Source organism: Pseudomonas sp. ME-P-057, from assembly GCF_030208975.1.
Lineage (GTDB): Bacteria > Pseudomonadota > Gammaproteobacteria > Pseudomonadales > Pseudomonadaceae > Aquipseudomonas > Aquipseudomonas lutea.
On sequence record NZ_JARVSX010000012.1, the window covers coordinates 1 to 55574 of the forward strand.

Below are 55574 nucleotides of genomic sequence, written 5' to 3' on the forward strand. Positions count from 1 at the left end.
CGTAGGACCGGCTTCAGCCGAAAAGAGGCCAGTGACAGCACTCTCAATTTACAGTGTGCCTGCCGAAGCCTTCCCGGCTAAAGCCGGTCCCACCGACAACATACTGTGCACCCGTAGGACCGGCTTCAGCCGGGAAGAGGCCAGCGACAGCACTCTCATTTTTGCAGTGAGCCTACCGACGCCTTCCCGGCTAAAGCCGGTCCCACCAACAACATACTGTGTACCCGTAGGACCGGCTTCAGCCGGGAAGAGGCCAGCGGCAGCACTCTCATTTTTGCAGTGTGCCTACCGACGCCTTCCCGGCTAAAGCCGGTCCCACCAACAACATACGGTCCCACTAGCGAACGCGATCCATCAGCGGGGCTGGCTTCAGCCGGGAAAGGCGAAAGCTATCTCACAATCGGCAAGCTCGTCGTCGATTTGATCTCCGACAGCGCCACAGTCGAGTTCACCTCCTGTATCCCCGGCACCAGCGAAAGCTTTTCGAAGAAGAATCGCTCGTACGCTTCGATGTCCGGCGTGACGATGCGCAGCAAGAAGTCCACTGAGCCCATCAACACATAACACTCCAGCACCTCGGGAAATCCGCGGATCGCATCGGTGAACTCGGTGAAGTTGGACCGACCGTGAGCGTTGAGCTTCACCTCGGCGAAAATCTGCGTGTTGAGCCCGATTTTTTTGCGATCGAGCAGCGTGACCTGACGCCTGATCACCCCTTCATCTTTCAACCTCTGGATCCGTCGCCAGCAGGGCGATTGCGACAGGCCTACCTGCTCGGCAATTTGCGCGCTCGACAACGACGCATCCTCCTGCAGCAGTGCCAGAATTTTTCGATCGTAGCCATCCAGCTCTGTATGCATAGCTGAGTCTCCAAAGCCAGATTGGTCACATAAACAAGTCTTTTTCGGCGCGACACAGCATATCTTCGATCAGAAATTTCTGCTGGAGCATGTAAAACTTTCTTTCATCCGCCGTCACTGCAACGGTACGTTTGCCAGGAGATCTTGCATGCCGCATTTTGAAGCCTTCCACCCTGCCCCACTGCGTCACGATGCTTGGTCGGTGGGTAACGCTCACTGCGTGTCGCGCTTTGAAATTCTTGCCGAGGCCGAAGCCGATGTGCTCTGCCGGCTGCTTAATCTTTTTGCAATGCAGTACCTCATACCCCGCCAGGTTTCAGTGCTGCAACAGGAAGACATGTTGATGGTGAGTGTTGAAGTGGGGGGCATGACATGGCACCGGGCGCAGGTCATTGGTGAAAAAATGCGCAACTTGGTCAGCGTATGCTCGGTCGAACTGGAACCGATAGGCGATTTGCACGTCGTAACCGAGGCCGTCTCACTCGCTGCCAGTTGAGTGCTCCGAAAATATTGGCAATGCTTCACTACCGGCAGGGCACCGCAACTGGCACGCTTGGGACTACTCTTGCTCATCACCGAAGTAAGCCGTCTCGCCCGAAGGAGCCCGCATGTCCGTCCTCGCCTCATCATCTCAGGACCGCTGGCTGGATCTGAACGAAGTACTGCGCGATCTCGTCGCGCAGGGTTACCTCGATCAGGACAATGCCGAATATGCGCTCACCCTGCGCCGAGCTGCGCAGAACCTCCACGCCCATCCGCTCGAACTCATTGCCAACCAGCAGTTCGATAACCACAAGCGGCCCGGCAAGAAACTCGATCTTGAAACCCTGACCGCCTGGCTGGCCGAGCAAGCCGGGCAGCCGTATCTGCGTATTGACCCGCTGAAGATCAACGTCGCTGCCGTCACACCGTTGATGTCCTACGCCTTCGCCCAGCGCCACAAGATTCTCGCGGTGGATGTTGATCGCGATGCGGTCACTATCGCCAGCGCACAGCCCTACGTGCATGCGTGGGAAGCCGACCTGACCCACGTGCTGAAAATGCCGATCAAACGGGTCGTCGCCAATCCCGTCGACGTGCAGAAACTGGCCGTCGAGTTTTATCGGTTGGCAAAATCGGTCAGCGGCGCCAGCGCCAGCGACCAAAAAGTCAGCAACATGGGCAACTTTGAACAGTTGCTCAAGCTCGGCGCCAGCGATCAGGAACCCGATGCGAACGACGCGCACATCGTCAATATCGTCGACTGGCTTTTTCAGTACGCCTATCAGCAGCGCGCCAGTGACATTCACATCGAGCCTCGTCGTGAAGCGGGAACGGTGCGGTTCCGCATCGACGGCGTGCTGCACAACGTCTATCAATTCCCGCCGCAGGTCGCGATGGCGGTTACCAGCCGCCTGAAGAGTCTGGGCCGCATGAATGTGGCCGAGAAGCGCAAGCCACAAGATGGCCGTGTGAAGACCAAAACGCCTGACGGCGGCGAAGTGGAACTGCGGTTATCGACGCTGCCTACCGCGTTCGGGGAAAAGATGGTGATGCGGATCTTCGACCCGGAAGTACTGCTCAAAGACTTCGACCAGTTGGGATTCTCCGGCGATGACCTCCGCCGCTGGGAAGGCATGACCCGCCAGCCCAACGGCATCATTCTGGTGACAGGACCGACCGGTTCCGGCAAAACCACCACGTTGTACACGACGCTGAAAAAGCTGGCGACATCGGAGGTGAACCTCTGCACCATCGAGGACCCGATTGAAATGGTCGAGCCAGCGTTTAACCAGATGCAGGTCCAGCACAACATTGATCTGAACTTTGCCAGCGGCGTGCGGGCACTGATGCGGCAGGACCCTGACATCATCATGATCGGCGAGATTCGCGACTTGGAAACAGCAGAAATGGCTATCCAGGCCGCGCTCACGGGTCACTTGGTGCTTTCGACCCTGCACACCAACGACGCACCCAGCGCGGTCAGTCGCTTGCTCGAATTGGGTGTGCCGCATTACCTGCTTAAAGCAACGATTCTCGGCGTAATGGCACAGCGGCTGGTGCGTACGCTTTGCCCGCACTGCAAGGCGCCGATCGAGATGGATGAGGCTGACTGGCAGACCCTGACACGCCCGTGGCAGGCGCCTGTGCCGAGTGGCGCGCATCGGGCGGTCGGCTGTGCCGAATGCCGCGACACAGGGTATCGCGGCCGCGCCGGGGTCTACGAAATCATGCTGATGTCAGACGCCGTCAAATCGCTGATTTCAGCCGACCTGGACCTGACGGCATTGCGTCGTCAGGGATTCAAGGATGGCATGCGCAGCCTGCGGTTGTCTGGCGCGCAAAAGGTCGCAGCAGGGCTAACGACGGTGGAAGAAGTGCTGCGCGTAACGCCACAGAGCGAGCAGCGTTAGCCACCCTGAGCGCTGCCCGCGAACCCGTCAAATGGGCCGCAGTCATGTTAGCTGGCACGCCGCAATCACTGTAGGAGCCGGCTTGCTGGCGAACGAGATGGGGCAGTGGCATAAGGGCGCCTGACACAACGCCTTCGCGGGCAAGCGCCCCTACAGGGCGCTGGTCTGGTAATGCCGCAATGGCCTGTGCCGGCAGTGCCACACCAGCCCGATTGCTTACTCCGTCAGACGTCTGCAACGCCGAAGTCCAGCACCACTTTCATCGCCTGTTGCTTGTCTCCCGCCAGCTCGAACGCTTGAACGGCATCTTCGAAGGCAACGGTATGGGAGATCACGGGCGTGACATCGATCACCTTGCGGTTAAGCAAATCCACGGCTTGAGCGAATTCGGCATGGAAGCGGAAGGTGCCGCGCAGATCGATTTCCTTGCCCACCACCAGATTCAGGGGAATCGCCACGTCCCCGCCGAGCCCGACGGTCACCACGATTCCGCGGGGACGCATACAGGTCAGACCGTTACCCAGCGCCTGAGCGCTGCCGGATGCTTCGAACATCACATCGAAATAACCCTTATCGGCGGTATAGCGAGCCAGCGCCTGCGGCTCGTCACGCAGGTTATGCGTCTCGCTGGCGCCCATGCGACGGGCACAAGCCAGCGCGCTGTCGCTCAGGTCCGCAGCCACGATCTGCAGCGCACCTGCCGCGCGCAGGCTGCCGATCAGCAAATTGCCGATCGGGCCACAACCGGTCACCAACACGCGCTTGCCGAATACCCCGCCGGCACGCTGGATTGCATGGAGCCCCACCGACAGCGGTTCGGCCAGCGCGGCTTCTGCCAGCGTTGTGGTGGGCGCCAGCAAATGGGCCTGGCTTGAATCGATCACAAGACGCTCACGAAACGCGCCCTGGATGTGAGGGAAAGGCATCGCGCTGCCGTAAAACCGCATGTTAAGGCAGTGATTGGGCAGGCCCTCATGACAGTATTTGCAGTCACCGCACGGTCGTGACGGCGAGACAGAAACCCGTTGTCCAACGCTGAACGTGCCGTTCGCATCCGCGACTTCCTCAATGACCGCCGAGATTTCATGGCCGAGGACCATCGGCTCTTTCAGTCGAACCGCACCGAAACCGCCGTGCTGGTAGTAATGCAGGTCCGAGCCGCAGATACCGCCGCGAGCGACGCGTACTCGCAGCTGACCGCTGACCAGCGGCAGTGCGTCGTCGGCAGGCTCGACGCGCAGATCTTTCGCGGCGTGGCAGACAATCGATTGCATGAGCGTTCTCCGTGTTACAACGAGGCCGTGATGGCACCGTCGACGTAAAGGATGTGGCCGTTGACGAAGCTTGCTGCGTCCGATGCCAGAAACACCGCAGCGCCCGCCAGCTCTGACACGTCGCCCCAGCGACGACTCGGCGTGCGCTGCACCAGCCAGTCGCTGAATTCGGCATTGGCCACCAGCGCAGCGTTCAGCTCGGTTTTGAAATACCCCGGACCGATGCCGTTGACGTTAAGACCCAGCGGGCCCCAGTCTATCGCCATCCCCTTGGTCAGCATTTTCAACGCGCCTTTGCTTGCCGTGTACGGCGCAATCCCCGGGCGGCCCAGCTCGCTCTGCACGGAGCAGATGTTGATGATCCGCCCGCGTCCACGCGCAATCATGCAGCGGGCAACGGCCTGACCGACAAAGAACGCGCTGTCCAGATTGGTGCGCATGAGCTCGTGCCAGTCTGCTTCCTGAAAATCGGCCAGTGGCCCGCGTCTTTGTATGCCCGCGTTGTTGACCAGAATTTCCAGCGCCCCGACGCGCTGCTCGATTGCCTGAACCGCAACGGCAACCGCGGCGCTGTCGGTCACGTCAAAGGCTTGGGTATGAACAACGTGCCCCTCGTTCGCGAGGGTCTGCGCCGCTGCTTGCAGCGTCTGTTTATTACGACCATTCAGCACCACTGTGGCGCCGGCTTCGGCCAGGCCACGGGCGATCGCCAGGCCAATACCCGCGCTGGAACCGGTTATCAACGCTACCCTGCCGTCGAGGCGAAAACTATCTAGAACAGCCATGACGCTCTCCTATGGTGTGTATTGCTCAAGGCTCAGCTGCTGCGCGAACCGTGCTGCCAGTGGTACAACAGAATCTCGCCGCGCAGATCCAATTACCCTACTCTGCCCGATCGACTTCTTACCGTCACCAACAGGGATCCGTTATGCAAACCGGAAGTGTGGTTTTACTTTTTGTGGCGTTGGCCGTGGCCATCGTGTTTATGGGCTTCAAAGTGGTACCGCAGGGGTACCAGTGGACCGTTGAACGCTTCGGCCGCTACACCAACACGCTCAAGCCTGGGCTGAACATCATCGTGCCGATAGTCGACCGTATAGGCCACAAACTGAACATGATGGAGACCGTGCTCGACATCCCGCCACAGGAAGTCATCACGTCGGACAACGCCACGGTGCAGATCGACGCCGTGTGTTTTTACCAAGTGGTCAACTGCGCCCAGGCCGCGTATGAGGTCAATAACCTGCAACACGCTATTCGCAACCTGTTGCAGACCAATATCCGGACCGTACTCGGTTCGATGGAGCTGGACGCGATGCTCAGCCAGCGCGACGGTATCAACGAACGGCTGCTGCGCATCGTCGATGAGGCCACTGCGCCATGGGGCATCAAGATCACCCGGATTGAAATCAAGGACATCAGCCCTCCTGCTGATCTGATGGCGGCGATGTCGGGGCAGATGAAAGCCGAACGAATCAAACGCGCTCAAATTCTGGAGGCCGAAGGGCTAAGGGCTTCGGCCATCCTCACCGCCGAGGGCAAGAAGCAGGCACAGATTCTGGAAGCCGAAGGCGAGCGTCAGGCCGCATTTCTGGAGTCCGAAGCCCGTGAACGACAGGCCGAAGCCGAGGCGCGCGCGACCCAGGTGGTTTCCGAGGCCATTGCGTCAGGCGATGTGCAGGCAATCAATTACTTCGTTGCACAGAAATACATTGATGCGCTGGGCAGGCTGGCTTCGGCCAACAACAGCAAAGTCATTCTCATGCCGCTGGAGGCCAGTCAGATGATCGGAGCCATTGGCGGTATCGGCGAGATCGTCAAAGCCACGTTCGACACGCCCAAACCTGAAGCCGGCAAGCGAGTCTGAGCCATGTGGACCTATCTGCAAGACCTGTCGTTTTGGGACTGGCTGGGGCTCGGCACGGTGCTGCTGATCCTTGAGGTGTTCGGTGCGGGCGGCTATCTGCTGTGGATCGGCGTCGCTGCAGCAGGCGTGGGCATTCTTACCTACATCCTGCCGGCCTTGAGCTGGGAAATGCAGTTCGTGTCATTTGCGGTGCTGTCGGTGCTGACTGCCCTGTACTGGTGGCGCCGTCAGCGCAGCGTGCAGCGCAAGTCGGATCAGCCGGGGCTGAACATGCGCGGCTCGGAGTTGATCGGACAGACCTTCGTGGTTCAGGAATCCATCATCAACGGGCGAGGCAAGATCAAGGTCGGCGACGGCGTCTGGATGGTCGTAGGACCGGATGCTCCGGCAGGCGACCGTGTGAGGGTGACCGCACAGGACGGCACGATTTTGCACGTGGTGGTCGTATGACTGCCAGCGCCTGGGGAACTAGACCGGGCAACGGCGTATCAAATCGTTTCAGAACAAACCAAAATCGGAGTACCCGTCATGCGTCTCAAACTTGCTGTAGCCACGTTAGCCTTGCTTTCCCTGCCGGTCGGTTCAGCGATGGCCGACGGTTTTCTGCGGGACGTCCTGTCGTCCGGTGCAACCACCGGCTCCACCTACCTGACTTTCCGTCATCACAAGCTGATCGTTGCCGCACAAGATGACGCTGGCAGTTATGTAGCCAGCAACGGCGAAATCCGCGGCCCGTACCTGGAAGCGGCCATGGATCAGGTTCGCAAGGACAACCCGGCGCTCAAGGCATCGGATATGGACTTGGCGAACGCCATCCTGGCGAAAAACCTGGTCGCCGAACAGTAATTCTCTTTTGGGGCTCACCGGCGTTTGCTCGCCAAATCAGTCTCAACAAAAAGCCGCTCATTGGAGCGGCTTTTTTACGACTGGCCGAGCAGCTTACTCGCCAATCAGAGCCTTGTAGCCCGCTGCGTCGAGCAGCTTGCCCAGGTCGTCGGTGTTGGCTGGCTTGACCTTGAAGATCCACGATTCGTAAGGGGTGTTGTTCAGGGCTTCCGGCTCACCCGTCAGTGAGTCGTTGACTGCAACAACTTCACCCGCCACTGGCGAGTAGATGTCGGACGCAGCCTTCACGGACTCGACCACGCCTGCCTGATCGCCTGCCGCTGCGAAGACTTTGCCGACTTCCGGCAGCTCGACAAACACCACGTCGCCCAGCGCTTCCTGCGCATGATCGGAGATACCCACAACGATCAGATCACCTTCTTGCTTTGCCCACTCGTGGCTTTCAGCGAAACGCAGTTCGGCGGGAGTAGTGCTCATGTTCTTGTCCTCTCTACTTCATCAGGTCAGCGGAAAAACCCGCCAGGGATGGCTGTCAAATCTGGTTTAGATCAACGCTTTGCCGTGACGCACGAAAGCGGGTTGCACCACACGGACCGGGTACCACTTGCCGCGAATTTCCACTTCGGCACGGTCAGCGGTTGCCATCGGTACACGCGCCAGCGCGATCGACTTGCTTAGCGTAGGAGAGAAACTACCACTGGTGATCTCTCCTTCGCCAACTTCCGCTACGCGGACGACCTGATGGGCGCGCAAAACGCCCCGCTCTTCCAGGACCAGTCCTACTAATTTGGAAACAAGGCCTTGCGCGCGTTCCGCTTCAAGTGCAGCGCGCCCGATGAACTGCCTGTCTTCGGGCGCCCACGCGACAGTCCAGGCCATGTTTGAGGTCAGCGGTGAGACATGCTCGTCGATTTCCTGGCCGTAGAGGTTCATCCCGGCCTCCAGACGCAGTGTATCGCGCGCGCCCAACCCGATCGGCGAAATGCCGGCGCCCACCATGTCGTTGAAGAAACTGCAGGCCTCGCTGGCGGGCAGAATGATTTCCAGGCCGTCTTCACCGGTATAGCCCGTGCGGGCAATGAACCAGTCGCCGTCTTGCTGGCCTTCGAATGGCCGCAGTGTATGGATGAGCGCCGTACGCTCCTGGGTGACCAGTTCGCCGATCTTCTGCCGTGCGTTGGGCCCCTGAATGGCGAGCATGGCCAGTTCCGAGCGATGCTCGACGCGCACGTCATAGCCGGCAAGGTTGGCGTTCATCCAGGCCAGGTCCTTGGCGCCGGTGGCGGCATTGACTACCAGCCGATAACCCGTCTCGGTCAGGTAGACGATCATGTCGTCGACGATGCCGCCACGGGTGTCGAGCATTGCGCTGTAAAGCGCGCGCCCAATCTGCTGCAACCTACCCACGTCGTTGGCCAGCAGACGCTGCAGCCAAGGCTGGGCCTGGCTTCCGGATATGTCGAGCACATGCATGTGCGACACGTCGAAAATCCCGCAGTCCCGGCGCACCTGATGGTGCTCCTCGACCTGGGAGCCGTAGTGCAGGGGCATATCCCAACCACCAAAATCGACCAGCTTTGCGCCAAGCGCAAGGTGCAGGTCAAAGAGGGGCGTGCGCTGTCCCATGGGTTTCTCCTTCCGGGCGTGGCGAAGACGCAGTCAATTGCAATCCCGCAAACCCCCCGACTTGGGGTCTGACGCTTATGCTAATTTGTGGAATTGTCTGACAGACCGAGTCGATTGCGGCGCATTGTAGCCGCAAGGTCAGCACCCCGCACCTAGCCAATCGGCCTGGCCGAACGTCTAATCAGACCGATGACCGGAAGCAACCCGACCAGCACCAATGTCAGCGCTGGCAAAGCGGCACGCGCCCACTCACCTTCGCTGGTCATTTCAAAGATGCGCACGGCCAGCGTATCCCAGCCAAACGGGCGCATGAGCAGAGTGGCGGGCATTTCCTTGAGCACATCCACGAAGACCAACAGTGCAGCGCTCAGCGTGCCGGGGATGAGCAGCGGCAGATAAATCCTGAAAAACAATCGCGGGCCGCTAACGCCCAGACTGCGTGCAGCCTCCGGCAACGATGGGCGAATGCGCGACAAACTGTTCTCGAGCGGCCCGTAAGCGACTGCAATGAACCGCACCAGATAGGCAAGCACCAGCGCCCCCAGGCTGCCCAGCAGCAGCGGCTTGCCGGCACCCCCCAGCCAGCCGGAGAGCGGCACGACCCATTCGCGGTCCAGATAACTGAACGCCAGCATGATCGACACCGCCAGCACCGAACCCGGCAACGCGTAGCCGATGTTAGCGACGCTGACCCCGGAGCGAATGGCCCGAGTGGGCGCGAGGCGTCGGGCAAATACCAGAATCATCGCGACGCACACCGTGACCAGCGCAGCAATGGCCCCCAGATAAAGCGTGTGGAGAATCAGGCCGGCGTAACGCTCATCCAGATCGAATCGACCGCGTTGCCAGACCCAGACGATCAATTGCAGCAGCGGCACCACAAATGCGCAGGCGAACACCAGCCCACACCATGCACTAGCTGCAGCGGCTTTAAACCCATGCAGGTGATATAACGCTTTGACCCTCGGCCGCTCGTTGCTCGGTCGGCTCGCCCCCCGTGCGCGATGCTCGCCGTACAGGAGGACCATGACGGCCAGCAGCAGTAGGCTCGCCAGTTGCGCGGCGCTCGACAGGCTGAAGAAGCCGTACCAGGTTTTGTAGATCGCGGTGGTGAAGGTGTCGAAGTTGAACACCGAGACGGCGCCGAAATCGGCAAGGGTTTCCATCAATGCAAGGGCCACGCCCGCGCCGATTGCCGGCCTTGCCATGGGCAGTGCAACCCGCCAGAAGGCCTGCCACGGGGACTGGCCGAGGATGCGCGCCGCCTCCATGAGGCCTTTTCCCTGGGCCAGAAACGCAGTGCGCGCCAGTAGGTAGACGTAGGGATAGAACACCAGCACCAGCACGATGATGACGCCGCCGGTGGAGCGCACCCGCGGCAAACGCAAACCTGAGCCGAACCACTCGCGCATCAGCGTTTGCACGGGGCCTGCGAAATCCAGCAAGCCCACAAAGACGAACGCCAGCACATACGCCGGGATCGCAAAGGGCAACATCAATGCCCAATCCAGCCAGCGCCGTCCGGGGAACTCACACAGCGCTGTCAGCCATGCCAGGCTCACCCCAAGCAGTGTGACACCCAGTCCCACGCCGATGACCAGCGTGAGGGTATTGCCCAACAATCGCGGCATCTGGGTTTCCCAAAGATGGGACCAGATCTGCAGGTCGATGGTCTGCCAGGAAAGAAACAGTACGCTCAGGGGCAACAGCACCAACGCGGCGATGGTGAAAACCAGGGGATACCAGCGACGCTGGGGGGAATGGGCCAAGGACGTTACTCATGGATTTAGAGATCCCCTGCAGGAGCGCCCTGGCCCTGGTGATGACATAGCCTCAGACACCTTCATGTCATGGTCTATAGCCTTCGCGGGCAAGCGCGCTCCCTCAGACGGGGCTGCCTGGTTGCAATCAATTCCAGCCAGCGCGGTCCATCATGCGAATCGCTTCGGCCTGCCGGCGCCCGGCCACTTCAACCGGGATGGTGTCCGCCTTGAACGCGCCCCAACTGGCCACTTCTTCGGAAGGCGCGACTTTCGGGTTGGCGGGAAACTCCTGGTTGGTGCCGGCGAAGATGGTCTGGGCGTCAGGGCCGGTCATCCACTCGACCAACGCTTTGGCGGCCTCGGCATGCGGCGCGTACCGAGTCAGGCCAATACCGGAGAGATTTACATGGACCCCGCGGTCCGATTGGTTGGGCCAGAACAGGCGTACGGCCAGATCCGGATTGTCCTTGTGCAGACGACCGTAGTAGTAGGTGTTGACGATGCCAACATCGCATTGGCCGGCGTTGATGGCCTCCAGCACCGCGATGTCATCGGAAAACACGTCGGTGGAGAGGTTATTCACCCAGCCCTTGAGAATCTTCTCTGACGCTTCGGCGCCGTGGGTTTCGATCAGCGTGGCGGTGAGCGACTGGTTGTAGACCTTTTTAGCGGTACGCAGGCAAAGGCGCCCTTCCCACTGCTTGTCAGCCAGCGCTTCGTAGGTCGAAATCTCTTCGGGTTTAACGCGATCAGTGGAGTAGGCGATGGTCCGGGCCCGCAGGCTCAGGCCAGTCCAGCTGTGGGTTGAAGATCGGTACTGCGACGGAATGTTCGCGTCGATAACCGGCGAGGTGAAGGGCTGCAGGATGCCCATTTGTTCCGCTTGCCAGAGGTTGCCTGCGTCGACAGTAAGCAACAGGTCAGCGGTGGCGTTTTCCCCTTCAGCCTTGATGCGCTGCATGAGCGGCGCTTCCTTGTCGGTGATGAACTTGACCTTTACACCGGTCTTGGCGGTATAGGCATCGAATACCGGCTTGATCAGCTCGTCGATACGAGAGGAATACACCACCACTTCATCTGCGGCCTGGGCGGAGCTGCCGAGCACGGTTAATGCCAGGGCAGCCAAAAGACGCTTGCTCGCCTGCATGCAGGTTCTCCTGATTCGGGGGAAAAACGAGGCGAAATGGTAGTGAATCGCATCTACCTTCTCAACCGGTGTCAGTGTGGAGGCGTTACTGGATGTTGCGGAGTGAAAGAAGTGCTGCAACCAGATTCACAGAATATGGAGGCTGCTCTAGTGAGACCGGCTTTAGCCGGGATAGGCCAGCCGAAACGCCATCATATTCGCAGCATGCGCTTTCCCGGCTGAAGCCGGTCCCACGGTGAGCCGCGTTTACAGAAAGGGTTGTGGTTTCAGAGCTTTGCCAAGTTGGGGAGATCCCCGGTCAGACCCAAGGCCTGGCGCACGAACAATGCCTTTGCCTCCGCCGAGCGGTCGACCATCTTCAGCCCCGCATTGCGCAGCAGACGAACCGGCAGCGCGTCAGCCTGGAACAGCCTTTCAAAGCCCTCCATTGCGGCCATCAACGCGAGGTTATGCGGCATACGTCGACGTTCGTAACGACTCAGGACCCTCTCATCGGCCAGCCGCTCGCCCCTCTCGACTGCGCCGCGCAATACTTCGGCGAGCACTGCGGCGTCCAGAAAACCCAGGTTGACCCCCTGCCCGGCCAAGGGATGGATGGTGTGCGCGGCATCGCCGATCAGTGCAAGGCCCTCGGCCACGTAACGTTTGGCATGGCGCTGACGCAAAGGGACGCAAAGCCTCGGGTCGACAGAGATGACCTTTCCGAGACGACCTTCGAACGCAGTTTCCAGCTCCCGGCAGAAGCGTTCGTCGTCGAGCTTCATCAATCGCTCTGATTGCTCCGGCGTCACGGACCACACGATGGAACACCAATGCTCGCCCTCACGGTCGAGTGGCAAGAAAGCCAGCGGTCCCTCGTCGGTAAAACGCTGCCACGCCGTTTTGTGGTGGGATTCAGCGGTGCGCACGCTGGTGACAATGGCGTGATGCAGGTAGTCCCACTCACGCGTGGCTGTGCCGGTCATGCGCCGCACAGTGGAGTTCGCGCCATCGGCCGCGACCACCAGCGGCGAGCGCAACAGGCGACCATCGGAAAGCGTCAGAAGCCAGTCATCACCGGACCGCCGCATCTGCTCCAGACGCGCATCGGCCAACAAGCCGATGCTGCTCTGCTGCAGGCGCTCGACCAGCGCGTCTTGCACCACGCGATTTTCGACAATATGCCCAAGGACCTCAGCGTGAACACTGGAAGCGGAAAAATGCACCTTGCCCGTGCCGCTGCCATCCCACACGTGCATATCGCCATAAGGGCTGACTCGGCGCGCAAGAATCCCTTCCCAGACACCCAGCCGCTCAAGAATGCGCTGACTGGCGATCGACAGGGCGCTGACCCGCGCTTCAAAGGGGGCGTCGGCCACGAACGGTTTAACGGTCAGAGGCCCGCCGTCCACCACAACGATGTTCAGGCCGCTGTCTCGCAACGCCAATGCGAGCGCGCTTCCTACCATCCCGGCCCCGATAATCAGCAGATCTGCGCGCGTTTCCATGCTTTAAATCGTTCTCGGCAGTGGCGAAAGCCACAAGTGAATGGAGTGTTCAGACATCGGTGCGCGTTCCAAGGCCCATCGCCTGGCGAGCGAACCAGCTCTTGGCCGAGGGCAGCAAATCCAGACCAAGCAGGCCCAGGTTGCGTCCGGTGGTCAGCAGAGACTGCTGGCTGCTGAACAACCGCGTCACCTGATCAGAGAAACCAATGGTCATTTGTTGATCAGCACGCTGGCGCTCACGGTAGGCCTGCAACGTCGACAGGTCACCCATAGGCGCCTCGCTGGCCAGCAGCGCTTCGGCGAGGGAAGCGGCATCACGCAGCGACAGGTTAAAGCCCTGCCCCGCGATAGGATGCAGGCTGTGGGCTGCGTTCCCCAGCACCACCAGATGCGAGCGAATCTGTTCTTCAGCTTCGATGAGTGCCAAAGGATAACTGTGGCGTGCCCCCACTTGCTTAAGCGTACCCAAGCGGTAGCCGAACACACCTTGCAGCTCGCTGAGGAAACTTCGATCGTCCAGCGCCACTAGTCGTTGCACGTCATCGCCGGTGCGTGTCCAGACCAGTGCGCAGCGGTTGTCCGGTAGCGGTAAAAAGGCCATCGGGCCATCTTGGGTGAAGCGCTCAAAAGCCTGGCCACCGTGCGCGTCACCTGGCGTGACGTTCGCAATCAGTGCGCTCTGGTCGTAAGGGGTATTGCGCACGGTAATGCCCAGCTGCTCGCGCAGGCCGGAGCGGCCACCGTCAGCAAGCACCGCCAGGTCGCAGTCGAGCTGGCTCTCATCGTTCAGGGTGAGCCGATAACCGTCGGGCAGCGCCTGCATATGGGTCACTTCGGCCGGTACGCGCCAGCTAATCACGTCCCGGTCCAGCGCCTGCCACAGGCACTGCCCCAGCCAGGCGTTTTCCACCACGTAACCCAGAGCCGGCACGCCTTCCTGCATGGAAGACAAATGCGCCGCGCCGAACCGGCCTTTGTCGGAAACGTGAATTTTGAGGATGGGCTCGGCGCGGCGGCTAATGTGCTGCCACAAACCCAGGCGCTCGTAGATCTGCCGCGCGCCAAACGAGAGTGCGGATGAGCGTGCGTCGTAACTGGGTTGATACGTGTCGCCGGGCGCAAATGGCTCGATCAGGACAATCTTCCAGCCCCGCGCCTTCGCTCCAGCCTGCAGCGCCAATGCCAGGCTCGCGCCAACCAGCCCGCCACCTACGATGGCCAGGTTGAAGCGGCTCATGCGGCCTGGATTCGCGCAGCGGCCATCAGCGCCTCGATCTCGGCGACGGTTTTGGGTACATCGCCTGTCAGGATTTCACAGCCTTTTTTGGTGACCAAGACGTCGTCCTCGATTCGCACTCCGATCCCGCGCCATTTTTTGGCGACGGTTTGGTTGTCCGGTGCTACGTAAATGCCGGGCTCCACCGTCAGCGCCATGCCAGGTTCCAGCACGCGCCACTCGCCGCCGACCCGATATTCACCCACGTCGTGTACATCCATGCCCAGCCAGTGCCCGGCACGGTGCATGTAGAAAGCTTTGTACGCTTCGGCGGCAATCAGTTCATCCACAGATCCCCGCAGCAGCCCGAGATCCACCAGCCCTTCGGTAATTACCCGGACGGTGGCCTCGTGCGCCTGATTCCAGTGATTACCGGGCTTGATGGCAGCAAAAGCGGCTTCCTGCGACCTCAGCACCACTTCGTAAATCGCCTTTTGTTCGTCGGTGAACTTGCCGCTGACCGGGAACGTGCGTGTGATGTCGCTGGCGTAGCAGTCGATCTCGCAGCCCGCATCGATCAGCACCAGGTCGCCGTCTTTGAGCGGCGCGTCGTTTTCCTGGTAGTGCAGGACGCACGCGTTGCGCCCGGAGGCGACGATGGAGCCATAAGCCGGCATCTTCGCCCCGCCCTTGCGGAACTCGTAATCAAGCTCCGCTTCAAGACTGAACTCATAGAGCCCGGCGCGGCTGGCCTGCATGGCCCGCACGTGCGCTCGTGCAGAGATTTGCGCTGCCTCGCGCATGACCTTCACTTCGGCAGCTGACTTGTACAGGCGCATGTCGTGAAGCAGGTGATCAAGCGCAACGAACTCTTTTGGCGGCTGCGCGCCCAAGTGCGCCTTGGAGCGAATGACGTTGATCCACTCCATGACGTGCCGGTCAAACTCGGGATTGCTCCCCATGGACGAATAGACCCGATCACGGCCCTCAATGAGGCCCGGCAAGATGTCGTCTATGTCGGTAATGGGAAAGGCATCGTCGGCGCCGTAGTCCCGCGTTGCGCCGTCTTGCCCTGCCCTAAGGCCGTCCCACAGCTCACGCTCGGGGTTGCGCTCGCGGCAGAACAGAACGTACTCACCGTACTCACGGCCGGGGATCAACACGATTACCGCTTCGGGCTCGGGGAAGCCGCTCAGGTACTGAAAATCGCTGTCCTGCCGGTACACATGCTCCACGTCCCGATTACGAATGGCCACCGCCGCAGCAGGCAGAATAGCGATGCTGTTGGGCTCCATCTGCTCCATCAACGCCTTGCGGCGCCGGGCATATTCGGCTTTCGGGACACGAATCATGGGCAAGTGCGGTTCTCCAGGGTGAGCGCTTCGGTCAACGACGCGCAACGCCAGGCTGACCGAAGCGACGATGACGCGCAGTCAGTGCAAAGACGGCTTGGCTTCGGCTTCAGCCTTTTTGTTGAACTCGGTGAACAGCAACAACGGCGCGATGCGCAGGTATTCCATCACTTCCATGTAGTCGCTCTCGCCGTCTTCCGACTCTTCAAGGGCGTCCTGGATCTGCGCGATGGCTGCCAGATCCTGAAGCACCTCGGCGGCCTCTGCGCTCAGCGGCTGGCCACCGACGCGTGCAAAACCGTTGAGGAAGCCCTGGCACCACTGGGCCATGGCCACGACGCGGTTAGCCAGAGGTTCGTCGTCACCGGGCAGTAGCAGCACGACAGTCATGTCGTCACCGGTGAGTTCGTTTTTTACCATTTCCTGGAGACCGATCAGGGCCTGGCGGACATTGCCCTCAGGCTCTGTTTCCAGCAGCAGCAAAGCGTCGGCGACCCACTCGTCTGCATCGAAGCCTGCGCCGGCACAACTGCGCCCCAGCAACAGGCCTTGCAATTCGGCGGGAGAAACGTGATGACCGCTGCTGGTGAGCAGCGCGGCGAAGCCGTTGTACGGGGAATTCTGAATAGGCATGGGCAACTAGGCGCCAAGCGGCGCAATGTCTAGAATGAAGGCCTTGTATCGTAGCACCGGCAGACGCGCCCAAGCTATCAGGCGATGTCCGGGGCGAATCCAGACGCCAGCGCCTGCGCCACTCATCAGAAAATAATCAGTGGAAAACAATGGAAGACAACGACCTGCAAGCGCTGATGGCCCGACTGGAGCTATTGATCAATCGTGTCGAGCAACTAAAAAGTCAAAACGGACTCCTATTAGCTCAGGAAAAATCCTGGCGCGAGGAACGCGCTCAACTCATTGAAAAAAACGAAATCGCCCGGCAAAAGGTCGAGTCCATGATTTCGCGCCTCAAGGCCCTGGAGCAAGACTCATGAGTAATGGCAACAGCATCACCGTGCAAATCCTCGACAAAGAATACTCAATCATCTGCCCCCAGGAGGAGCGCACCAATCTGGTGAGCGCTGCACGCTATCTGGACGGCAAGATGCGCGAAATTCGCAGCAGCGGCAAAGTCATCGGCGCCGACCGTATCGCGGTGATGGCCGCACTGAACATTACCCACGATCTTTTGCACAAGCAGGAAGTGCCGCCAGTTCAGGTGGCCGCAGATGGGTCGACCCGCGAACAGGTTCGCGACTTGCTGGATCGTGTGGATCTGGTCCTTGCCACGGATTCGGATAAAGCGCAAGGCTGATTGTTTGGACATGATTCGGTATACTTGCGACCGCTCCCTGGAGTGCTTGCCAGTCGGTCATGTCCCTGAGCCGATACGCACAACCACGGGGGTTGCACGTTGGGGTTGGTGTGCATGTCCGCTCGACGGAAAGCCTTAAAACCTCCTGCAATCTCCACCTTGAACTTTCGGGTTCAAGGGCTACACCGACAGCGGTTCGTCGGGGAGTCTCGAATCCAGTACCCATCGCCAGACGCCCCGTCTGGCGGTGGTCATCGTGAATCTTTCTGATTACACGACATCACCCTTCAAAGCCTGATGGACCCGCCAGCATGCCCTCCTCCGGCGCCGCTTCCCTCCCAGACCCTTCAAACCTTTCCCGACCACAATTACGCCGTCTGCTGCGACAAAATCGCCGCGCGCTCAGCCGCGCAGAACAGCGACGGGCGGCGCAGGCGTTGTACCGACAACTCGCGCAAAACCCGCTTTTTCGCCGTGCCCGCCATGTTTCCCTGTACCTTCCGATGGACGGTGAAATCGATCCTCGCCTGCTGCTGCGCGAAGCACAGAAGCGCGGCAAGACCACGTATTTGCCGGTACTCAGCGCCTGGCCACGGACGAAAATGGTGTTTCAGCGCGTGCGGCGTGGCGAGAAGTTCAAGCCGAACCGGTTCCGAATCCCCGAGCCGCGTATCAATCCCAGGTCACAGCGCAAAATCTGGGCGCTGGACCTGGTCCTGATGCCGTTGGTGGGCTTCGATGTCGACGGAGGACGGCTTGGCATGGGAGGCGGTTTCTACGACCGCAGCCTGGCGTATCTGGCGCGCCGCAAAGCGTGGCGCAAGCCGATGCTGCTGGGCATGGCCCACGAGTGTCAGAAAACCGGGAAGCTGGCGGTTGCCAGTTGGGATGTTCCGTTGAATGGAACGGTGACAGACAAGCGATGGTATCTGGCGTAAAGCGGATTTTTAGTCTGTAAGCGCGCATCCCTCAGAGATGACAGACGCGCGCAAACGAAATGGCTCAGCGACGAAGCGGCTGTTGCTGCTGGGTGATTTCGACCGGCGCGTCAGCTTTGGCGGCCCATAAGCTTTGCGCGTACCCCGTGGTGACGATGCCCAAGCCGAACAAAATAGCCAAAACCCACAGTACATCCGGCTTGCGTCGCATTTATCGCCCCTTTGTAACGAATCAGAATCTGACATCGATAACGTTTGAATAAGGCTGCCAGACAGTGCAGCCCTTAAAATGCCGGCATTCTGCGGCAACATGACGCAACACGCAAATACTGGCGCCAGCCGACTGTCGGTTTGTCATCAAAGCGTAGGACAACTTTCCCAACCCTTCTCAGGAACCTCAAAGATGGCCTACTGGCTGATGAAATCCGAGCCCGACGAGCTCTCGATCCACGACCTGAAAAAACTCGGCCAGACCCGTTGGGACGGGGTGCGCAACTATCAAGCCCGTAATTTCCTGCGCGAAATGACGGTAGGTGACCAATTCTTCTTTTACCACTCCAGCTGCCCTGAGCCAGGCATCGCAGGCATCGGCGAGATCGTCAACACTGCGTATCCCGATCCCACTGCGCTGGACGAAAAAAGCGCTTACTTCGACGCAAAAGCCACGGAGCCCAAAAATCCCTGGAGCGCTCTGGATGTGGCGTTCATTGAAGCCTTTCCGAAAATCCTGGGCCTTGGATTCCTGAAACAACAAGCCGCGCTGGAGCAGCTGCCACTGGTGCAAAAAGGCAGCCGTTTGTCGGTGATGCCGGTCACACCCGAGCAATGGAGCGCCGTGCTCGGGTTGCAGCGAGCTTGAAACACCGTGCTCTGAAGACCCGGATTACTGCGCGATAAAGTTGTTGAACAGCAGATCATCCACCACAGGCTTGCCAGTCTCCTGAGTCAGCACCTGTTGAGTCTGCTTCAGCGCTTCCTGACGCAGCTTCTCTTTGGCGTCGACGTTGCCCATGCTGTCGACGGTCTGCTGAGTGAACAGCGCAACCAGTTGGTTACGAATCAGCGGCTCGTTCTGCTTCACCAGCTTCTGAGCCTCAGCGCCCGTCACGCGCAGCGCAACGTCGGCTTTATAGACATGCAATTTTGGGTTGCCATCCAATGCGTAGTTACCTACGAAAGGTGGCGTCAGTGCCACATAGGACACCTTGTTCGGGTCCTCCTTCTCGCCACCCTCTTCGGCCAGCGCCACAACAGGCATCGACAAGGCCATCAACATCAGAATCCACGCTTTCACAGTCCACTCCTCAATCCGTTTCGCCGCATGGCTTGTTCAAGCTTATGCAGACCTATCAGGCCGGGGCATGCTCATTGACCCCACAACCTCGCTACCTGTACTTATCGGCCATCACCGAAAAAGGAATAGCCCTCGATGAAAGCCGTGCTCTGTAAAGCCTTCGGTCCCGCAGCAGATCTGGTACTGGAAGATATCCCCAGCCCGCAGCCGAAGAAAAACGAGATTCTTCTGGACGTGCACGCCGCCGGCGTCAACTTCCCGGACACGCTCATCATTGAGGGCAAGTACCAGTTCAAACCGCCATTTCCTTTCTCTCCGGGAGGAGAGGCTGCCGGCATCGTGACGGCAGTTGGGGAAAAAGTCAGCCATGTACGCGTTGGCGACCGGGTGATGGCGTTGACAGGCTGGGGTAGCTTTGCAGAGCAGATCGCGGTTGCCGGGTACAACGTGCTGCCAATTCCCGAGACGATGGACTTCACTACCGCCGCCGCATTCAGCATGACCTACGGAACATCCATGCATGCCCTCAAGCAGCGCGCCAATCTGCAGGCTGGCGAAACCCTCCTGGTGCTCGGCGCTTCCGGGGGCGTCGGCCTTGCCGCTGTCGAGATTGGCAAAGCCATGGGTGCTCGCGTGATCGCCGCCGCCAGCAGCGCAGAGAAGCTCGCGGTTGCCAAGAACGCAGGCGCGGACGAACTGATCAACTACAGCGAAAGCAATCTGAAGGACGAGCTCAAGCGGCTCACCAACGGTAACGGCATCGATGTGATTTATGACCCCGTCGGCGGTGATCTCTTCGATCAAGCCGTGCGCGGCATTGCCTGGAACGGTCGACTGTTGGTCGTTGGCTTCGCCAGCGGGCGCATTCCCGAACTGCCAGTCAATCTAGCGCTATTGAAAGGCGCTTCGGTGGTGGGCGTGTTCTGGGGCTCGTTCGCACAGCGCCAGCCACAAGACAATGCAGCGAATTTTCAGCAGCTGTTCGCCTGGTACGGCGAGGGCAAGTTGAAGCCTTTGGTGTCGAAGGTTTATCCGCTTGAACAGGCGGGTGAAGCGATTGATTCGCTGGCGCAGCGCAAGGCGGTGGGCAAGGTGGTGGTTGGGGTTAGATAGAACATCACAGTAGCCAGACCTGTCGACAAATGATGGGCTGGCATTTGATAACGTGGACCTGCTTGTGGGAGCTGCGACAGCACCCCACGAGCCAAACATACAAAACGCCACCGGTCCTTCTTGGCCAGATGTTGGTGGCAACAGCCCATGGTTCCGGGCGTCGCGTAGGACGGCTCCTAAACTCACCGCCAGGTGAAACAGCGCGCGACGAAGCGTGTCGGCTTCCGTATATTTCACCGCCGATACATGCCGACGTGACTTAGCGTACGCATTACCTCTTCAGCGCGTTTGCGCGTGACGTCACCGGCTCTCAGCGGGCCTCTACCTGCTCAGTATCGACCTCAATACAAAAGCCGTGGACGAAGTGTCGATGACCGTAACCCTGATCCTGATAACGCTGTATATGTTGTCGATAACGCTGTTTTGCCTTGCGACCCAACGCCTGCCGATCCTTTCCCGGGATGCCCTTCATCGCGTCTCGTCGCTGGACGGGCTGCGTGGCGTGCTGGCGACTGCCGTAATCGTCCACCATTTCATCGTCAGTTATTACTGGCACGTCAACGGGGTCTGGGAAACCACCGACAGCCGCGTGCTCAACAACATGGGCACAGTTCCGGTGTCGTTGTTTTTCATGATCACGGGTTATCTGTTTACTGCGAAGGTCTACCGAAGCGAGCCCAAATGGCGGCAGATTCTGTCTTCAAGGGTGCGGCGGATCTTACCGATGTATCTCTTCAGCGTCGCATTGATCACAGCCATCGCGTTGTATCAATCTGCGGGCGTCAGCGCACCCATCATGGAGACGCTCAAAGCGCTGGGCCGCTGGGTGATTCTTATTGGCAGCCCCATCAATGGCTTCCCCGAAACCGTCCGAGTCAACGCCTCGGTGCAATGGACTCTGCTGTATGAGGCGGTGTTTTATCTGTCGCTGCCGGTGCTGTATTGCCTGCTTCGCCGCAGGCTTCCGGGACTGGCAGTGGCCGTGGCGCTGATAACACTGGCCTGTCTTTGGGGCGAATACCACCACCACTTTCATAACCGATTCATCAAATTGTTTGCCGTCGGCATTGCCGTTGCGGTTTTTGAAGAGCGGATGCGTCAATGGCGAATCGACTTCAAGGGTGTGCGGTGTACGTTGACCGCCATCGCAATCTTGCTGATCTGCATGAAGCTCAAATCGTACTCGACGCTGCAGATGCTGATCCTTGGCATTCCATTCGCGCTGTTCGTATTGGGTAACAGCCTGCATGGTGTGCTGGAGGTTCGGGGGTTGAAGATCCTGGGCGAAGCCAGCTTCAGCATTTACCTGCTGCACGGCATTGTCATTTACAGCCTGTTCAGCCTGCTGAATGTCTACGACTTCGCGTCATCCGATACCGTTAGTTACCTGCTCTATCTGCCGCTGATCATTCTGTTGACCAGCAGCCTGAGTGTCGCGACGTACTGGTGTATTGAGCACCCGTTTCTGCGTAGAAAACCTTCTGACGCTGACCCAGCCTGATCATTCCCCTATGCGTTGATAATGGCCAGCTACTTCTGGGTGCTGAGCACACGCGGCCACTTTTACCTCTCCCAACTGCTCAAACCCACCGGCAAGGCACTTCTCAAGACGTAGATGTTCGCAAAGGAATTCGCCCCGCCCCCGAATTTACTGCTTTTTATCCGATGAGAAGCCTTCCTGTTTTCTGTAACGAAAATGTAATATTCGGTTTCGCATAACAATATAAAAAAAGGGGTGTTCCGATGTTTGCCTTTTTCAGACCCGCCGCGCATCAGGCTCCACTGCCTGAGGAGCACGTCGACAAAACTTACCGTCGCCTGCGCTGGCAGATTTTCGCAGGTATCTTCTTTGGCTACGCCGGCTACTACCTGCTGCGCAAAAACTTTTCTCTGGCCATGCCTTACCTCATCGATGAGGGCTACAGCCGCGGCCAGCTCGGGGTGGCCATCTCCGCCATCGCTATTGCGTACGGCTTGTCGAAGTTTCTGATGGGGCTGGTGTCGGACCGCTCTAATCCGCGCTATTTCCTGCCGTTCGGCCTGGTTATTTCCGCGCTGGTGATGTTCGTTTTCGGTTTTGCACCTTGGGCGACGTCCAGCGTGACGATCATGTTCATTCTGCTGTTCATCAATGGCTGGGCCCAGGGCATGGGCTGGCCGCCGAGTGGGCGCACGATGGTGCACTGGTGGTCGCAGAAGGAACGCGGCGGCGTGGTCTCGGTGTGGAACGTGGCGCACAACGTCGGCGGCGGTCTGATCGGTCCGCTGTTCCTGCTCGGGCTGGGCTGGACCAACGACTGGCACGCGGCTTTTTATGTACCCGCTGCCGTTGCCCTGTTCGTCGCGCTGTTCGCCTTCATCACCATGCGCGACACGCCGCAGTCCGTCGGTTTGCCGCCGATCGAGGAATACAAGAACGACTACCCCGAAGGCTACGATGCGAGCCATGAGGAAGAATTCACCGCCAAGGAAATCTTCGTCAAATACGTACTGCGCAACAAGATGCTTTGGTACATCGCACTTGCCAACGTCTTTGTGTACCTGCTGCGTTACGGCGTACTGGACTGGGCGCCTACCTATCTGAAGGAGGCCAAGCACTTTGACGTCGACAAGACATCCTGGGCGTACTTCTTCTACGAGTGGGCGGGGATCCCGGGCACGCTCCTGTGCGGCTGGATGTCGGACAAGGTCTTTCGTGGCAACCGTGGCCTGACGGGCATCGTGTTCATGGCGCTGGTGACCGTCGCGACAGTGGTTTACTGGCTCAACCCGCCAGGTAATCCCACCGTCGACATGATTGCGCTGGTCTCGATCGGCTTCTTGATCTACGGCCCGGTCATGCTGGTCGGCTTGCAGGCGCTTGAGCTGGCACCTAAAAAAGCGGCAGGTACAGCGGCCGGCTTCACGGGGCTGTTTGGCTATCTCGGAGGCTCTGTCGCGGCCAGTGCGCTAATGGGTTACACCGTTGACCATTTTGGATGGGACGGCGGTTTCGTGCTGCTGGTCGGCGCGTGCATTCTGGCGATGCTGTTTCTTGCGCCAACGCTGTGGCACAAGCAGGTAGCCAGTCAGTCACGGGAAGAACGCGCGTAAGTAGCGCTGGCGGGTGAAGCACAGGGGCGCGTTTGCCCGCGATGCGATGGGCCAGCTGACAAGGTGGCGTTAATGAAATCGCACCGCGGGCAAGCGCCTTCCTACAGCGATCCCAAACGGCTAGACAGCCAGCAACGCCGGCCTGCACCGTTTGAATCGTGCCTCCAGGCTCAAGTCAGGCATGGCATGTGTGCGCAATGCACGGATGGTCTGCTCGACGTAGTCCCACGTGCTGCCGTATCGCCCGCTGGCGCTGGCCAGGACTTGGGTGAGTACACTGTCGGGCAGATTCCCCGCATAACTGGGCAAGTGACGCTCCAGTACGAATCCCAACGCCTGCACCTTAGTGCCGTCTTCTAGCCGGCAATTGAGCCAGTGCGGACGATAGGAAGGGAATGGCATTTCTCTCTGCCACAGGGCGAGCAGTGACTCGTCAATGTCCTCTTCAGGCAAACGGTACGCGAAGCCACTGCAGGAGCCGCCACGGTCCAAACCGAATACCAGCCCAGGTTGCTCGGGTGTGCCGCGATGCTCATGGGACCAGAGATAAAGCCCGCGATGATAGCCATGTACTCGGCCTCGTTGGCGTTCCACAGCGTTGCACTCAGGTCGCCAAATCAAAGATCCATATGCGAACAGCCAGATCGGTCCGCCCTGGTGGCGGCTCATCGTGGCATGGATGGAAGCGAGGAGCTGTTCGCGAGTCAGTTTCGGCCCAAGGTCGATAACTGGCGGGTAGGCCAACCCCAAGCCGTCGTGGACGGCCTCGGCCAGGATATTGATTTGATTCCCCATCTGGTTCCCCCCACTGGCAAGACTGACGCCAGTGCAACGCTGAACACTTATGAAACGGGTCTGGCAACAACGAATGAACAATCAGACGGCATTGCAGGCATGTGACCATGAGACTCGGTCCCTGACGTGCTGGTCACGTCAGAGAAACCGCTATCTGACAAACAGGCATGCAATCCTCTGTCCACTTTCTGCTATAAGACTTAAGGCCTCGGCGCGTAGGCGAAGACATCCGCCCGCATCTGGTGCGCATCCATTCCCGCGAGCACAAGCGCGTCCAGCGTCGAATAGACCATGGCCGGAGAGCCGCTGGCGTAGACATGAAGCGACTTCAAATCGCTGAAGTCCTCGCAGACCGCCTCATGCAGCATTCCGCAGCGACCTTCCCAACCGCACAGATCGCTGACGATTTTGTGCAGAAAAAGGTTAGGCAGCGTCTGCCATTCATCCCAATGCTTGAGCTGGTAAAAATCTTCCGGACGGCGCATTCCCCAATACACATGTACCGGGTGCGCAAAGCCCTTCGAGCGGCAATGTTCGATGAGGCTGTGCATCTGCCCCATGCCGGTGCCTGCTGCGATCAGAACCAGCGGGCCGTCCGGCAACTCGCCCAAGTGGGTATCACCGAAAGGCAACTCGACGTGCGCCATGCCATCACGCTGCAGCTGCTTGATCAGATTTTGCGCACTCGCCTCACGGGCCAGCACATGAATTTCCAGATCTCGCCCGCTTTCCGGCGCAGAAGCCATGGAGAAGGCTGACTTTTCACCGTCGTCCCGATTGATCATCAGGTACTGACCCGCGTGATAGCGCGGCGGCTTGCCCGCAGGTGCGCGAAGCATCACCCGCCAGACATCACCGCCCACCTCGACACATTCGCTGACCTGACATGCGTACTTGCGCACCGGCAACTCGCCGAGCGGCAACACACTGTCCCACAGCACCACGCAGTCTTCCTGAGGCACTGCAAGGCAGGTAAAGATTTCGCCATGGCTGCGAAGCTCTCCGGCCTGCTCGACGCTGCCTTCAACCAGCAGCGCTGAGCAGATATGGCAGTTGCCATTGCGGCAGCTCTGGGGACATTCGTAGCCCAGACGTTGGGCGGCGTCGAGAATCCGCTCACCTGGCAATGTTTCAATGACTGCGCCCGATGGCTGCAAGGTTACACGCATCAATCAATTCCCAGCTGTGTCCAGAGTTCATCGATCCGGCGGGTCACTGCTTCATCCTTGACGATGGCACGACCCCATTCACGGGTGGTTTCGCCAGGCCATTTATGGGTGGCGTCGAGCCCCATCTTCGAGCCCAGCCCAGAGACCGGCGAGGCGAAGTCGAGATAGTCGATTGGCGTATTGTCGATCATCACCGTATCGCGCTTGGGGTCCATGCGCGTGGTGATCGCCCAGATGACGTCGTTCCAGTCACGGGCATTGATGTCGTCGTCAGTGACGATAACGAACTTGGTGTACATGAACTGTCGCAGAAACGACCAAACGCCCAGCATCACGCGCTTGGCATGGCCGGGGTACTGCTTTTTGATCGTCACCACCGCCATGCGGTACGAACATCCTTCCGGCGGCAGGTAGAAGTCGACAATCTCCGGAAACTGCTTTTGCAGGATCGGCACGAACACTTCGTTCAGCGCAACGCCCAGAATGGCAGGCTCGTCAGGCGGCCGGCCGGTGTAAGTGCTGTGATAGATCGGCTTGATGCGGTGTGTGATGCGCTCGACCGTGAAGACCGGAAAGCTGTCGACCTCGTTGTAATAGCCGGTGTGGTCGCCGTACGGCCCCTCATCCGCCATCTCGCCGGGATGAATCACACCCTCCAGCACAATTTCCGCGCTGGCCGGGACTTGCAGGTTATTGCCACGGCATTTGATCAACTCGGTGCGATTGCCTCGCAGCAGACCGGCGAATGCGTATTCAGACAGGCTGTCAGGTACAGGTGTCACCGCCCCGAGAATGGTTGCCGGATCAGCGCCCAGTGCCACAGAGACAGGAAACGGCTCGCCCGGGTGCTTATCGCACCATTCCTTGAAATCCAGCGCACCACCGCGATGGCTGAGCCAACGCATGATCACCTTGTTGCGGCCGATCACCTGCTGGCGATAGATGCCGAGATTCTGCCGTTCCTTGTTAGGCCCGCGCGTGACCGTCAGGCCCCAGGTGATCAGCGGACCTACGTCGCCCGGCCAACAGGTCTGCACCGGCAGCATGCCAAGGTCCACATCGTCGCCCTCGATCACGATCTCCTGACAAGGCGCATCCTTTACGACCTTGGGCGCCATGGCGATGACTTTTCTGAAGATAGGCAACTTGGACCAGGCGTCCTTCAAGCCCTTTGGGGGTTCAGGCTCTTTCAAAAACGCCAGGAGCTTGCCGATCTCGCGCAGCTCTGAAACCGATTCGGCGCCCATGCCCATCGCCACCCGTTCAGGCGTGCCGAACAGATTGCCGAGCACCGGGATATCGAAACCTGTAGGTTTTTCGAACAGCAGTGCCGGGCCCTTGCTACGCAGGGTCCGGTCGCAGATTTCGGTCATTTCCAGCACTGGGGAAATGGGTACCTGAATGCGTTTCAACTCTCCGCGCTGCTCAAGCTGCTGCACGAAATCCCGTAAATCCTTGAATTTCATCGACCCGGCCACTCATTAAATAGATGCACATCCTACCTGCTCTGACCGCGAAACATCTTGATCGACGTACAGCTTGATCAATTTTCCGCTCTGCTGCGCAGCATCGGGATGAACAGCGGGCTTAACCGGGCGCCGCCAGCGTCGGATAAATGTCCGTCATCCTTATATTGAGATTGACCATCGATCTCGACATGACAAATACCACCCTCACACATCATCGGATAAGGATCGATCACATGGACGCCAGAATCGGCCTCGCTCATGGAATCGAAGAGCTTGTTGAGAAAGCTCTCCCGTGCAAGGTAATCAGCCGCCGGACGACCCAGGCCGCTGGTCGAGCGGCCGATCCGCTCCAGACTTGTTAGTCGACTGACGGAGCCCTTTTGTTGCTGCGGCACCTCTTTGAACAGCCAAACTTGGGCGCCAGCCTCCCTTATCTGAACAACACGCGCCCGCAAGGCGCGCTCCATTCGCGCCTCTGCCTGCGCTTGATCATCGTGCTGGTTGAGCAGCACCTTTTTGTCACCGTCTTCGCGACCATAAACATAGAGCGTCCAATTGGAGGCAAGCAGAACGTCCTTGATACCCAGGCGTCGGACCTGCTGCATCGTGCGGTCATTGAAATCCCTGCACCGTTGGCGAGGATCATCGCTAAGTATCGGAGGACAGCCGCTCATGCTGTAGAGCCACACTGGTTGTCCGACTTCGCCGGAGGCAATCTTTAACGCGGGCATGAGCGCTGCAGAATGACTGTCGCCCCAAACCATCAGGCGGGGTATGACATCGGGTTTCTCACCTATCAGACATGCACGGTCCAGGGTTTTGTCGGACGAAACGTACATGCAATCGAGTTGACCAGCTCGCCATGTTCGGGCTTTCGCGAAGGCAAGCTCCTTACCCGTCATGCGCTGGGGAAAGCCATCTGCAGAGCGCACTAAACTACCCAACAAAGCGAACGCTCCTATCGCGATCAAACCAGCCACAAGGACGGACTTTGACCCACCAAGCAGTTGCTTCTCGCGAAACGGGAGTTCTACAAAACGCCAGCTCAACCATGCGATGCCCAAGGACAACAGGATCCATCCAGCAGCCTCCAAGGGCTGAATACCATCGCTTGAAATTGCGTTGGCATATACGTAAACCGGCCAGTGCCAGAGATAGAGAGAGTAGGACAGCAGGCCTGTCCATACCAATGTCCGCACACTAAGCAAACGGCCGACCCATGTCGTGCCCTGGGCACCGGACCATATTAGCGCTGCTGCGCCGAGGACGGGGACCACCGCGGCCCAGCCCGGGAATGCTGTAGTTCTGTCAAAGGTAAAAACAGCGAAGAGCACCGCAATCAATCCAGCGATGGCTGTGGCCTGGCGAACCCAGGGTTTCGGGGCTCTGGACACTGGAAGAACAGCGAGCATCGCTCCGCATAACAACTCCCAGGCACGCGATGGGAGGGAAAAGAACACAAAATCAGGCTTGCGTTCAATACAGAGGATATTCAGTCCAAAAGAGACAAACAAAAGTGCAAGTAGCATCCAGCGCCAATGGCGAACATGGCGCACTAATAGCACCATCAATAGCGGGAAGAAGACGTAATACTGCTCCTCTACGGCGAGCGACCATGTATGGAGAAGCGGCTTTAGCTCTGAGGCTGGCTGAAAGTAACCGTCCTCACGCATGAATAAGATATTTGATATGAACAGTGATTGATAACGGACCGTTCTACCAAGCTCGGAGAAATCCTTGTCGGTAAACAGCAGCCAACCCAGTGCCAAAGTCGCAAGCAATACTACGCTCAGCGCCGGCAGAATACGCCGTGCCCGCCTCGCCCAAAAATCTACGAAACTGAAGCGCCCAGCATTGATCTCGCGATAGAGAATTCCGGTGATCAGAAAGCCGGAAATAACGAAAAAGACATCAACACCGACGAAGCCGCCGCTGAACGGGCTGATACCGAAATGAAAGAGTACAACCGGAATAACGGCCAGCGCCCGCAATCCGTCAATGTCACGGCGGCTGCCGAAAGTGTGCATAACGTCCCTTACTGCTTGAGAGAGATCCGATTCTATCCACAGGGGCTCATATCCCGGCTCGACGCAACACCTCCAGCCAGACACAAGACGCTTCCAAGAACGTGTCCGATCAACTGCTTGTTGGCCAAGGACCGCCCTGATGCCTGCCACGCCAGGCCTGTGCATGTAGACGCGCGACAGTTTACAGCAGCCCACGTACCAATCCAGATACAAATCATTCGCACGGATTGTGGCGCAAAAAAAAGGCGCCTTTTTCAAGGCGCCCTTTCTTGGACAAACGCAGGTGTTACTTGCGCTTCATCGACAGGAAGAACTCATCGTTGGTCTTGGTCTGTTTCAGCTTGTCGATCAAGAATTCGATGGCAGCGACTTCATCCATGGGATGCAGCAGCTTGCGCAAAATCCACATGCGCTGCAGCTCGTCATCGGCGGTCAGCAACTCTTCGCGGCGCGTGCCGGAGCGGTTGATGTTGATGGCCGGGAAGACGCGCTTCTCGGCGATCTTGCGATCCAGAGGCAGCTCCATGTTGCCGGTGCCTTTGAATTCCTCGTAGATCACTTCGTCCATCTTCGAGCCGGTTTCAACCAGCGCGGTGGCGATGATAGTCAGCGAGCCGCCCTCTTCGATGTTTCGAGCCGCACCGAAGAAACGCTTTGGCTTCTCGAGGGCGTGAGCGTCGACACCACCGGTCAGGACCTTGCCGGAGCTTGGAATGACGGTGTTGTAGGCACGAGCCAGGCGGGTAATAGAATCGAGAAGGATGACCACGTCTTTTTTGTGCTCAACCAGGCGCTTGGCCTTTTCGATCACCATTTCGGCGACCTGCACGTGACGGGTGGGTGGCTCGTCAAAGGTGGAGGCGACCACTTCGCCGCGCACGGTGCGCTGCATTTCGGTCACTTCTTCCGGACGCTCATCGATCAGCAGAACGATCAGATGGACTTCGGGATTGTTGCGGGTGATGTTCGACGCGATGTTCTGCAGCATGATGGTCTTGCCCGCTTTGGGCGGAGCAACGATCAGGCCACGCTGGCCTTTGCCGATCGGAGCACACAGATCGATCACGCGACCGGTAAGGTCTTCGGTGGAACCGTTACCGGCTTCCATCTTCATGCGAATGGTCGGGAACAGCGGTGTCAGGTTTTCAAACAGAATCTTGTTCTTCGCGTTTTCTGGACGGTCGAAGTTAATGGTGTCGACCTTGAGCAGTGCGAAGTAACGCTCGCCTTCCTTCGGTGGACGGATCTTGCCGACAATGGTGTCGCCCGTGCGAAGGTTGAATCGGCGGATCTGGCTGGGCGAGACGTAAATATCGTCAGGGCCGGCGAGGTAGGAGGCGTCTGCAGAACGAAGGAAGCCGAAGCCATCCTGGAGGATCTCCAGCACGCCGTCACCCGAGATTTCCTCGCCGCTTTTCGCGTGCTTCTTCAGCAGGGAGAAAATTACGTCCTGCTTGCGCGAACGGGCCATATTTTCTATGCCCATCTGTTCGGCCATTTCGAGCAGATCGGTAATAGGCTTTTGCTTGAGTTCAGTCAGGTTCATATAGGAATGACGTAATCATGTATGGAGGGGGAAATTAAGCTTTTGGCTTAATGAGGCCGCGCCGCAGAGAAGGCGACAGGATCGCGTGCAAATCGAAAGGAGAGCGTCGGCGACGGCTAGCAGGGGGCAACGGAGAAGCCGTTGCGGGGCCGAATGTACCACTTGATTTTCCGAGCGTCTAGTACGACGCCTGAAAAAAACCCCGCGATTTGCGGGGCTATATCGTCATCAGATGTTGGCGTCGAGGAACGCTTGCAACTGAGACTTGGACAGTGCGCCAACCTTGGTCGCGGCGACTTCACCGTTCTTGAACAGCATCAGGGTCGGGATACCACGGACGCCGTGCTTGGCGGGGGTTTCCTGGTTTTCGTCGATGTTCAGTTTAGCGATGGTCAGCTTGCCATCGTAGTGGGTAGCGAGGTCATCCAGAACCGGCGCAATCATCTTGCACGGGCCACACCATTCAGCCCAGTAATCCACCAGTACCGGGCCGGTAGCCTTCAGGACATCGGCGTCGAAGCTCGCGTCGCTGACGTGTTTGATCAGGTCGTTACTCATGAGATTTCTCCGAGGTCATAGGCAAAAAAACGTGGGCCATCATAACTGTGTCACGCGGTGACAGGAAGACGAGGCTCATTGTCTCTAGCTATGACTCGGCATTACCGCCTTAATTGCACCGGGTTATGCAGTCGGTGCGACGAACACAATGCCGGTGCGCAACGCCGCGCCTCGGATATGCTCCTGCATGGCTTTCTGTGCCGGGCCAGAGGCGTTTCTCGCCAGCGCCCGGAGAATCTTGCGATGCTCTTGCCAGGTTTCCATCGCCCTGCCCGCGCGGATGAAGGGCAGCTTCTGGCTCTCCAGAAAGATATCGGCGCTGCGGGTAACGATGCCCAGAATGGCCTGATTTCCACTCGCGACCAGGATGCGCCGATGGAAATCAAAATCCAGCCGGGCCGCACTGTCAAAATCTCCAGCCTTGAGTTCAAGGCGCATGGATTCGACATTGTCTTCCAGCACATCGCGCTCGTCGGCGGTTAGCGTTACCGCAGCCAGGCCTGCCGCAAAGCCCTCAAGCGCATAACGCAGCTGAAAGGTCTCAGTCGGCGAGGCCTGCGCTGCATATGGCCATGAGAATCCACCCGTGCTCCTTTGTGGCTCGCGAACCGCCTGCACGAAGACCCCTTTGCCGGGCTGCACACTGATCAGACCCAACGCGCTCAGCGATGACAACGCCTCACGCAATGAGGCGCGACTGACGCCCAGACGGATTGCCAGATCTCGCTGCGACGGCAGGCTATCGCCGGGACCATAGCCCTGCTCGGCGATCAATTTTCGGATCGCCATGAAGGCGGCTTCAGGCACTGCTACAGGGCTTGGATGCATGGCGATCAGTCAGCGTAAACCGTAGGAAAAAACCCTTGTAGCGCCATCGCACTCATCCCGCAAGTCACGCCCAAGCGAGGGGCGCCGGGCATTGCGAGCGCGCCAAAGGGGGGCGGCCATCGAGGCGTACTGTTCAGACCAGTTAGACCGGATCACGCCTTGACGCCGCATTCCACGGTGATGAGCGAACCGCTGGCATGGGCTGTGCACTGGAGCTCGGACTCACCCGGGCTTCGCCTGCACATTGATTGATCGGAGACATCATATGACCAAGCGTTACAGCGCCCTGCTCGCCGCCTTGTTTGCCAGCCTGATGCTCGGCCAGGCCCCCGCTCATGCGAATGGTCTGGATGATGTAACCACCCGCGGCACCCTGAAAGTCGCTGTGCCACAGGATTTCCCGCCGTTCGGCTCGGTGGGACCTGACATGAAACCGCGAGGTCTGGACATCGATACGGCGCAACTCATCGCCGACCAGCTGAAAGTCAAACTGGAGCTGACGCCGGTCAACAGCACCAATCGCATTCCGTACCTCACCACCGGCAAGGTTGATCTGGTGATTTCCAGCCTGGGCAAGAACCCGGACCGCGAAAAGGTCATCGATTTTTCGCGCGCCTACGCCCCCTTTTACCTCGCCGTATTTGGTCCGCCCGAAGCTGCAATCAAAAGCGTGGACGACCTGAAAGGTAAAACCATCAGCGTGACCCGCGGCGCCATCGAGGACATCGAGCTAACAGCCGTCGCCCCGAAGGAAGCCACAATCAAACGTTTTGAGGACAACAACTCCACCATCGCGGCCTATCTGGCCAAGCAGACTGACCTCATCGCCAGTGGCAACGTGGTCATGGTCGCCATCAGCGAGAAGAACCCAAAGCGCATCCCTGAGCTGAAGGTCAAGCTCAAGGATTCCCCCGTGTATGTAGGCGTCAACAAAGGCCAGCCGGAGCTGCTTGCCAAAGTGAACGAGATTCTTGAAGCAGCGAAGAAAGACGGCGCTCTGGAGAAAAACGCGCAGACCTGGCTCAAGCAGCCATTGCCTGCCGATCTCTGATCACCGACCGTCGAGGCTTCTGAATGGCTTATCAGTTCGACTTTATTCCGGTCTTGCAGAACGCTGACCTGCTCTTGCGTGGCGCGTTGTTTACGCTGGAGCTCACCGCTATTGGCACCCTGTTGGGCGTCAGTGTCGGAATTGTGGGGGCGATAGTCAGGGCGTGGAAGATTCAGCCGTTCTCAGCGATCTTCGGTGTTTACGTCGAGCTGATCCGCAATACCCCGTTTCTGGTACAGCTGTTCTTCATTTTCTTTGGGCTGCCGTCGCTGGGTCTGCAGATATCGGAGTGGCAGGCCGCTGTACTGGCGATGGTCATCAATCTCGGCGCTTACTCGACAGAAATCATCCGCGCGGGCGTGCAAGCCATCCCACGCGGTCAGATTGAAGCGTCAGCCGCGCTGGCAATGACTCGCTTCGAAACCTTCCGCCACGTCGTGCTTGTTCCGGCGCTGGGCAAGGTCTGGCCGGCGCTCAGCAGCCAGATCATCATCGTGATGCTCGGCTCGGCGGTGTGCTCGCAGATCGCCACCGAGGAGCTGAGCTTTGCGGCCAACTTCATTCAGTCGCGCAACTTCCGCGCCTTTGAGACCTACATCATTACCACGCTGATCTACCTGTGTATGGCGCTGCTTGTGCGTCAGTTGCTGGCCTGGATTGGCCGGCGCTATATCGCGAGGAGTCGCTGATGGATTTCACCCTTTGGGACGTCGTGCGCAACTTGCTGACCGGGCTGCAATGGACGCTCGCGTTGTCGCTGGTGGCGTTCATCGGCGGTGGCGTGATCGGGTTGCTGGTGATGACGATGCGCATCTCCGAGAAAGCCGCGCCGCGCAGGCTTGCGCGCGGTTACATCGAGCTGTTCCAAGGCACTCCGCTGTTGATGCAGCTGTTCTTGGTGTTTTTCGGCGTCGCGCTGATGGGCATCGATATCTCGCCCTGGCTTGCAGCAGCCCTGGCGTTGACGCTGTTCACCAGCGCCTATCTGGCTGAAATCTGGCGCGGCTGCGTAGAGTCGATTTCCAATGGGCAGTGGGAAGCGTCCGCCAGCCTGGCCCTGACGCCGTTCGAGCAGTTGCGCTACGTGATTCTGCCGCAAGCGCTGCGCATCGCCGTCGCGCCGACGGTGGGGTTCTCGGTGCAAGTGGTCAAGGGCACTGCGGTTACGTCGATCATCGGCTTCACGGAGCTGACCAAAACGGGGGGCATGCTGGCCAACGCCACGTTTCAGCCTTTCATGGTCTACGGCTTTGTCGCCCTGGGCTACTTCCTGCTGTGCTATCCGTTGTCGCTCAGCGCGCGCTACCTGGAAAGGAGACTTCATGCCTCTGCTTAGAATTTCCGCCCTGCACAAGTATTACGGCGACCATCATGTGCTCAAGGGTATCGACCTGAGCGTCGAGGAAGGCCAGGTCGTGGCAATCATCGGGCGAAGCGGTTCGGGCAAGAGCACGCTGCTGCGCACGTTGAACGGGCTGGAGTCGATCAATGACGGCGTAATCGAGGTCGATGGCGAATACCTGGACGCCGCGCGGGTTGACCTGCGCAGCCTGAGGCAGAAGGTCGGCATGGTCTTTCAGCAGTTCAATCTGTTCCCGCATCTCACGGTCGGCGAAAACGTCATGCTCGCGCCGCAGGTGGTGAAAAAAACATCCAAAGCGGAAGCAACCAGGCTTGCGAAGGAGATGCTGAATCGCGTGGGCCTGGGCGAAAAATTCGACGCCTTTCCTGACCGACTCTCGGGTGGTCAGCAGCAACGCGTCGCGATTGCGCGTGCCTTGGCCATGTCGCCCAAGGTGCTGCTCTGCGACGAGATCACCTCGGCTCTGGATCCTGAGCTGGTCAACGAGGTGCTCGCTGTGGTTCGCGAGCTGGCCAAAGACGGCATGACGCTGATCATGGTGACTCACGAAATGCGTTTTGCCCGAGAGGTCGGTGACAAACTGGTGTTCATGCACCAGGGCAAAGTCCATGAAGTGGGCGACCCACGAGAACTGATGGCCAACCCGAAAACGCCCGAACTGGCGAATTTCATCGGGTCGGTTGAGCAGGCGTGAGCCCGACTGAAAGAACAGCTTCGGCTCAAACTGTAGGACCGGCTTTAGCCGGGAAGGCGTCAGGTGTCACACCGCAACATTGATGGCGCACAAACAGGCCTCTTCCCGGCTGAAGCCGGTCCTACCAAGATACCGAGTGCATCCTGTGGGGCTGCCTGTGGCTCAAGTTGTAGGACCGGCTTTAGCCGGGAAGACGTCAGCAGTAGTTTGCAGGATTGAGGGCGCGCACACCGGCCTCTTCCCGGCTGAAGCCGGTCCCACTAACACTGCAGGCGTCTCGTCGTACTGGCTGCGGTCCCGCTGAATCCTGCGTAAATGCGTTGCCGGTTTGGCGAAGGTGATGGATCGTGGCACGATGTCGGCGTTATCGACCGAGATCTTTTGACCATGCCGCTATCCACAGCCAAAAACCTCTCGCTGATCGCCGCGATCGACCTGGGCTCCAACAGCTTCCATATGGTTGTCGCCAAAGCCAATCAGGGCGAAATTCGCATCCTGGAGCGGCTCGGTGAGAAAGTGCAGCTGGCCGCGGGGATCGACGACGACCGCCGCCTCAGCGAAGAATCCATGCAGCGCGGGCTCGACTGCCTCAAGCGCTTTGCCCAACTGATCAATGGCATGCCGCCCGGCGCTGTGCGCATTGTCGGCACCAACGCCCTGCGAGAAGCCCGTAATCGCAACGAGTTCATCCACCGCGCCGAAGAAATTCTCGGCCATCCGGTGGAGGTCATTTCGGGCCGTGAAGAAGCGCGTCTGATCTATCTGGGCGTGTCCCATACGTTGGCCGACACGCCTGGCAAACGCCTCGTCGCCGACATTGGCGGCGGCAGTACCGAATTCATCATTGGCCAGCGCTTTGAGCCGTTGCTGCGCGAAAGCCTGCAGATGGGCTGTGTCAGCTTTACCCAGCGCTATTTCAAGGACGGCAAGATCACGCCGGCGCGCTACGCACAGGCCTACACAGCGGCGCGCCTTGAAATCATGAGCATTGAGCACGCGCTGCATCGTCTGACATGGGATGAGGCTATCGGCTCGTCCGGGACCATTCGCGCCATCGGCCTGGCCTTAAAGGCAGGCGGTCACGGCAGTGGCGAGGTCAATGCCGAAGGCCTGGCCTGGCTCAAGCGCAAGCTGATGAAGCTGGGCGAAGTGGACAAGATCGATTTCGAAGGCCTCAAGCCTGACCGCCGGGCGATCTTCCCGGCGGGCCTGGCGATTCTCGAAGCCATTTTCGACGCCCTCGACCTCAAGCGCATGGACCACTGTGAGGGCGCGCTGCGCGAGGGCGTGCTCTACGACCTGCTGGGTCGCCATCATCACGAAGACGTGCGCGAACGCACGCTCAGCTCGCTGATGGAGCGCTATCACGTCGATCTGGAGCAAGCCGCTCGCGTAGAGCGCAAGGCGCTGTCGGCACTGGAGCAAGTGGCCAAGGCCTGGGACCTGGAAGACAAAGCGTACCGCGAGTTATTGAGCTGGGCGGCAAAGGTGCATGAGGTGGGGCTGGACATCGCTCACTATCATTACCACAAGCATGGAGCCTACTTGATCGAGCACTCGGACCTTGCTGGCTTCTCACGCGAAGACCAACAGATGCTCGCGCTGCTGGTGCGCGGGCATCGTCGCAATATTCCGAAGGATAAATTTGCCGAATTCGGCAACGAAGGCGTCAAGCTGATCCGTCTGTGCGTATTGCTGCGTTTCGCGATCCTGTTCCACCACATCCGCGGCACCCAAGAGATGCCGCAGCCTGTGCTTACCGCCAACGATCACACCCTGGACATCGTGTTCCCGGATGGCTGGCTGGAAAACAACCAGCTGACTCAGGCCGACTTCGCGCTGGAAGCGGAGTGGCTGACCCGAGTCGGCATCGTCCTCAACGTACGCTGAGGACCGGGTTGCTCAGCTTTTCCAACAGCATCGCCTGCACATTGCGGGCGTTCTGATTGCCGGTCGGGGTGCTGCGCAGGTAGCGCCCGTCTGGCTGCAGCAGCCAGGCGTGGGTGTTGTCGGTCAGATACCCCTCCAGTTCTTTCTTCACTCTTAAGATGAGTTTCTTGCCCTCAACCGGGAAGCAGGTCTCGACGCGCTTGTCGAGGTTGCGCTCCATCCAGTCGGCGCTGGAGAGGAACATCTGCTCGTCGCCGCCGTTGAGGAAGTAGAACACTCGGGTGTGCTCAAGGAAGCGGCCGACGATCGAGCGCACCTGGATGTTGTGCGAGACGCCTGGCACGCCAGGGCGCAGGCAGCACATGCCACGCACCACGAGGTCGATTTTGACCCCGGTCTGGCTGGCCTTGTACAACGCGCGGATGATCTTCGGATCGGTCAGCGAGTTGAACTTGGCAATGATGTGCGCGGGCTTGCCTTCGGACGCGAATTGCGTCTCTCGGGCAATCATGTCGAGCATGCCTTTTTTGAGCGTGAACGGCGCATGCAGCAGCTTTTTCATGCGCAGGGTTTTGCCCATGCCGATTAACTGACTGAACAGTTTGCCGACGTCTTCGCACAACGCATCGTCAGATGTCAGCAGGCTGTAGTCGGTGTACAGGCGCGCGTTACCCGCATGGTAGTTGCCGGTGCCCAAATGCGCGTATCGGACGATCTCGCCCGCTTCACGCCGCAAGATAAGCATCATTTTTGCGTGAGTCTTGTAACCCACTACGCCATAGATCACCACCGCGCCAGCCGCTTGCAGGCGGCTCGCGAGTTGCAGGTTCGATTCTTCGTCGAACCTGGCGCGCAGTTCGATGACGGCGGTGACTTCCTTACCGTTGCGCGCGGCATCCACCAGTGCGTCGACGATTTCCGAGTTGGCACCGCTGCGGTACAGCGTCTGACGCACGGCCAGTACGTGAGGATCTTTCGCCGCCTGACGCAGCAGGTCCACCACCGGCGTGAAGGATTCAAAGGGATGCAGCAGCAGAATGTCCTGCTTGCTGATCACGTTGAAAATGTTCTCGCTGTTTTGCAGCAGCTTGGGGATCGCCGGGGTGAACGGCATGTATTGCAGCTCGGGATGGCTGTCCAGACCGGTAATGCTGAACAGCCGCGTGAGGTTCACCGGACCGTTGACCTGGTACAACTCGGTCTCGCTCAGGTTGAATTGCTTGAGCAGGTAATCCGATAGCAGTTTCGGGCAGGTGTCTGCCACCTCCAGCCGCACCGCGTCGCCATAACGGCGGGAGAACAACTCACCACGCAATGCGCGCGCAAGGTCTTCCACGTCTTCGGAGTCGAGCGCCAAGTCGGCGTTGCGGGTCAGGCGGAACTGGTAGCAGCCTTTGACCTTCATGCCCTGAAACAGGTCATCGGCATGGGCATGAATCATCGACGACAGGAACACGTAGTTGTCCCCTGGGCCGCCAACGTCTTCAGGCACTTTGATGATACGCGGCAGCAGTCGCGGTGCCGGGATGATGGCCAGACCTGAATCGCGACCGAAGGCATCGATACCTTCCAGCTCCACGATGAAGTTGAGCGACTTATTGACCAATAGCGGGAACGGGTGAGTCGGGTCCAGGCCAATTGGCGTAATGATCGGGGCAATCTCGTCACGGAAATACCGACGTACCCAGGCCTTGATCTTGGCGTTCCAGTTGCGCCGGCGAATGAAGCGCACCTGATGCTTTTCAAGCTCCGGCAAAAGGATGTCGTTAAGAATCGCGTACTGACGATCCACATGGCCATGGACCAGCTCGCTGATACGCGCCAGCGCCTGATGGGGCTGCAGCCCGTCAGCGCCAGCCTGTTCGCGAGCGAAGGTGATTTGCTTCTTGAGCCCGGCGACGCGAATTTCGAAGAACTCGTCCAGGTTGCTGGAAAAGATCAGCAGAAACTTGAGCCGCTCAAGGAGCGGATAGGACTCGTCCAGCGCCTGTTCCAGCACTCGGATGTTGAACTGCAGTTGCGACAGCTCGCGATGAATGTAAAGGCTGCTGTCATCCAGATTGGGCACTGCGGCGATGTGCGGGGCCGGATGGTGGGGTTCCAGCGCAGGGACCACTTCAATGGTCGGCTCGACAACGGCAGTGACCTCTCGGTTGACGGGCTGAGGGTCAAGCTCGACTGCGGCTTCGGTAGATCCTTCGGTGCTCATTGATAATCCTGTAAGGCAATTGGCCTTGTAACAGTTGGGCCGCGCATTTGGCCGGTGTCGGAATGCCGCTTGTGCCACAACTGTGGTGACGTACGGCATGGGGCAACGGTCACGCCAACGGCGTAGCGGTTATAGGGACATGCAGCGCGATCCGATCGTATGCGTCAGAGCGACAAGCGTCAGGGCCGATGATGTGAGCGGTTTGACTGCCCACGCTACGGATTTCTCCCCGCCGTGCAACCCCCGCCATGCAGATTTGCTGCCCCTGCCTGACGGCGCGGGCACCATCCTGCGCCTGGCGCCACACAATAGGTACGAGAACACGAGCGGCAGCGGGCTGCTTTGGAGCGCAGCAGGTGCGAACTGCGCGCGGCTCAATGGAGCACAGCGCGTGGAGCTGACGATGAGGGCAAAGCGCACGGAATGCTCCCGGCCCGTCCAGACGGGCAAGCGTGACATTTATAAGCGGCGATTATGACGCTTGCGTGACAGCTGTAATCACGACGTATTGCGTAGGACACAAACCCTCCTCCCAAGCGAATATTCGGTCCCGAACGTGGGAAACTTTAACGCGGTGACACATTTGCATACTTTCCTGAATGCCTTGGGCGCGTTAGGCTGCGCGTTCATTTCGCCAGCACCCAAATGATGCTCCAGCATTTTTTACAAGAATTTGGCTATTTCGCCCTTTTCCTCGGGACCTTTTTTGAAGGCGAGACCATTTTGGTGCTTGCCGGATTTCTTGCGTTCCGCGGATACATGGATATCAACATTGTCGTGGTCGTGGCTTTTTTCGGCAGCTACGCAGGCGATCAGTTGTGGTATTTCATGGGACGCAAACATGGCCGCAAGCTCTTGGCTCGCAAGCCGCGCTGGCAATTGATGGGCGACCGGGCGCTGGAGCATATCCGGCGTCACCCCGACATCTGGGTGCTGAGTTTCCGCTTCGTTTATGGGTTGCGTACAGTCATGCCCGTGGCCATCGGCTTGTCCGGGTACCCACCCGGTCGCTACCTGTTACTTAACGGCATTGGCGCAGCTGTGTGGGCAGCGGCGCTTGGCGCCGCGGCGTACAAGTTCGGCTCCGTGCTTGAGGGCCTGCTGGGCAACGTCAAGAAGTACGAGCTGTGGGTGCTCGGCGCGCTGCTGGTAATCGGTGTGCTGCTTTGGATACGCCGCCGCATCAAGAACGCTCGCGTTGCCCGCGAAGCCAGATTGGCAGTCGCCGCCGACGCTCAAGCCAAAAGCACGCCAGACGAGTAAATGCCCGGCGCATGCCGATGTTTCCGGAGACATTCGCTGCGAACGTTGTCCCAGGTTCATGCCTAGTGACAATCAGCGCACGGCTGGCCCGCGTACAGGTCCAGGCGGATCGCCCGAGAGAGGAACACGTGAATGACTAAAAAAGTGGCCGTAATACTTTCTGGCTGCGGCGTTTACGACGGCGCGGAGATTCATGAAAGCGTCCTCACGCTGCTGCGCCTTGATCAGCGCGGCGCTCTGGTGAAGTGCTTTGCACCCAACATCCCCCAGCACCATGTCGTCAATCACCTGACCGGCGAAGAAATGCCGGAAGCGCGCAATGTGCTGGTCGAGTCGGCGCGAATCGCCCGAGGCGCCATCGAGGATATTCGGGAGGCCGACGTCACCGAATTCGATGCGCTGATCATCCCGGGTGGCTTTGGAGCCGCGAAAAATCTTTCAAACTTCGCCACACAGGGCGCCAGCTGCAAAGTGCAGGCTGAAGTGCTGGCGATGGCCGAGGCGTTTGCTGCGGCTGGCAAGCCCGTGGGGCTCATCTGCGTGTCCCCGGCATTGGCTGCGAAGATTTACGGACCGGGCGTTACTTGCACGATTGGCAACGACGTCGACACTGCGGCAGCCATCACCCGAATGGGCGGCACTCATCAGGACTGTGAAGTAACCGACATCGTCGAGGACAAGGACCGCAAGTTGGTCAGCACGCCCGCTTATATGGTTGCCAAGTCTATTGGCGACGCCGCATCCGGCATCAACAAGCTGGTGGATCGTGTACTTGAACTGGTGCAGGAAAACGAAGAACGCGCTTCTGCCTGACTCGTTATGGTTTCCGCCAAGGGGCGCCGCTCGTAAAGCAGGCTTGCAGGCCGGGCATCTAAAACCTGCGCAAATCAGTTCTGCGGAGACTCCACGGCAGGTTGGGCGAACGCCCGGGCCAGGCGCGTCAGAATCCGGTCCAGACAATTGGCGAATGCCTGCTTCTCACGCTCGCCATACGCGCCCTGCCCGCCGCTCGCCTGGCCCTGCTCACGCAGATCGGTAAAAAGATTACGCATCGCCAGGCGCTGGCCCATGTTCTGGGCATCAAATTCCTTACCCCGCGGATCAAGCGCTGCCACGCCGTTCTTGACCAGCCGATCTGCCAGCGGCACGTCGCTGCAGATAACCAACTCACCCGGTACGGCATGCTCGACCAGATAATCATCGGCCGCGTCCGGACCGCTGGGCACAACGATCAGTTTGACCAGACTCAGACTGGGCTTGATTTGACTTTGCCCTGCCACTAACACGACCTCGAACTTGCGTTTGAGGGCGAACTTGATGACCAAGTCTTTGGCCGCCTTTGGGCAGGCGTCGGCATCAATCCAGACGCGCATAGGTAACTCCAGCTTCGGAATATGAATTAAGCGGTACCAGCCCCGGCGCTTTTTACCTGAGCCAGTCTCACTCAGTAACAGCGAGATCGGCGTTCGCCAGGAAGCGCTGGCAATGCGCAGGTAGATTTCATGCTCAGCGGCGCTTTGATCAAGCGCGGTGCAACGTGGCAAGGAACGCCGCCGCGCTGATGAACAATCCGGCAAACGTGCGGTTCATTCGTCGCTGCTGCCTGGGGGTCTTGAGTACCCGAAGCACTTTGGACGCAAGGCCCGTATAGCCCGCCATGACTATGAGGTCCACACAGACCATGGTTGCCGCGATGATCAGATATTGCGGCACCAGCGGCTGATGGGGGTCAATGAACTGCGGCAGGACCGCCAGCATGAACACCAGCGCCTTGGGGTTGCTGATGTTCACCAGAAACCCTCGCGCCACGAGCGTCAGAGGTTTGCCTACAGGGCGCACCGCCGAATCGTCGGCCAGATCGCTCGGCAGGGCACGCCACTGTTTGACGCCCAGGTACACCAGATACGCGACGCCAAACCACTTGATCAGCGTGAACGCTATTGCGGAGGTCGCCAGCACAGCGCCTAGCCCTGCGGCCACCACTGCAATTTGCGCGACCAGGGCGATCTGCAAGCCCAGCGCATTCCAATATCCACGCCAGAATCCGTACTGCAGGCCGCTGGACATGGAGGCGATGGCACCTGCACCTGGAGAAAGGCTGATGATCCAGCTGGCGGCCAGGAAGGCCAACCATGTTTCAAGCGACATAACGCACCTCAGGCAGTAATCCTGGCCCTAACGTAGTGCTTCCGGGGGCCGAAAACCAATCATTTCTGACTGTTGCGGCCGCTTGGCCGGCAGCTGTTCCGGTCTGTCAGCGTTGAGTAGTTTCAGCGAGACGCTTCTGCGCCGAGATGACCGCTGCACCGTCATTGCCGCGCCAGCGCCGGATGGATTTCTGGAAGAACTGGCTGTTGGGAACCTGCACAAGCGTGCCACCCAGCTCGGCAGGCTCGATCAATGTGGTGAACATCAGGTTGATCGCCGTAACGCGCCCTTTGATGCCCGGCTTGTCAGTGGTGTCGACCAGCTCAACCACATCGCCGATGCGAAACGGCCCTATGGTAAAAATCAGGACCGCGCACAGCAGGTTCGACAACACGCTCCACAAGGCGAAGAACGCCACGGCCGCCACCGCGACAAAGCCGGACAACGCAGCCCAGAGCACAGAGGCTGATACACCCAGGCGACCCAGCACCGCAACGAAAGCGGTGCCCATGATCAACCAGCGCAATCCACCGCGCAGCATGACCAAAAGCTCTGGAGGCAAGAGCGGATAGCGTTCGGCCAGACGGGTCAGGAATCGGCCCACCACGCGCTGCAGCGTGTAGCCGACCAGCAGAATCAAGAGGATCTGCAGGCCGACAAGAATGGGTTCGATCCAATACGCCGGAACGGGTAAAGCCAGTGACTCCATCAGGACAACGCTTCCAGCTCTGCCTGCATGGACTCAAGCAATTCCAATGCTTCCATCCACGCTTCTTCAAGCTCGGATTCGCGGGATTTGAGCTTGGCCTGATCTGCAAGCAGGTCGCGCAACTTGTCTTTGTTGGTAGCTTCGTAAATACCACTGTCGCCCAGTGCCGATTCGATCTTCGCCAGTTTCTCGTGCAGTGTGCCAAGCTCTTTTTCGAGCTTGTCCGCTTCGCGCTTGTGCGGGGCGAGTTGCTGACGCAACGCCGCAGCCTGCTGACGCTGGGCCTTTTTGTCAGTCTTGTCGACATTCACCGGGGTATTGCTGACCGGTGCATTGCGCAGCCGGTAGTCCACCAGCCAACGCGCATAATCATCCAGGTCACCGTCAAACTCCTGCACAACACCGTCGGCGACCAGCAGGAAGTTATCAGTCGTGCTTTTGAGCAAATGACGATCGTGAGACACCACCAGCACCGCACCACTGAACTCTTGCAACGCCATGGTCAAGGCCAGGCGCATTTCCAGGTCGAGGTGGTTGGTGGGTTCGTCGAGCAGCAGCAGATTGGGTTTGTCCCAGGCAATCAGGGCCAACGCCAGCCTTGCCTTCTCGCCGCCCGAGAAATTCAGCACTGGCTCGTCCAGGCGCGCACCACGGAAGTCGAAACCACCGAGGAAATCACGCAACGCCTGCTCGCGCTCGGCAGGAGCAATGCGCTGCAGATGCAGCAATGGGCTGGCCTTGGCGTCCAGCGAGTCGAGCTGGTGCTGGGCAAAGTAGCCAACCACTGTGTTCTCGCCGCGCACCATACGACCGCTCAGCGGCTCAAGCTCACCGGCAAGGTTCTTGATCAACGTGGATTTACCGGCGCCGTTCGGGCCCAGCAAGCCAATGCGTGCTCCCGGCGTTAGCTGCAGCTTGACCTTCTGCAGGACGGCTTTATCGCCATACCCCAGCCGCGCGTCAGACAAATCCAGCAGCGGACTGGAGATTTTGTTCGATTCACGGAAGGTGAAATCAAACGGAGAATCGACGTGGGCCGCGGACAGCTCTTCCATCCGCTCCAGTGCCTTGATCCGGCTCTGAGCCTGCTTGGCTTTGGTGGCCTGGGCCTTGAAGCGCGTAATGAATTTCTCCATGTGCGCGCGCTGAGCCTGCTGCTTGTCATACGCCTGTTGTTGCTGGGCGAGGCGCTCGGCACGGGCGCGCTCGAAAGCGCTGTAACCGCCGCGATAAAGTGTGATCTTTTTCTGCTCGACGTGAGCGACATGATCGACCACTGCATCGAGAAAGTCACGGTCGTGAGAGATCAGCAGCAACGTACCCTGATAGCTTTTGAGCCAGTCTTCGAGCCAGAGAATGGCGTCGAGATCCAAGTGGTTGGTGGGCTCGTCGAGCAACAGCAGGTCTGACGGGCACATCAATGCCTGCGCCAGATTCAGACGCATACGCCAGCCGCCGGAGAAGTCGCCAACCTGACGCTCCATTTGCTCGTTGGTGAACCCCAGCCCCGCCAGGAGCTTGCGCGCCCTGGCATCGGCGGTATAGCCGTCGGCGCTGTCGAGTTCCGAATGCAGACGCGCCTGTGCGGCACCGTCCTGCGCAGCTTCGGCGGCAGCGAGGTCCTGTTGCACCTGACGCAGGCGCAGGTCACCATCAAGGACGTAGTCCACCGCCAAGCGATCAAGCGTGTCGACCTCCTGGCGCATGTGCGCGATGCGCCAGTCGGCAGGCAGCAGACAATCGCCGTTATCGGGGGTCAGCTCACCCCGCAGCAATGCGAACAGGCTGGATTTGCCGGCGCCGTTCGCGCCGATAAGGCCGGCTTTCTGGCCGGCGTGCAGGGTCAGCTCGGCGTCTTCTAGCAGACGTTGCGGACCACGCTGTAAGGTAAGGCTTTGAAGTCTGATCATAATGGCGGCGGAGTCTACCAGCTTCGCCCAAAACAGGTAGATGACGATGCTTGCAGACCTATGGAGTTTCACCCTTGATTTTTACGCCCGCCCAGGCGTCGAGCAGGCCTGCCTTAGCCTTCAGGCCGACGGCGCCAACGTCTGTGCGCTGCTGTGCGGCGTCTGGATGGACCGACGCGGCGTGCTGTTCGACCCACAGCGCGCGCAACAAATCGGACAATTGGCCGACCCCTGGCATGAACAAGTGGTGGGGCCGATAAGAGACGTTCGCACACGGTGGAAGGAGGCCGCGACTGCAGATGAAGAACTGACAGCGCTGCGCGACAGGCTCAAAACATTGGAGCTTGATGCCGAACGCGAGCTGCTGGTGCGACTGCAGCGGTTGACCAGGGATTGGCCAGAGCGTGAAGCACCGCCTTCGAGCGAATGGTTGGAGGCGCTGGCGGGAGCCGCAGCCAAGGCCAGCCCCGACGCGTTGCAGGTTCTGCTCCGCGCCGGGACCGAGATCGCTTAGGACGCGGTGTTCGACGTTGAGTCGGCGCCCGAAACTGTCGAAGCAGCAGACGCTGGCGCCTCTGCCTTGGCTGTAACAGTGGCCGCAGGCTTGGCAGCGGGTTTTGCAGCCTTCGCGCCGGCAGGCTTGGGTGCCGCAGCTTTTAGCGCAGGCTTGGGAGTGGCGGCAGGTTTGGCAGCAGGCGACTTGGCCGGCGCAGGTTTGCCGGCGGCTTTCGCAACGACTGGTTTGGCGGCAGCGGGTTTAGCGGCGGCGGGTTTGACAGCAGTCGTCTTGGGTGCCGGCTTTGCCGCAGCCGGCTTGGCGGCAGGTTTGCTTGCAGCGCTGACGGATGGCTTGGCAGCAGGAGCCTTGATGGCTGCAGGTTTCGCCACGGTTTTAGCGGTCACCTTGGCCACGGTTTTCTCAGCAACGGCTTTTACCGGTGCTTTCGCGACAGGTTTGGCTGCAGCCGCTTTGGTTGCAGCTTTGGCGGCTGTTGGTTTCGCAATGGCCTTGGCAGCTGTTGCTTGAAGTGCCGGTTTTGCGGCGCGGTCGTTCAGCGCTTTGCCAACGGCTTCCTTCACGCGGCCGATGCCTTGTGCCAGCTTCAGGCTTTCTTGAGCGTCACGCTTGAGGTTCAGAATGTAGCTGCGGGTTTCGGTCTGACGATCCTTCAAAGCGTCGAGCAAAGATTCGAGTTCGGCCACGCTGTCTTTGGCTTTGCCTTGCGCCTTGGCTTTGCCAGCGGCGGCAGCGTCCTGCATTTTAGTGCGTGATTTGTGCAGCTTTTCCTGTGCCTTGCCACGTTGCTTCTCAAGCTTGGCGAGCAGTTTTTCCGCATCAGCCAACGCTTGCGAGCAGGCGTTTTCAAGGTGTTCGAGCAGGCTGCCCGAAAGCTGTTGGAGCAAATGCAACGGAGTGTTTACTGGCTTCTTGGTGGCCGACATGACTTACCTCCTGGCTGATTTGAGTGCGGCCATACTAGACCTCCGCCTGCACCGCCGCTAGGGCATCTTGATACTACGAACCTTGCGCAGTTGCATTGCGGGGAAAAACGCGGCAAAACCCGTCACGCTCGGGCCTCAGCGCTGGCATAATCGCCACTTCCCAGGCCGGAGAGCATTCATGTCGCGCTACCTGTTAATGTCGTTGTTCCTCTTGGTACCCCTTGCCCGCGCGACCGATGCTCCGGCATCCGACAACACCCACGACCTTTCCTACAGCCTTGGCGCAAGCTTGGGGGAACGGCTGCGTCAGGAAGCTCCTGATCTGCAACTGCCTGCGTTGGTTGAGGCGTTGCAGCAGGCGTATCAAGGCAAGCCGCTGGCGATCAAGCAGGAGCGCATGGAGCAGATCCTGAGCGACCACGACGCTGCACTTGCCCAGGCCGAGAGCGCCGGCCAAACCGAGCCTCAGACCGAAGCCGCGTTAAAGGACGAGCGAAAATTCATGGACGTCGAGAAGGCCAAACCGGGTGTTCGCCAGTTGGCCGACGGCATCCTGATGACGGAGCTAACGCCGGGCAATGGCCCGAAACCTGACGTCAATGGCCGCGTGCAGGTGAAGTACGTCGGCCGCCTGCCTGACGGGACCATCTTCGATCAGAGCCAGCAGCCTCAATGGTTCCGCCTGGACAGCGTCATCGCAGGATGGACAACCGCGCTGGTCGACATGCCGGTAGGTGCCAAATGGCGTCTGGTCATCCCTTCGGCGCAGGCCTACGGCGCAGAAGGCGCAGGTGATCTCATCGACCCCTATACGCCACTGGTATTTGAGATCGAGCTGCTGGCGGTGTCGCAGTAAAACCGCAGGCCAAGGTCAAACTCAGTTCGACACGCACATTTGAAGCAATAAAAAAGGGTGCCCAAGGGCACCCTTCTTTGTCTGCCACAGTGATCAGGCCTGCGCTACAACCTGTTCCTTGTGTGCGGTATGCAGCACTTCAATGAGGCAGTCTTCGAGTTCGAAACGCTCATGCAGCAAGCCGCCCAATTCCTTGAATTTCTCGGCGACGCATTTGCCTTCGTCGCAGAGGTCATTGAATGCCAGCAGCTTCTCGGTGATGACATCGATACGCGGATAAAGCGTATCGGCAAGCTCAAGACCGCGCTGATTATGAAACGCCTTGGCCTCGCTGGTCAGCTGCTCGTAGATCTCGAAATGACCGGCAGAAACGTAGTCGACCAATGTGCCGCAGAACTCCTGCAAAGGCGCGCGCTTCTCGGAGAACGCTCCCGGTTCTGCTCCCAGGGTGTCGTAGGCCGTGATCAGCTCGTTGCGATCCTGCAACCAGCGGTCGATCAGCTTGTGAACCCCACCCCAACGTTCCTGAGCGTTCTGACAACTTTCCAGCATGATGTTCTCTCTTCCCTTCAGGGGCCTGCCGCTTGAAGCGCTTCAGATCAGACCGAGCTTGTGTTGGCAGATCCGATAAACGTCAACAGCAGCAATTATCCGATGATGCGTGCGGCCCAGATTATGCCCGCATGACTAGCCCATCAAGGTACGCAGGACATAAAGTTCATACAAGCGTTTAATCCGAAGTCCCCACATCCATTGATCTGAAGCGGCGAAATTCGATAAACAGGTAATACAGCGCAAACAGGCATAAACCCGAAAACGCCAGCAGACTCCATTCCGGCAGGCTGATGCCGAACAGGGACCAATTGATTTCGGAGCACCCTGCACTTCCGGCCAAAACCATCGCCAGAACCTTCAGGTAGGTTTGCGTTTCCAGCAGGTAGTGAAGGTTTTCAAGACATGCAGCCATGTTCTCTGGCGGCGAGGCCTGTAGCCACACCTGCCGCGCCGCAACACCAGCGCCCAAAGCAGAGAACAGTAAAAGAATGCCCGCGTAGACCCGCCAGCCTCTCCTGCCCGGCGCATGCAGCGCAGCGAACAGGCAGACGGTCGCTGACAAAGCCATCAGCACGCGCTGAATCAGACACATCGGGCACGGCGCCGCATCAATCACAAAGCCGAGATAGACCGCTGTTCCCACCATTGATGCACAGGCTAGAAACGCTAGGGAGAACAGGGAGCGTGTACGAGCCAGCTGCATGGAAGATCCGTAACAAAAGACGAAGGCGGCTACGGTAGAGGAAAGCGCGAGTCGCTTTCAAGGCACCCAATGGAGGATATTTCTCCGTTTGCGTAGGTAAACCCTGACAACGTGTTTAGGACGTTATTCCCGGTGTGCGAAGAATCCACCAACAAACCACAACATGCTCAGAATCGTCCTACAGACGCCGACGAATCAGATAAACGAAAGGCCCGCATTCGGGCCTCTCGGGTCTACTTATGACTTCTAGCTAAACACGTGACAGCGCCGGAAGAGGACGGGCAAGCAAACGCTCATCCAGCAGACCCAAACCTTCCTGAAACAGCTGATTGCTGCGATCGGTCTCGCCCAATTGTGCAAGCAGACGCGCCAACTCGGCGCACGCCTCCGGGTTACGCTGCAGCCTTAGGCTGGATTCGAGGTAATCGCGCGCCTTGCCCCACAAACTGCTCTGCAGGCACAGCCGGCCGAGCGTCAGCAACAAGCCAGCGTCATCGGTGTGATTTTTCAACCAACCTTCAGCCGTTTGCAACTGCTTGCCTGTGTCGGCCCCGCGCACCAGCCCGTACAGCCGCGCAAGATGGGTGTTGTAATCACGCTTCATGGCGGTTCGCAGGACTTCCTCGGCCTGCACATCGGCGCCCAGCCGGCGCAGCTGCTCGGCATAGGCCAGCACCAGTGCAGGCTCCTGACGTTGAGCCGAGGTCAGTTGCTGCCAGGCATTTTCCAGCGAGGGTAAGCCGGTGCCGACTGTGTCGCTGTCAGACACACGATAGGCCGCCAGCGAAAGATTTTCGCCCCATGCGCGCCTTTCCAGTTCAGCCAGTTCCTGCGCAGGAAGCACTTTATCCTTACGCAATTCGGGCATCAGACGAATCAACTCATGCCACTCGCCGCGTTCGCGGTACAGCCGCTGCAGCTGGCGCAACACCTGCGGATTATGCGGATGGCGCTCCTGCATGGCTTGCAGCGTGACCAATGCCCCGTCGAGATCACCTCGATCCACTTGCAGTTGGGCGTGGCTCAACGCGATAGCCAGCTCGGCGTGAGGCTGACGCTCCAGCGCACGCTCAAGCAGGTTATCGCTGTCCTCGTAACGGCCCTGCTCGTTTGCGGCACGGGCTGCGCCGAGGTAATACAAAAGAGGCTGGCGTTCCGCTTCGGCAGCGCGGTGCAAGTTTCGCTGAGCACTGGCCCAGCGCCCTTCGGCGAGATCCACCTGCCCCTGCTCGATTGCGTTTTGCACACGGCGGCTTCGGTTGCGCCGTGACCATGGATTCACCACGCCCCCGGACGTGGTCAGTAACGCGATCAACATGCGCAACAGCCACAGGATAAACAGGACCGCCACCAGCAGCGCCAATGCAGCCCAAATACTCGATTCGTAGCGGAAGGCGTCGTAAGAGATCAGGACATAGCCTGCATGTCGCGAGATGGCGACACCGATCAGCGCAGCCGCCACAACCAGGACGAAGAGAACGACGTATGCGCGCTTCATGGCTGCTTCCCGGGCTGCGCCTCGTCGGTGCGCTTCTCCAGCGCGCCGCCGACCGGCGTATGACGCTGCTCAAGATACGCCTGAACCGCAGCCAGACTTTGTGTCAGGTCAGGGGTTGCCACCGAAACCGGCTGCTTGCCGAGCTCGTCCAGACGCTGGCCCAGCGCTTTGCTCTGCTGGTTATCTCGATTGAAATTGTCGTCCAGAACACTTCGCGCTTCAGCCATGGCCTTGTCATACACGGGGCCTTGACCGTTAAGCGCTGCCCACTGCGCCTGTTCGAGCGCAAGACTCAACGCCAGACGTACCTGCGTCAGGCTCTGACCGGCCAGCAATGGTCGAATATTCTTGTCGGCATGGAAGTCGATACGCACGTACTGGGAGATCTTTTCCCACCACTTGGCCCAATAGCTGTCCTCGCTGCCGTCGGTCAAACCGAACAGCGAGTCGCCCTTGTCCTTGTATTCCGGCGCGAGCTCGTTGAGCTGCGCGACTTGTTCGCGCACCGCGGCCAGCTGAAGGAACAGGCCCGTGCGATCCGGCTGATCGACGCTGCGCAGCGCAGTCAGGCTCTTGGCCAGCTGTTCACGGGCTGCGTATGCGGCGGGGTCGTCCTGCTCACGCAGGATTTCATCAGCGCCCTGAACCAGTGCCGCAGCACTATTGATGTCTTGCAGCGCAGACAACCTCAAGCTGGCAAGACGCAACAAGTGCTCGGCCTCGGCCAGACGCCAATCCTTGCGGCTGGCGCCCAGGACGGTTTCCACACGCTGGCTCAGGCGCTGCTGATCCCCTTGCAACTGGGTAACAAGGCGGCGGCGGTCCTCCAGCTCGTCGGCAGCGGGCAGTTGTGCCAGGCGCGCGGCAATTTGCTGCTCACTCTGCTTGAGCGCCTGTGTCTGCGAGCCGATGTCCTGCAGCTGACCGGATTGCTCCTGATGCCCGGCTTGAATGGCGCGCAATTGCCAAACGCTCCAGCCGCCAACGGCAACGCCGGCGGCGCCCAGCAACAGGGCCAATATGGCCAGCCCGTTACTGCTGCGGCGATTCGACGGTTCTTTGTACGCTGGATCCGGCAAGGGGCCAGATTGGGCCAGTACCGGTTCAACGTCATCTTTTGGCAAGACTGTTTCGCTCACGTATCCATCCTTTGCATTTAGGCGTCGCGTAATCCGACTGATCGACCATTACGCCTGTAAGGCAGGCGCGGCGTGTTGGCGCAATGCTGTCAGCAAGGCCGCAGCGCTTGCACCGCGGCAGTCCACTACGGTAAGCGCCCCGGCGGCACGCGCGATTTCAGCGACCCGGGGGCTTGGTACAAATAACGGTATCTGCGCAAGCGTAGGCCAAGCGGCGCCGGCCAACTCACGCAGATGCTCAAAACCCTGTCCACTGCTGACCACCAGCCCATTCAAGCGTTCCGCTTGTACCTTCTCAGAGAGCGCGAAAGCCGGGTATTGCGGCAGGTTGCGACGGTAAAGCGGGAGGTAATCAACCCTCACACCCTGTGCACGTAGTCGTTCGGCAAGCAACTCGCGCCCGCCTTCACCGCGCATAATCAACACTCTGGGATCATAGCCAGACACGGCTTCTTGAAACTGCGGAAGCTCCAGCAACGCCTCGCTGTCGTCGCCGTGCTCAGGAAAGAACACCTGCAGGCCATAGTCATCGAGAATTTGCGCAGTGGCAGCGCCGACGGTAAACCACTTTTGCATCGGCGGTTGCGGCCAGATTTCATCGACCATCGCCAGGCCGAGGCGTGCGGCCGGTTTGCTGACAACGATGACGGCACAGTAGGCAGCGAGGTTGTAGATGATTGAGCGACTATCCTCCGACACTGGCAGAGGCTCGATCTCCAGCAAGGGAAGACTTGCGCTGTGGACACCCACTTCCGCCAGCGTTAACGCAAGCGCCCGAGATTCATCCACCGGACGCGTCAGCAGCAAGCGCCAGCCTTTCACGCCTCGTCAGCCTCGCCATACACCGCTTTGAGAATCTTCGCCGCGCCCTGCGCAAGGAGTGCTTCCGCCACCTGGACGCCAAGTGCCTGGGCATCGACTTGAGGCGCACGCGCTTCAGCGTGCAACAGCAACGCGCCGGAAGGGTCGCCTACCAGACCCCGCAGCCAGAGTTGATCACCCTCCAGCACTGAATAGCAGGCAATGGGGACTTGGCAGCCACCATTCAGATGCTTGTTGAGCGCACGCTCTGCCGTGACTCGCACAGCAGTGTCGTCATGGTGCAGCGGTGCAAGCAAGGCATGAAGCTCGATATCGACGCTGCGGCACTCTATGCCTATTGCGCCCTGCCCGCCTGCGGGCAAGCTGTGCTCGACGCTGATGGGTGCAGTGATGCGGTCTTCAAAGCCCAAACGAATCAGGCCGGCGGCGGCGAGGATGATCGCGTCGTACTCCCCGGCATCCAGCTTGGCCAGACGGGTGTTGACGTTGCCGCGCAGAAACTGGATTTTCAGGTCCGGGCGACGGGCTAGCAGCTGAGCCTGACGACGCAGGCTGGACGTGCCCACTACGGATCCGGCGGGCAACTCGGCGAGACTGGAATAGTTATTGGAAACGAACGCGTCACGCGGGTCTTCGCGCTCGCAGATGCAAAAAAGGCCGAGACCTTGGGGAAAATCCATCGGCACGTCTTTCATCGAGTGAACGGCGATGTCGGCCTCATGCTCGATCAGAGCGGTTTCCAGTTCTTTGACGAAAAGACCTTTACCGCCGATTTTCGAGAGCGGCGAGTCCAGCAGTTTATCGCCGCGACTCACCATCGGCACCAGCGTCACTGTCAGCCCGGGATGCGCCTGTTCCAGGCGGGCCTTGACGTACTCGGCCTGCCAGAGGGCCAGGGCACTTTTGCGAGTGGCGATGCGGATTTCGCGAGAAGACATGAACCGGTCCGTACTGAGTGAATGCGGCGAATAATAACAGCTCGACCAGTTCGGGCCGAATGACTGTATTCAATCTGCGCGCATCATGATCTCAATCGATCAACGGACGCCATGCGACGGCGTGTCGCCTGCCTGACTTGCCAGAAGCCCCAGCCGAGGTGGCTTACAGCTGCTGCATCATCTTGCGCACACCCGCTACATGCCTGCGGCTGACAATCAATGCGTCGCCATTAAGCCCTTTCAGGAACAGCTGAAAGTGACCCAGCGGCGTGCGTTGAAGGCGTTCGATCCGTTCCCGGGCTACCAGCGCGTTGCGGTGAATGCGTACAAAGCGATCACCGAACTCGTCCTCCAACGCCTTGAGTGGCTCATCCAACAGCACTTCGCCGCCCTCGTGGCGCAAGGTCACGTACTTGTGGTCGGCAATGAAATAGATAACTTCGGCCAGCGGGATCAGTTCGATGCCCTTGCGGGTTCTGGCGCTGATATGACTCCGGGGACCGGCACCGCTCTCGGCGGCGGGTCGGGTCATGGCAGCGAGTTGCACGCGATTAGGCCGCTCGGCCTTGCGCAATGCTTCGAGCAAGTGTTCGGGACGAACCGGTTTGACGAGGTAACCGACGGCACTCACCTTGAAGGCTTCAAGCGCGAACTCATCGTGCGCCGTACAGAACACCACTGCGGGTGGGGCGTCGCGCTCGCACAATTTAGCCGCGACCTGGAGACCGTCCAGGCCAGGCATGCGGATATCCAGCAACACCACGTCGGGTTTCAAATTTTCAATCAGCTGCAAGGCTTCTTCGCCATTTGTGGCGCTGGGTTCAAGAACCTTGTAGCCCTCAAGCTCGCTTACCATGCGGCTCAAGCGGTCTCGGGCTAGGGGTTCATCATCAACGATCAGGACATTCATATAGCTCTGGCTTCCTGCGTGAGTCTCGCACAAGGATAGCGTAGACAGGTGAAGTGACGACCGTCTCGGCGCTCCACGCTCAGACTGGCGAGGGGACCGAAAAGTGCCGTGAGTCGAGCGCCGATGTTGGCCAAGGCCTGCTGAGTGCCGCTTGAGTTTTGCCGTAAGGCGGCCTCATCGTAAGGATTACTGACGCGCAATGTGAATACTCCCCCTTCGTAGTCCGCCTCGACCCTGACCACGCCGCCTTCAACACGGGGCGCGATGCCGTAAATCAATGCGTTTTCCAACAATGGCTGCAAGGTTAGCTGGGGAATTGGCAAGTCGTCGGGAATTGCACTTACGGCCCAGTCCATCTGTAGACGCTCTCCAAGTCGATATTGCTCAATCGATAAATAGCGTTTTGCCAATTCAAGCTCTTCGCGCCACGTAGTCAGGCTGCCGGGCTTACCCAGACTGGCCCGAAACAGATCCGACAGATCAAGCACGGCTTGTTCCGCCTTATGCGGGTCGGTGGTGACCAGGCTGGCGATACTGTTAAGCGTGTTGAACAGGAAGTGCGGACGAATACGCGCCTGCAAGGACTCAATCCGAGCCTGAAGTTCGGCCTGTTGCTGCTTGCGCCACTGACTTTGCAGATAAAAATAACGCAGCATCAGCGCAGACATGATCAGGGCGATCAGGGCATAACGCAGATACCGCTCAATGACGCCACCCAACGAGGTCGCGGCATTGACTTGGCAGTAGTCAGTCACCGCGGTGCACAGCAGCGTCACTGCGACGACCAGCAGACAACCCACGGAGCCCGCCACCCCAGGACGCAACCGGGCCAGCCATGGCCGCAAGCCGCATAACAGCGCGGCGGAAAGCAAAACGATCCACTGCACGAACAGGGATATCAGCGCCAGCCGCACCCAGTCGAACTCTGGCCGCATCGGTTCAATGAGCACAAGCACAAAGACCAGCAGCTCTGCCAGCACCACCAGTATCAGCAACGCCTGGGGCAGGCACAGTTCCGGGAGGAAGAACTCTTTGTCAGGCGGGCCGATCTGGCCCGGGTGTTTACGCGCGTTTTGCATGATGGCCAGTCTCTTCGCTACTACCGTTGCGGGCAAGCCGCCGGGGATAAATAAGCAGCAATGCTGTTATCATCGGCCGCGCCTTTAGAATCGGCCGGCGCCGATTTTTATCAGTTCAGCAACCAGCACAGCAGCGAGCGAATCATGAGCACCGACAAGACCAATCAGTCCTGGGGCGGCCGCTTCAGTGAACCCGTCGACGCGTTCGTCGCGCGCTTCACCGCCTCCGTCACTTTCGATCAGCGCCTTTATCGGCACGACATCATGGGTTCCGTTGCCCACGCCAAGATGCTGGCCAAGGTCGGCGTGCTGACCGACGCGGAGCGCGACACTATCATCAGCGGGCTCGCCACCATTCAGGGCGAGATCGAGGCCGGCACGTTCGATTGGCGCGTGGACCTTGAAGACGTGCACATGAACA

Annotated in this window: 56 protein-coding genes, 1 other RNA gene and 1 pseudogene (1 of these 58 running past the window's edge); 24 read left to right on the forward strand and 34 right to left on the reverse strand. The window is 59.3% G+C overall.

Annotation, left to right across the window (positions count from 1 at the left end):
• Positions 1–389: 389 nt before the first annotated feature.
• The gene (locus tag QRN48_RS05905; protein WP_285349426.1) at positions 390–860 is read right to left on the reverse strand and encodes an Lrp/AsnC family transcriptional regulator; all 471 of its coding nucleotides are present in this window, start codon (positions 858–860) and stop codon (positions 390–392) included.
• A 148-nt stretch (positions 861–1008) separates the two neighbouring features.
• Here QRN48_RS05905 and QRN48_RS05910 point away from each other — a divergent pair, with 148 nt between their 5' ends.
• Entirely contained in the window at positions 1009–1356 is a 348-nt protein-coding gene (locus QRN48_RS05910; RefSeq protein ID WP_191944103.1) for an ACT-like domain-containing protein, read from the forward strand.
• A 112-nt stretch (positions 1357–1468) separates the two neighbouring features.
• Positions 1469–3253, forward strand: coding sequence for a type IV pilus assembly ATPase TfpB (tfpB, locus tag QRN48_RS05915; RefSeq protein WP_037016468.1), 1785 nt, complete (start codon positions 1469–1471; stop codon positions 3251–3253).
• A 224-nt stretch (positions 3254–3477) separates the two neighbouring features.
• On the opposite strand, the gene QRN48_RS05920 is transcribed toward tfpB, so the two are convergent.
• Positions 3478–4527, reverse strand: a complete 1050-nt coding sequence (locus QRN48_RS05920) for an L-idonate 5-dehydrogenase (RefSeq protein ID WP_285349430.1) — start codon at positions 4525–4527, stop codon at positions 3478–3480.
• 14 nt (positions 4528–4541) lie between these two features.
• Positions 4542–5312, reverse strand: coding sequence for a glucose 1-dehydrogenase (locus tag QRN48_RS05925; protein WP_191944105.1), 771 nt, complete (start codon positions 5310–5312; stop codon positions 4542–4544).
• A 143-nt stretch (positions 5313–5455) separates the two neighbouring features.
• On the opposite strand from QRN48_RS05925, the gene QRN48_RS05930 reads away from it, so the two are divergent.
• The 3 genes from QRN48_RS05930 to QRN48_RS05940 all read left to right on the forward strand — a co-directional run bounded on the left by QRN48_RS05930 (position 5456) and on the right by QRN48_RS05940 (position 7240).
• Positions 5456–6394, forward strand: a complete 939-nt coding sequence (locus QRN48_RS05930; RefSeq protein WP_037016475.1) for an SPFH domain-containing protein — start codon at positions 5456–5458, stop codon at positions 6392–6394.
• A gap of 3 nt (positions 6395–6397) precedes the next feature.
• On the forward strand, positions 6398–6844 hold the full coding sequence (locus tag QRN48_RS05935) for an NfeD family protein (protein WP_285349432.1): 447 nt from the start codon (positions 6398–6400) through the stop codon (positions 6842–6844).
• 78 nt (positions 6845–6922) lie between these two features.
• Complete coding sequence (locus QRN48_RS05940) at positions 6923–7240, forward strand: DUF2388 domain-containing protein (RefSeq protein ID WP_191944106.1); 318 nt, start codon at positions 6923–6925, stop codon at positions 7238–7240.
• A 93-nt stretch (positions 7241–7333) separates the two neighbouring features.
• Here QRN48_RS05940 and gcvH read toward each other — a convergent pair whose 3' ends face one another.
• The 8 genes from gcvH to QRN48_RS05980 form a co-directional block, all read right to left on the reverse strand.
• Complete coding sequence (gcvH, locus tag QRN48_RS05945) at positions 7334–7717, reverse strand: glycine cleavage system protein GcvH (protein ID WP_037016482.1); 384 nt, start codon at positions 7715–7717, stop codon at positions 7334–7336.
• A 66-nt stretch (positions 7718–7783) separates the two neighbouring features.
• On the reverse strand, positions 7784–8866 hold the full coding sequence (gcvT, locus tag QRN48_RS05950) for a glycine cleavage system aminomethyltransferase GcvT (protein WP_037016485.1): 1083 nt from the start codon (positions 8864–8866) through the stop codon (positions 7784–7786).
• Positions 8867–9018: 152 nt separating this feature from the next.
• Complete coding sequence (locus QRN48_RS05955) at positions 9019–10635, reverse strand: ABC transporter permease (protein WP_037016487.1); 1617 nt, start codon at positions 10633–10635, stop codon at positions 9019–9021.
• 139 nt (positions 10636–10774) lie between these two features.
• Positions 10775–11776, reverse strand: coding sequence for an extracellular solute-binding protein (locus QRN48_RS05960; RefSeq protein ID WP_285349433.1), 1002 nt, complete (start codon positions 11774–11776; stop codon positions 10775–10777).
• Positions 11777–12042: 266 nt separating this feature from the next.
• Positions 12043–13263, reverse strand: a complete 1221-nt coding sequence (locus tag QRN48_RS05965; RefSeq protein ID WP_191944109.1) for a 2-octaprenyl-3-methyl-6-methoxy-1,4-benzoquinol hydroxylase — start codon at positions 13261–13263, stop codon at positions 12043–12045.
• Between the two features lie 49 nt (positions 13264–13312).
• On the reverse strand, positions 13313–14500 hold the full coding sequence (gene ubiH / locus QRN48_RS05970; protein ID WP_191944110.1) for a 2-octaprenyl-6-methoxyphenyl hydroxylase: 1188 nt from the start codon (positions 14498–14500) through the stop codon (positions 13313–13315).
• The gene (gene pepP / locus QRN48_RS05975) at positions 14497–15831 is read right to left on the reverse strand and encodes a Xaa-Pro aminopeptidase (protein ID WP_285349559.1); all 1335 of its coding nucleotides are present in this window, start codon (positions 15829–15831) and stop codon (positions 14497–14499) included. The genes ubiH and pepP overlap by 4 nt, the downstream gene beginning before the upstream one ends.
• Before the next feature lie 81 nt (positions 15832–15912).
• Entirely contained in the window at positions 15913–16464 is a 552-nt protein-coding gene (locus QRN48_RS05980; protein ID WP_037016500.1) for a YecA/YgfB family protein, read from the reverse strand.
• Positions 16465–16613: 149 nt separating this feature from the next.
• Between QRN48_RS05980 and QRN48_RS05985 the strand changes: the two genes are divergently transcribed.
• From QRN48_RS05985 to QRN48_RS06000, 4 genes are all read left to right on the forward strand, one after another.
• Complete coding sequence (locus QRN48_RS05985; protein WP_037016503.1) at positions 16614–16823, forward strand: TIGR02449 family protein; 210 nt, start codon at positions 16614–16616, stop codon at positions 16821–16823.
• Positions 16820–17143 (forward strand): cell division protein ZapA, encoded by a 324-nt coding sequence (locus tag QRN48_RS05990; protein ID WP_037016504.1) that lies wholly within the window; start codon positions 16820–16822, stop codon positions 17141–17143. The genes QRN48_RS05985 and QRN48_RS05990 overlap by 4 nt, the downstream gene beginning before the upstream one ends.
• 31 nt (positions 17144–17174) lie before the next feature.
• Positions 17175–17353, forward strand: a non-coding RNA gene (gene ssrS, locus QRN48_RS05995) — 6S RNA.
• 101 nt (positions 17354–17454) lie between these two features.
• Positions 17455–18081, forward strand: coding sequence for a 5-formyltetrahydrofolate cyclo-ligase (locus QRN48_RS06000; RefSeq protein WP_285349435.1), 627 nt, complete (start codon positions 17455–17457; stop codon positions 18079–18081).
• 64 nt (positions 18082–18145) lie between these two features.
• On the opposite strand, the gene QRN48_RS06005 is transcribed toward QRN48_RS06000, so the two are convergent.
• Entirely contained in the window at positions 18146–18292 is a 147-nt protein-coding gene (locus QRN48_RS06005) for a hypothetical protein (RefSeq protein WP_152597700.1), read from the reverse strand.
• Positions 18293–18484: 192 nt separating this feature from the next.
• Between QRN48_RS06005 and QRN48_RS06010 the strand changes: the two genes are divergently transcribed.
• Entirely contained in the window at positions 18485–18940 is a 456-nt protein-coding gene (locus tag QRN48_RS06010) for an EVE domain-containing protein (protein WP_285349437.1), read from the forward strand.
• A 24-nt stretch (positions 18941–18964) separates the two neighbouring features.
• Here QRN48_RS06010 and QRN48_RS06015 read toward each other — a convergent pair whose 3' ends face one another.
• Positions 18965–19375: a flagellar basal body-associated protein FliL gene (locus tag QRN48_RS06015; RefSeq protein WP_037016511.1), complete on the reverse strand. Its 411-nt coding sequence runs from the start codon at positions 19373–19375 to the stop codon at positions 18965–18967.
• A 135-nt stretch (positions 19376–19510) separates the two neighbouring features.
• Between QRN48_RS06015 and QRN48_RS06020 the strand changes: the two genes are divergently transcribed.
• The 3 genes from QRN48_RS06020 to glpT all read left to right on the forward strand — a co-directional run bounded on the left by QRN48_RS06020 (position 19511) and on the right by glpT (position 23581).
• Positions 19511–20488, forward strand: a complete 978-nt coding sequence (locus QRN48_RS06020) for an NADPH:quinone oxidoreductase family protein (RefSeq protein WP_285349440.1) — start codon at positions 19511–19513, stop codon at positions 20486–20488.
• 370 nt (positions 20489–20858) lie between these two features.
• The gene (locus QRN48_RS06025) at positions 20859–21989 is read left to right on the forward strand and encodes an acyltransferase family protein (RefSeq protein ID WP_285349442.1); all 1131 of its coding nucleotides are present in this window, start codon (positions 20859–20861) and stop codon (positions 21987–21989) included.
• A gap of 242 nt (positions 21990–22231) precedes the next feature.
• A complete protein-coding gene (glpT, locus tag QRN48_RS06030; RefSeq protein WP_037016518.1) occupies positions 22232–23581 on the forward strand; it encodes a glycerol-3-phosphate transporter in 1350 nt (449 codons plus the stop codon).
• Between the two features lie 120 nt (positions 23582–23701).
• Here glpT and QRN48_RS06035 read toward each other — a convergent pair whose 3' ends face one another.
• A complete protein-coding gene (locus tag QRN48_RS06035; protein WP_285349560.1) occupies positions 23702–24331 on the reverse strand; it encodes a gamma-glutamylcyclotransferase in 630 nt (209 codons plus the stop codon).
• Here QRN48_RS06035 and QRN48_RS06040 point away from each other — a divergent pair.
• Positions 24257–24481 carry a hypothetical protein gene (locus QRN48_RS06040; protein ID WP_285349565.1) on the forward strand — a complete coding sequence of 75 codons (225 nt, stop codon included), beginning with the start codon at positions 24257–24259 and terminating at the stop codon, positions 24479–24481. The two genes, QRN48_RS06035 and QRN48_RS06040, sit on opposite strands and share 75 nt — an antisense overlap.
• Positions 24482–24576: 95 nt before the next feature.
• Here QRN48_RS06040 and QRN48_RS06045 read toward each other — a convergent pair whose 3' ends face one another.
• From QRN48_RS06045 to QRN48_RS06070, 6 genes are all read right to left on the reverse strand, one after another.
• Entirely contained in the window at positions 24577–25545 is a 969-nt protein-coding gene (locus QRN48_RS06045) for a CDP-6-deoxy-delta-3,4-glucoseen reductase (protein ID WP_191944117.1), read from the reverse strand.
• Entirely contained in the window at positions 25545–27011 is a 1467-nt protein-coding gene (gene ubiD, locus QRN48_RS06050) for a 4-hydroxy-3-polyprenylbenzoate decarboxylase (RefSeq protein ID WP_037016525.1), read from the reverse strand. Before ubiD ends, QRN48_RS06045 begins: the two co-directional genes overlap by 1 nt.
• Positions 27012–27088: 77 nt before the next feature.
• Positions 27089–29041, reverse strand: coding sequence for an acyltransferase family protein (locus QRN48_RS06055; RefSeq protein ID WP_191944119.1), 1953 nt, complete (start codon positions 29039–29041; stop codon positions 27089–27091).
• A gap of 286 nt (positions 29042–29327) precedes the next feature.
• On the reverse strand, positions 29328–30587 hold the full coding sequence (rho, locus tag QRN48_RS06060; protein ID WP_037016529.1) for a transcription termination factor Rho: 1260 nt from the start codon (positions 30585–30587) through the stop codon (positions 29328–29330).
• 228 nt (positions 30588–30815) lie between these two features.
• Positions 30816–31145 carry a thioredoxin TrxA gene (gene trxA, locus QRN48_RS06065; RefSeq protein WP_037016532.1) on the reverse strand — a complete coding sequence of 110 codons (330 nt, stop codon included), beginning with the start codon at positions 31143–31145 and terminating at the stop codon, positions 30816–30818.
• Between the two features lie 123 nt (positions 31146–31268).
• Complete coding sequence (locus QRN48_RS06070; RefSeq protein ID WP_191944120.1) at positions 31269–31973, reverse strand: FadR/GntR family transcriptional regulator; 705 nt, start codon at positions 31971–31973, stop codon at positions 31269–31271.
• Positions 31974–32238: 265 nt separating this feature from the next.
• Here QRN48_RS06070 and QRN48_RS06075 point away from each other — a divergent pair, with 265 nt between their 5' ends.
• The 5 genes from QRN48_RS06075 (at position 32239) to ppx (ending at position 36971) form a co-directional block, all read left to right on the forward strand.
• Positions 32239–33024, forward strand: coding sequence for a transporter substrate-binding domain-containing protein (locus QRN48_RS06075; protein WP_191944121.1), 786 nt, complete (start codon positions 32239–32241; stop codon positions 33022–33024).
• A gap of 23 nt (positions 33025–33047) precedes the next feature.
• The gene (locus QRN48_RS06080; protein ID WP_191944122.1) at positions 33048–33713 is read left to right on the forward strand and encodes an amino acid ABC transporter permease; all 666 of its coding nucleotides are present in this window, start codon (positions 33048–33050) and stop codon (positions 33711–33713) included.
• Positions 33710–34360, forward strand: a complete 651-nt coding sequence (locus QRN48_RS06085) for an amino acid ABC transporter permease (protein ID WP_191944289.1) — start codon at positions 33710–33712, stop codon at positions 34358–34360. Before QRN48_RS06080 ends, QRN48_RS06085 begins: the two co-directional genes overlap by 4 nt.
• A complete protein-coding gene (locus QRN48_RS06090; RefSeq protein WP_285349451.1) occupies positions 34347–35081 on the forward strand; it encodes an amino acid ABC transporter ATP-binding protein in 735 nt (244 codons plus the stop codon). The genes QRN48_RS06085 and QRN48_RS06090 overlap by 14 nt, the downstream gene beginning before the upstream one ends.
• A gap of 387 nt (positions 35082–35468) precedes the next feature.
• Positions 35469–36971: an exopolyphosphatase gene (ppx, locus tag QRN48_RS06095; RefSeq protein ID WP_191944123.1), complete on the forward strand. Its 1503-nt coding sequence runs from the start codon at positions 35469–35471 to the stop codon at positions 36969–36971.
• Here the strand turns inward: ppx and ppk1 are convergent.
• Positions 36958–39180: a polyphosphate kinase 1 gene (ppk1, locus tag QRN48_RS06100; protein WP_037016541.1), complete on the reverse strand. Its 2223-nt coding sequence runs from the start codon at positions 39178–39180 to the stop codon at positions 36958–36960. The two genes, ppx and ppk1, sit on opposite strands and share 14 nt — an antisense overlap.
• 645 nt (positions 39181–39825) lie before the next feature.
• On the opposite strand from ppk1, the gene QRN48_RS06105 reads away from it, so the two are divergent.
• Together QRN48_RS06105 and elbB are read left to right on the forward strand one after the other, a co-directional pair.
• The gene (locus tag QRN48_RS06105) at positions 39826–40443 is read left to right on the forward strand and encodes a DedA family protein (protein WP_244653653.1); all 618 of its coding nucleotides are present in this window, start codon (positions 39826–39828) and stop codon (positions 40441–40443) included.
• Between the two features lie 132 nt (positions 40444–40575).
• Positions 40576–41256 carry an isoprenoid biosynthesis glyoxalase ElbB gene (elbB, locus tag QRN48_RS06110; RefSeq protein ID WP_191944125.1) on the forward strand — a complete coding sequence of 227 codons (681 nt, stop codon included), beginning with the start codon at positions 40576–40578 and terminating at the stop codon, positions 41254–41256.
• Between the two features lie 74 nt (positions 41257–41330).
• On the opposite strand, the gene QRN48_RS06115 is transcribed toward elbB, so the two are convergent.
• The 4 genes from QRN48_RS06115 to abc-f form a co-directional block, all read right to left on the reverse strand.
• Positions 41331–41816, reverse strand: coding sequence for a YaiI/YqxD family protein (locus tag QRN48_RS06115; RefSeq protein WP_285349455.1), 486 nt, complete (start codon positions 41814–41816; stop codon positions 41331–41333).
• 148 nt (positions 41817–41964) lie between these two features.
• A complete protein-coding gene (locus tag QRN48_RS06120) occupies positions 41965–42591 on the reverse strand; it encodes a LysE family transporter (RefSeq protein ID WP_037016547.1) in 627 nt (208 codons plus the stop codon).
• Positions 42592–42697: 106 nt separating this feature from the next.
• Entirely contained in the window at positions 42698–43300 is a 603-nt protein-coding gene (locus QRN48_RS06125; RefSeq protein WP_285349457.1) for a mechanosensitive ion channel family protein, read from the reverse strand.
• On the reverse strand, positions 43300–45210 hold the full coding sequence (gene abc-f / locus QRN48_RS06130) for a ribosomal protection-like ABC-F family protein (protein ID WP_285349458.1): 1911 nt from the start codon (positions 45208–45210) through the stop codon (positions 43300–43302). Before abc-f ends, QRN48_RS06125 begins: the two co-directional genes overlap by 1 nt.
• A gap of 46 nt (positions 45211–45256) precedes the next feature.
• Between abc-f and QRN48_RS06135 the strand changes: the two genes are divergently transcribed.
• On the forward strand, positions 45257–45724 hold the full coding sequence (locus tag QRN48_RS06135) for a TIGR02444 family protein (RefSeq protein WP_191944129.1): 468 nt from the start codon (positions 45257–45259) through the stop codon (positions 45722–45724).
• 23 nt (positions 45725–45747) lie between these two features.
• Here the strand turns inward: QRN48_RS06135 and QRN48_RS06140 are convergent.
• Positions 45748–46653, reverse strand: a pseudogene (locus QRN48_RS06140) (AlgP family protein); the annotation flags it as partial.
• Positions 46654–46831: 178 nt separating this feature from the next.
• Here QRN48_RS06140 and QRN48_RS06145 point away from each other — a divergent pair.
• Positions 46832–47509 carry an FKBP-type peptidyl-prolyl cis-trans isomerase gene (locus QRN48_RS06145; protein ID WP_285349459.1) on the forward strand — a complete coding sequence of 226 codons (678 nt, stop codon included), beginning with the start codon at positions 46832–46834 and terminating at the stop codon, positions 47507–47509.
• 93 nt (positions 47510–47602) lie between these two features.
• Here QRN48_RS06145 and rsd read toward each other — a convergent pair whose 3' ends face one another.
• The 8 genes from rsd to QRN48_RS06185 all read right to left on the reverse strand — a co-directional run bounded on the left by rsd (position 47603) and on the right by QRN48_RS06185 (position 55153).
• The gene (gene rsd / locus QRN48_RS06150; RefSeq protein ID WP_191944132.1) at positions 47603–48061 is read right to left on the reverse strand and encodes a sigma D regulator; all 459 of its coding nucleotides are present in this window, start codon (positions 48059–48061) and stop codon (positions 47603–47605) included.
• Between the two features lie 178 nt (positions 48062–48239).
• Positions 48240–48767, reverse strand: coding sequence for a disulfide bond formation protein B (locus tag QRN48_RS06155; RefSeq protein ID WP_191944133.1), 528 nt, complete (start codon positions 48765–48767; stop codon positions 48240–48242).
• A gap of 250 nt (positions 48768–49017) precedes the next feature.
• Positions 49018–50265, reverse strand: a complete 1248-nt coding sequence (locus tag QRN48_RS06160; protein WP_191944134.1) for a heme biosynthesis protein HemY — start codon at positions 50263–50265, stop codon at positions 49018–49020.
• On the reverse strand, positions 50262–51404 hold the full coding sequence (locus QRN48_RS06165; RefSeq protein ID WP_285349462.1) for a uroporphyrinogen-III C-methyltransferase: 1143 nt from the start codon (positions 51402–51404) through the stop codon (positions 50262–50264). The genes QRN48_RS06160 and QRN48_RS06165 overlap by 4 nt, the downstream gene beginning before the upstream one ends.
• Positions 51405–51452: 48 nt before the next feature.
• Positions 51453–52226, reverse strand: a complete 774-nt coding sequence (locus tag QRN48_RS06170; protein ID WP_285349463.1) for a uroporphyrinogen-III synthase — start codon at positions 52224–52226, stop codon at positions 51453–51455.
• Positions 52223–53164, reverse strand: coding sequence for a hydroxymethylbilane synthase (hemC, locus tag QRN48_RS06175; protein ID WP_285349465.1), 942 nt, complete (start codon positions 53162–53164; stop codon positions 52223–52225). The genes QRN48_RS06170 and hemC overlap by 4 nt, the downstream gene beginning before the upstream one ends.
• Before the next feature lie 163 nt (positions 53165–53327).
• A complete protein-coding gene (locus QRN48_RS06180) occupies positions 53328–54074 on the reverse strand; it encodes a LytR/AlgR family response regulator transcription factor (RefSeq protein ID WP_037016575.1) in 747 nt (248 codons plus the stop codon).
• Complete coding sequence (locus QRN48_RS06185; RefSeq protein WP_052075336.1) at positions 54071–55153, reverse strand: sensor histidine kinase; 1083 nt, start codon at positions 55151–55153, stop codon at positions 54071–54073. Before QRN48_RS06185 ends, QRN48_RS06180 begins: the two co-directional genes overlap by 4 nt.
• A gap of 144 nt (positions 55154–55297) precedes the next feature.
• On the opposite strand from QRN48_RS06185, the gene argH reads away from it, so the two are divergent.
• Positions 55298–55574: the 5' portion of an argininosuccinate lyase gene (argH, locus tag QRN48_RS06190; RefSeq protein ID WP_037017586.1), read on the forward strand. Its footprint extends 1118 nt past the window's final position; only the first 277 of its 1395 coding nucleotides appear in the window; the start codon lies at positions 55298–55300; its stop codon lies off the right edge, out of view.

Excerpts from the sequence above, each read along its gene's own strand:
- QRN48_RS05905 (WP_285349426.1), bottom strand. The coding sequence starts at position 860 with ATGCATACAGAGCTGGATGGCTACGATCGAAAAATTCTGGCACTGCTG.
- hemC (WP_285349465.1), bottom strand. The coding sequence starts at position 53,164 with ATGTCTTCTCGCGAAATCCGCATCGCCACTCGCAAAAGTGCCCTGGCC.
- ppx (WP_191944123.1), top strand. The coding sequence starts at position 35,469 with ATGCCGCTATCCACAGCCAAAAACCTCTCGCTGATCGCCGCGATCGAC.
- QRN48_RS06080 (WP_191944122.1), top strand. The coding sequence starts at position 33,048 with ATGGCTTATCAGTTCGACTTTATTCCGGTCTTGCAGAACGCTGACCTG.
- QRN48_RS06090 (WP_285349451.1), top strand. The coding sequence starts at position 34,347 with ATGCCTCTGCTTAGAATTTCCGCCCTGCACAAGTATTACGGCGACCAT.
- QRN48_RS06105 (WP_244653653.1), top strand. The coding sequence starts at position 39,826 with ATGATGCTCCAGCATTTTTTACAAGAATTTGGCTATTTCGCCCTTTTC.
- gcvT (WP_037016485.1), bottom strand. The coding sequence starts at position 8,866 with ATGGGACAGCGCACGCCCCTCTTTGACCTGCACCTTGCGCTTGGCGCA.
- QRN48_RS05930 (WP_037016475.1), top strand. The coding sequence starts at position 5,456 with ATGCAAACCGGAAGTGTGGTTTTACTTTTTGTGGCGTTGGCCGTGGCC.
- QRN48_RS05920 (WP_285349430.1), bottom strand. The coding sequence starts at position 4,527 with ATGCAATCGATTGTCTGCCACGCCGCGAAAGATCTGCGCGTCGAGCCT.
- pepP (WP_285349559.1), bottom strand. The coding sequence starts at position 15,831 with ATGATTCGTGTCCCGAAAGCCGAATATGCCCGGCGCCGCAAGGCGTTG.
- tfpB (WP_037016468.1), top strand. The coding sequence starts at position 1,469 with ATGTCCGTCCTCGCCTCATCATCTCAGGACCGCTGGCTGGATCTGAAC.
- rho (WP_037016529.1), bottom strand. The coding sequence starts at position 30,587 with ATGAACCTGACTGAACTCAAGCAAAAGCCTATTACCGATCTGCTCGAA.
- elbB (WP_191944125.1), top strand. The coding sequence starts at position 40,576 with ATGACTAAAAAAGTGGCCGTAATACTTTCTGGCTGCGGCGTTTACGAC.
- QRN48_RS05910 (WP_191944103.1), top strand. The coding sequence starts at position 1,009 with ATGCCGCATTTTGAAGCCTTCCACCCTGCCCCACTGCGTCACGATGCT.
- QRN48_RS06000 (WP_285349435.1), top strand. The coding sequence starts at position 17,455 with ATGCCCTCCTCCGGCGCCGCTTCCCTCCCAGACCCTTCAAACCTTTCC.
- QRN48_RS06160 (WP_191944134.1), bottom strand. The coding sequence starts at position 50,265 with ATGAAGCGCGCATACGTCGTTCTCTTCGTCCTGGTTGTGGCGGCTGCG.
- trxA (WP_037016532.1), bottom strand. The coding sequence starts at position 31,145 with ATGAGTAACGACCTGATCAAACACGTCAGCGACGCGAGCTTCGACGCC.
- QRN48_RS06145 (WP_285349459.1), top strand. The coding sequence starts at position 46,832 with ATGTCGCGCTACCTGTTAATGTCGTTGTTCCTCTTGGTACCCCTTGCC.
- QRN48_RS06040 (WP_285349565.1), top strand. The coding sequence starts at position 24,257 with ATGGATGGAAGCGAGGAGCTGTTCGCGAGTCAGTTTCGGCCCAAGGTC.
- QRN48_RS05935 (WP_285349432.1), top strand. The coding sequence starts at position 6,398 with ATGTGGACCTATCTGCAAGACCTGTCGTTTTGGGACTGGCTGGGGCTC.
- abc-f (WP_285349458.1), bottom strand. The coding sequence starts at position 45,210 with ATGATCAGACTTCAAAGCCTTACCTTACAGCGTGGTCCGCAACGTCTG.
- QRN48_RS05965 (WP_191944109.1), bottom strand. The coding sequence starts at position 13,263 with ATGGAAACGCGCGCAGATCTGCTGATTATCGGGGCCGGGATGGTAGGA.
- QRN48_RS06135 (WP_191944129.1), top strand. The coding sequence starts at position 45,257 with ATGCTTGCAGACCTATGGAGTTTCACCCTTGATTTTTACGCCCGCCCA.
- QRN48_RS06180 (WP_037016575.1), bottom strand. The coding sequence starts at position 54,074 with ATGAATGTCCTGATCGTTGATGATGAACCCCTAGCCCGAGACCGCTTG.
- QRN48_RS06010 (WP_285349437.1), top strand. The coding sequence starts at position 18,485 with ATGGCCTACTGGCTGATGAAATCCGAGCCCGACGAGCTCTCGATCCAC.
- QRN48_RS06185 (WP_052075336.1), bottom strand. The coding sequence starts at position 55,153 with ATGCAAAACGCGCGTAAACACCCGGGCCAGATCGGCCCGCCTGACAAA.
- QRN48_RS06020 (WP_285349440.1), top strand. The coding sequence starts at position 19,511 with ATGAAAGCCGTGCTCTGTAAAGCCTTCGGTCCCGCAGCAGATCTGGTA.
- QRN48_RS06005 (WP_152597700.1), bottom strand. The coding sequence starts at position 18,292 with ATGCGACGCAAGCCGGATGTACTGTGGGTTTTGGCTATTTTGTTCGGC.
- QRN48_RS06155 (WP_191944133.1), bottom strand. The coding sequence starts at position 48,767 with ATGCAGCTGGCTCGTACACGCTCCCTGTTCTCCCTAGCGTTTCTAGCC.
- QRN48_RS06075 (WP_191944121.1), top strand. The coding sequence starts at position 32,239 with ATGACCAAGCGTTACAGCGCCCTGCTCGCCGCCTTGTTTGCCAGCCTG.
- QRN48_RS06055 (WP_191944119.1), bottom strand. The coding sequence starts at position 29,041 with ATGCACACTTTCGGCAGCCGCCGTGACATTGACGGATTGCGGGCGCTG.
- QRN48_RS06120 (WP_037016547.1), bottom strand. The coding sequence starts at position 42,591 with ATGTCGCTTGAAACATGGTTGGCCTTCCTGGCCGCCAGCTGGATCATC.
- QRN48_RS06045 (WP_191944117.1), bottom strand. The coding sequence starts at position 25,545 with ATGCGTGTAACCTTGCAGCCATCGGGCGCAGTCATTGAAACATTGCCA.
- QRN48_RS05980 (WP_037016500.1), bottom strand. The coding sequence starts at position 16,464 with ATGCCTATTCAGAATTCCCCGTACAACGGCTTCGCCGCGCTGCTCACC.
- QRN48_RS05960 (WP_285349433.1), bottom strand. The coding sequence starts at position 11,776 with ATGCAGGCGAGCAAGCGTCTTTTGGCTGCCCTGGCATTAACCGTGCTC.
- QRN48_RS05925 (WP_191944105.1), bottom strand. The coding sequence starts at position 5,312 with ATGGCTGTTCTAGATAGTTTTCGCCTCGACGGCAGGGTAGCGTTGATA.
- ppk1 (WP_037016541.1), bottom strand. The coding sequence starts at position 39,180 with ATGAGCACCGAAGGATCTACCGAAGCCGCAGTCGAGCTTGACCCTCAG.
- ubiH (WP_191944110.1), bottom strand. The coding sequence starts at position 14,500 with ATGAGCCGCTTCAACCTGGCCATCGTAGGTGGCGGGCTGGTTGGCGCG.
- QRN48_RS05985 (WP_037016503.1), top strand. The coding sequence starts at position 16,614 with ATGGAAGACAACGACCTGCAAGCGCTGATGGCCCGACTGGAGCTATTG.
- QRN48_RS06125 (WP_285349457.1), bottom strand. The coding sequence starts at position 43,300 with ATGGAGTCACTGGCTTTACCCGTTCCGGCGTATTGGATCGAACCCATT.
- QRN48_RS06070 (WP_191944120.1), bottom strand. The coding sequence starts at position 31,973 with ATGCATCCAAGCCCTGTAGCAGTGCCTGAAGCCGCCTTCATGGCGATC.
- QRN48_RS05990 (WP_037016504.1), top strand. The coding sequence starts at position 16,820 with ATGAGTAATGGCAACAGCATCACCGTGCAAATCCTCGACAAAGAATAC.
- rsd (WP_191944132.1), bottom strand. The coding sequence starts at position 48,061 with ATGCTGGAAAGTTGTCAGAACGCTCAGGAACGTTGGGGTGGGGTTCAC.
- QRN48_RS06115 (WP_285349455.1), bottom strand. The coding sequence starts at position 41,816 with ATGCGCGTCTGGATTGATGCCGACGCCTGCCCAAAGGCGGCCAAAGAC.
- QRN48_RS05940 (WP_191944106.1), top strand. The coding sequence starts at position 6,923 with ATGCGTCTCAAACTTGCTGTAGCCACGTTAGCCTTGCTTTCCCTGCCG.
- gcvH (WP_037016482.1), bottom strand. The coding sequence starts at position 7,717 with ATGAGCACTACTCCCGCCGAACTGCGTTTCGCTGAAAGCCACGAGTGG.
- ubiD (WP_037016525.1), bottom strand. The coding sequence starts at position 27,011 with ATGAAATTCAAGGATTTACGGGATTTCGTGCAGCAGCTTGAGCAGCGC.
- QRN48_RS06025 (WP_285349442.1), top strand. The coding sequence starts at position 20,859 with ATGACCGTAACCCTGATCCTGATAACGCTGTATATGTTGTCGATAACG.
- glpT (WP_037016518.1), top strand. The coding sequence starts at position 22,232 with ATGTTTGCCTTTTTCAGACCCGCCGCGCATCAGGCTCCACTGCCTGAG.